The 56,177-nt window shown below is 70.0% G+C and carries 50 protein-coding genes and 1 pseudogene (1 of these 51 cut by a window edge); 24 read left to right on the top strand and 27 right to left on the bottom strand.

The genetic code is table 11. From position 1 onward, the window contains the following. The 6 genes from trxB to AC07AB_RS02275 all read right to left on the bottom strand — a co-directional run. Positions 1–120: the 5' portion of a thioredoxin-disulfide reductase gene (gene trxB / locus AC07AB_RS02300; RefSeq protein ID WP_478558654.1), read on the bottom strand. 849 nt of this gene lie to the left of the window's left edge; the window shows 120 of its 969 coding nt (coding positions 1–120); it begins with the start codon at positions 118–120; its stop codon lies beyond the left edge, outside the window. Between the two features lie 114 nt (positions 121–234). Further along, positions 235–1,185, bottom strand: a complete 951-nt coding sequence (locus tag AC07AB_RS02295; protein ID WP_478558651.1) for an anti-sigma factor — start codon at positions 1,183–1,185, stop codon at positions 235–237. Continuing rightward, positions 1,182–1,871: an RNA polymerase sigma factor SigM gene (gene sigM / locus AC07AB_RS02290; protein ID WP_478558648.1), complete on the bottom strand. Its 690-nt coding sequence runs from the start codon at positions 1,869–1,871 to the stop codon at positions 1,182–1,184. The genes AC07AB_RS02295 and sigM overlap by 4 nt, the downstream gene beginning before the upstream one ends. Positions 1,872–1,906: 35 nt before the next feature. Next, positions 1,907–3,634, bottom strand: a complete 1,728-nt coding sequence (locus AC07AB_RS02285) for a protein kinase family protein (protein WP_478558645.1) — start codon at positions 3,632–3,634, stop codon at positions 1,907–1,909. Positions 3,635–3,743: 109 nt separating this feature from the next. Then, positions 3,744–6,077 carry a murein biosynthesis integral membrane protein MurJ gene (gene murJ / locus AC07AB_RS02280; protein ID WP_478558642.1) on the bottom strand — a complete coding sequence of 778 codons (2,334 nt, stop codon included), beginning with the start codon at positions 6,075–6,077 and terminating at the stop codon, positions 3,744–3,746. A gap of 45 nt (positions 6,078–6,122) precedes the next feature. Continuing rightward, on the bottom strand, positions 6,123–8,423 hold the full coding sequence (locus AC07AB_RS02275) for a DUF6049 family protein (RefSeq protein WP_478558639.1): 2,301 nt from the start codon (positions 8,421–8,423) through the stop codon (positions 6,123–6,125). 170 nt (positions 8,424–8,593) lie between these two features. On the opposite strand from AC07AB_RS02275, the gene AC07AB_RS02270 reads away from it, so the two are divergent. Further along, on the top strand, positions 8,594–10,069 hold the full coding sequence (locus AC07AB_RS02270; RefSeq protein WP_478558636.1) for a CCA tRNA nucleotidyltransferase: 1,476 nt from the start codon (positions 8,594–8,596) through the stop codon (positions 10,067–10,069). A gap of 107 nt (positions 10,070–10,176) precedes the next feature. Here AC07AB_RS02270 and AC07AB_RS02265 read toward each other — a convergent pair whose 3' ends face one another. The 3 genes from AC07AB_RS02265 to AC07AB_RS02255 form a co-directional block, all read right to left on the bottom strand. Then, positions 10,177–11,445: an MFS transporter gene (locus AC07AB_RS02265; RefSeq protein WP_478558633.1), complete on the bottom strand. Its 1,269-nt coding sequence runs from the start codon at positions 11,443–11,445 to the stop codon at positions 10,177–10,179. 99 nt (positions 11,446–11,544) lie between these two features. After that, the gene (locus AC07AB_RS02260) at positions 11,545–12,627 is read right to left on the bottom strand and encodes an inositol-3-phosphate synthase (protein WP_478558630.1); all 1,083 of its coding nucleotides are present in this window, start codon (positions 12,625–12,627) and stop codon (positions 11,545–11,547) included. 49 nt (positions 12,628–12,676) lie between these two features. Then, positions 12,677–13,351, bottom strand: coding sequence for a PadR family transcriptional regulator (locus tag AC07AB_RS02255; RefSeq protein ID WP_478558627.1), 675 nt, complete (start codon positions 13,349–13,351; stop codon positions 12,677–12,679). A gap of 357 nt (positions 13,352–13,708) precedes the next feature. On the opposite strand from AC07AB_RS02255, the gene AC07AB_RS02250 reads away from it, so the two are divergent. Together AC07AB_RS02250 and AC07AB_RS02245 are read left to right on the top strand one after the other, a co-directional pair. Further along, entirely contained in the window at positions 13,709–16,426 is a 2,718-nt protein-coding gene (locus tag AC07AB_RS02250) for a transglycosylase domain-containing protein (protein WP_478558624.1), read from the top strand. A gap of 112 nt (positions 16,427–16,538) precedes the next feature. Beyond that, positions 16,539–18,053, top strand: a complete 1,515-nt coding sequence (locus AC07AB_RS02245; protein ID WP_478558621.1) for a glycosyltransferase family 87 protein — start codon at positions 16,539–16,541, stop codon at positions 18,051–18,053. Positions 18,054–18,232: 179 nt separating this feature from the next. Here the strand turns inward: AC07AB_RS02245 and AC07AB_RS02240 are convergent, their stop codons facing one another. From AC07AB_RS02240 to AC07AB_RS02230, 3 genes are all read right to left on the bottom strand, one after another. Continuing rightward, the gene (locus AC07AB_RS02240) at positions 18,233–19,264 is read right to left on the bottom strand and encodes an alanine racemase (protein ID WP_478558618.1); all 1,032 of its coding nucleotides are present in this window, start codon (positions 19,262–19,264) and stop codon (positions 18,233–18,235) included. A 99-nt stretch (positions 19,265–19,363) separates the two neighbouring features. Continuing rightward, positions 19,364–20,482, bottom strand: coding sequence for a lipid II:glycine glycyltransferase FemX (locus tag AC07AB_RS02235; protein ID WP_478558615.1), 1,119 nt, complete (start codon positions 20,480–20,482; stop codon positions 19,364–19,366). 251 nt (positions 20,483–20,733) lie between these two features. After that, the gene (locus tag AC07AB_RS02230; protein WP_478558612.1) at positions 20,734–21,063 is read right to left on the bottom strand and encodes a hypothetical protein; all 330 of its coding nucleotides are present in this window, start codon (positions 21,061–21,063) and stop codon (positions 20,734–20,736) included. Positions 21,064–21,368: 305 nt separating this feature from the next. Between AC07AB_RS02230 and rpsF the strand changes: the two genes are divergently transcribed. The 4 genes from rpsF to rplI all read left to right on the top strand — a co-directional run bounded on the left by rpsF (position 21,369) and on the right by rplI (position 23,099). After that, positions 21,369–21,659, top strand: a complete 291-nt coding sequence (rpsF, locus tag AC07AB_RS02225) for a 30S ribosomal protein S6 (protein ID WP_040023256.1) — start codon at positions 21,369–21,371, stop codon at positions 21,657–21,659. Positions 21,660–21,740: 81 nt separating this feature from the next. After that, positions 21,741–22,355 carry a single-stranded DNA-binding protein gene (locus AC07AB_RS02220; RefSeq protein ID WP_478558609.1) on the top strand — a complete coding sequence of 205 codons (615 nt, stop codon included), beginning with the start codon at positions 21,741–21,743 and terminating at the stop codon, positions 22,353–22,355. Between the two features lie 42 nt (positions 22,356–22,397). Further along, positions 22,398–22,634: a 30S ribosomal protein S18 gene (gene rpsR, locus AC07AB_RS02215; protein ID WP_136723411.1), complete on the top strand. Its 237-nt coding sequence runs from the start codon at positions 22,398–22,400 to the stop codon at positions 22,632–22,634. Positions 22,635–22,652: 18 nt separating this feature from the next. After that, positions 22,653–23,099, top strand: a complete 447-nt coding sequence (gene rplI / locus AC07AB_RS02210) for a 50S ribosomal protein L9 (RefSeq protein WP_478558606.1) — start codon at positions 22,653–22,655, stop codon at positions 23,097–23,099. 192 nt (positions 23,100–23,291) lie between these two features. Here the strand turns inward: rplI and AC07AB_RS02205 are convergent, their stop codons facing one another. Continuing rightward, positions 23,292–24,629 (bottom strand): MATE family efflux transporter, encoded by a 1,338-nt coding sequence (locus AC07AB_RS02205; RefSeq protein ID WP_478558603.1) that lies wholly within the window; start codon positions 24,627–24,629, stop codon positions 23,292–23,294. Positions 24,630–25,114: 485 nt separating this feature from the next. On the opposite strand from AC07AB_RS02205, the gene dnaB reads away from it, so the two are divergent. Beyond that, positions 25,115–26,569, top strand: a complete 1,455-nt coding sequence (gene dnaB / locus AC07AB_RS02200) for a replicative DNA helicase (RefSeq protein WP_478559701.1) — start codon at positions 25,115–25,117, stop codon at positions 26,567–26,569. Positions 26,570–26,783: 214 nt separating this feature from the next. On the opposite strand, the gene AC07AB_RS02195 is transcribed toward dnaB, so the two are convergent. Together AC07AB_RS02195 and AC07AB_RS02190 are read right to left on the bottom strand one after the other, a co-directional pair. After that, complete coding sequence (locus AC07AB_RS02195) at positions 26,784–27,029, bottom strand: hypothetical protein (RefSeq protein WP_478558600.1); 246 nt, start codon at positions 27,027–27,029, stop codon at positions 26,784–26,786. A 530-nt stretch (positions 27,030–27,559) separates the two neighbouring features. Beyond that, positions 27,560–27,721, bottom strand: a complete 162-nt coding sequence (locus AC07AB_RS02190; protein WP_478558597.1) for a hypothetical protein — start codon at positions 27,719–27,721, stop codon at positions 27,560–27,562. Positions 27,722–27,774: 53 nt separating this feature from the next. On the opposite strand from AC07AB_RS02190, the gene AC07AB_RS02185 reads away from it, so the two are divergent. Continuing rightward, positions 27,775–28,038: a hypothetical protein gene (locus AC07AB_RS02185; RefSeq protein ID WP_478558594.1), complete on the top strand. Its 264-nt coding sequence runs from the start codon at positions 27,775–27,777 to the stop codon at positions 28,036–28,038. A 178-nt stretch (positions 28,039–28,216) separates the two neighbouring features. Beyond that, complete coding sequence (locus AC07AB_RS02180) at positions 28,217–28,984, top strand: class I SAM-dependent methyltransferase (RefSeq protein WP_478558592.1); 768 nt, start codon at positions 28,217–28,219, stop codon at positions 28,982–28,984. Positions 28,985–29,177: 193 nt separating this feature from the next. Here AC07AB_RS02180 and AC07AB_RS02175 read toward each other — a convergent pair whose 3' ends face one another. Then, positions 29,178–30,071, bottom strand: coding sequence for an NADP-dependent oxidoreductase (locus tag AC07AB_RS02175; RefSeq protein WP_478558589.1), 894 nt, complete (start codon positions 30,069–30,071; stop codon positions 29,178–29,180). Between the two features lie 69 nt (positions 30,072–30,140). Between AC07AB_RS02175 and AC07AB_RS02170 the strand changes: the two genes are divergently transcribed. From AC07AB_RS02170 to AC07AB_RS02155, 4 genes are all read left to right on the top strand, one after another. After that, positions 30,141–30,728 (top strand): TetR/AcrR family transcriptional regulator, encoded by a 588-nt coding sequence (locus AC07AB_RS02170; protein ID WP_478558586.1) that lies wholly within the window; start codon positions 30,141–30,143, stop codon positions 30,726–30,728. Positions 30,729–30,963: 235 nt separating this feature from the next. Further along, entirely contained in the window at positions 30,964–32,361 is a 1,398-nt protein-coding gene (locus AC07AB_RS02165) for a serine hydrolase domain-containing protein (RefSeq protein ID WP_478558583.1), read from the top strand. Positions 32,362–32,537: 176 nt separating this feature from the next. Beyond that, complete coding sequence (locus AC07AB_RS02160) at positions 32,538–33,662, top strand: pyridoxal-phosphate-dependent aminotransferase family protein (protein ID WP_478558581.1); 1,125 nt, start codon at positions 32,538–32,540, stop codon at positions 33,660–33,662. Between the two features lie 541 nt (positions 33,663–34,203). After that, on the top strand, positions 34,204–35,007 hold the full coding sequence (locus tag AC07AB_RS02155; protein ID WP_478558578.1) for a TetR/AcrR family transcriptional regulator: 804 nt from the start codon (positions 34,204–34,206) through the stop codon (positions 35,005–35,007). Between the two features lie 94 nt (positions 35,008–35,101). Here AC07AB_RS02155 and AC07AB_RS02150 read toward each other — a convergent pair whose 3' ends face one another. Together AC07AB_RS02150 and AC07AB_RS02145 are read right to left on the bottom strand one after the other, a co-directional pair. Further along, positions 35,102–35,554: an N-acetyltransferase family protein gene (locus AC07AB_RS02150; protein WP_478558575.1), complete on the bottom strand. Its 453-nt coding sequence runs from the start codon at positions 35,552–35,554 to the stop codon at positions 35,102–35,104. A 56-nt stretch (positions 35,555–35,610) separates the two neighbouring features. Further along, positions 35,611–36,084, bottom strand: coding sequence for a MarR family winged helix-turn-helix transcriptional regulator (locus AC07AB_RS02145; protein ID WP_478559698.1), 474 nt, complete (start codon positions 36,082–36,084; stop codon positions 35,611–35,613). A 341-nt stretch (positions 36,085–36,425) separates the two neighbouring features. Between AC07AB_RS02145 and AC07AB_RS02140 the strand changes: the two genes are divergently transcribed. Next, positions 36,426–37,691 carry an MFS transporter gene (locus AC07AB_RS02140; protein WP_478558572.1) on the top strand — a complete coding sequence of 422 codons (1,266 nt, stop codon included), beginning with the start codon at positions 36,426–36,428 and terminating at the stop codon, positions 37,689–37,691. Positions 37,692–37,830: 139 nt separating this feature from the next. Here AC07AB_RS02140 and AC07AB_RS02135 read toward each other — a convergent pair. Continuing rightward, a pseudogene (locus AC07AB_RS02135) lies at positions 37,831–38,452 on the bottom strand (hypothetical protein); the annotation flags it as partial. A 230-nt stretch (positions 38,453–38,682) separates the two neighbouring features. Between AC07AB_RS02135 and AC07AB_RS02130 the strand changes: the two are divergent. From AC07AB_RS02130 to AC07AB_RS02120, 3 genes are all read left to right on the top strand, one after another. Next, complete coding sequence (locus tag AC07AB_RS02130) at positions 38,683–39,315, top strand: HAD family hydrolase (RefSeq protein ID WP_478558569.1); 633 nt, start codon at positions 38,683–38,685, stop codon at positions 39,313–39,315. A gap of 466 nt (positions 39,316–39,781) precedes the next feature. Continuing rightward, positions 39,782–41,593, top strand: a complete 1,812-nt coding sequence (locus tag AC07AB_RS02125) for a globin domain-containing protein (protein WP_478558567.1) — start codon at positions 39,782–39,784, stop codon at positions 41,591–41,593. An 86-nt stretch (positions 41,594–41,679) separates the two neighbouring features. Next, positions 41,680–42,513, top strand: a complete 834-nt coding sequence (locus AC07AB_RS02120; RefSeq protein ID WP_478559695.1) for a pyridoxamine 5'-phosphate oxidase family protein — start codon at positions 41,680–41,682, stop codon at positions 42,511–42,513. A gap of 44 nt (positions 42,514–42,557) precedes the next feature. Here the strand turns inward: AC07AB_RS02120 and AC07AB_RS02115 are convergent, their stop codons facing one another. The 4 genes from AC07AB_RS02115 to AC07AB_RS02100 form a co-directional block, all read right to left on the bottom strand. Further along, the gene (locus AC07AB_RS02115) at positions 42,558–43,082 is read right to left on the bottom strand and encodes an NUDIX domain-containing protein (protein ID WP_478558564.1); all 525 of its coding nucleotides are present in this window, start codon (positions 43,080–43,082) and stop codon (positions 42,558–42,560) included. Positions 43,083–43,241: 159 nt separating this feature from the next. Continuing rightward, entirely contained in the window at positions 43,242–44,138 is an 897-nt protein-coding gene (locus AC07AB_RS02110; protein WP_478558561.1) for a LysR family transcriptional regulator, read from the bottom strand. A gap of 198 nt (positions 44,139–44,336) precedes the next feature. Next, positions 44,337–45,506 carry a cystathionine gamma-lyase gene (locus tag AC07AB_RS02105; RefSeq protein WP_478558558.1) on the bottom strand — a complete coding sequence of 390 codons (1,170 nt, stop codon included), beginning with the start codon at positions 45,504–45,506 and terminating at the stop codon, positions 44,337–44,339. Between the two features lie 235 nt (positions 45,507–45,741). Then, a complete protein-coding gene (locus AC07AB_RS02100) occupies positions 45,742–46,122 on the bottom strand; it encodes a phage holin family protein (protein ID WP_478558555.1) in 381 nt (126 codons plus the stop codon). Positions 46,123–46,184: 62 nt separating this feature from the next. Between AC07AB_RS02100 and AC07AB_RS02095 the strand changes: the two genes are divergently transcribed. From AC07AB_RS02095 to AC07AB_RS02080, 4 genes are all read left to right on the top strand, one after another. Then, entirely contained in the window at positions 46,185–46,502 is a 318-nt protein-coding gene (locus AC07AB_RS02095; RefSeq protein ID WP_478558552.1) for a cupin domain-containing protein, read from the top strand. 166 nt (positions 46,503–46,668) lie between these two features. Further along, positions 46,669–46,887, top strand: a complete 219-nt coding sequence (locus tag AC07AB_RS02090) for a DUF5326 family protein (protein WP_478558549.1) — start codon at positions 46,669–46,671, stop codon at positions 46,885–46,887. 400 nt (positions 46,888–47,287) lie between these two features. Further along, the gene (locus tag AC07AB_RS02085; protein ID WP_478558546.1) at positions 47,288–48,013 is read left to right on the top strand and encodes an IclR family transcriptional regulator; all 726 of its coding nucleotides are present in this window, start codon (positions 47,288–47,290) and stop codon (positions 48,011–48,013) included. Positions 48,014–48,116: 103 nt separating this feature from the next. After that, a complete protein-coding gene (locus AC07AB_RS02080; protein ID WP_478558543.1) occupies positions 48,117–48,563 on the top strand; it encodes an SsgA family sporulation/cell division regulator in 447 nt (148 codons plus the stop codon). Here AC07AB_RS02080 and AC07AB_RS02075 read toward each other — a convergent pair. From AC07AB_RS02075 to AC07AB_RS02065, 3 genes are all read right to left on the bottom strand, one after another. After that, a complete protein-coding gene (locus tag AC07AB_RS02075) occupies positions 48,560–50,134 on the bottom strand; it encodes an SPFH domain-containing protein (protein ID WP_478558540.1) in 1,575 nt (524 codons plus the stop codon). The two genes, AC07AB_RS02080 and AC07AB_RS02075, sit on opposite strands and share 4 nt — an antisense overlap. Positions 50,135–50,247: 113 nt before the next feature. Beyond that, positions 50,248–50,463, bottom strand: coding sequence for a hypothetical protein (locus tag AC07AB_RS02070; RefSeq protein ID WP_478558537.1), 216 nt, complete (start codon positions 50,461–50,463; stop codon positions 50,248–50,250). Between the two features lie 60 nt (positions 50,464–50,523). After that, complete coding sequence (locus tag AC07AB_RS02065) at positions 50,524–51,993, bottom strand: YibE/F family protein (RefSeq protein ID WP_478558535.1); 1,470 nt, start codon at positions 51,991–51,993, stop codon at positions 50,524–50,526. 189 nt (positions 51,994–52,182) lie between these two features. On the opposite strand from AC07AB_RS02065, the gene thiC reads away from it, so the two are divergent. Next, a complete protein-coding gene (thiC, locus tag AC07AB_RS02060) occupies positions 52,183–54,000 on the top strand; it encodes a phosphomethylpyrimidine synthase ThiC (protein WP_478558532.1) in 1,818 nt (605 codons plus the stop codon). Between the two features lie 139 nt (positions 54,001–54,139). Here thiC and AC07AB_RS02055 read toward each other — a convergent pair whose 3' ends face one another. Then, a complete protein-coding gene (locus AC07AB_RS02055) occupies positions 54,140–54,730 on the bottom strand; it encodes a TetR/AcrR family transcriptional regulator (RefSeq protein ID WP_478558529.1) in 591 nt (196 codons plus the stop codon). Positions 54,731–54,831: 101 nt separating this feature from the next. Here AC07AB_RS02055 and AC07AB_RS02050 point away from each other — a divergent pair, with 101 nt between their 5' ends. After that, positions 54,832–56,049 carry an alpha/beta hydrolase family protein gene (locus tag AC07AB_RS02050; RefSeq protein ID WP_478558526.1) on the top strand — a complete coding sequence of 406 codons (1,218 nt, stop codon included), beginning with the start codon at positions 54,832–54,834 and terminating at the stop codon, positions 56,047–56,049. Positions 56,050–56,177: the final 128 nt, after the last annotated feature.

Here is a 56,177-nt window from a genome sequence, read left to right as displayed (position 1 = left end):
GCCGGCGGTCACGGCGCCCTCGAAGACCAGCGGCTTCAGGGAGGCGCGGGCGGTGTAGAGCGCGGCCGTATAGCCCGCAGGCCCGGAGCCGATGATGATCACGTTGCGGACGTCGCTCACGGGTGTCTTCCTTGTCTCTGCCGACTGCTGTCTGGGGCCCTATTGGGTCTCACCCCACCCAACGGATACTACGGCGCGAGCATTCCCCGGAGGCGACAGCGCACGATGGTGTGCTCAGCCGCGAGCGTATGTGCGGTTCAGCAGGATCTTCCCCGGTGCTGGGGAGGAGGCGCCGGTACAGGAAGACGCGACGATGTAGGCGTCGACGCGCTGGTTGTCACCCTGGTGCGGCAGGACGATGAGATAGGCGTCCTGGCCCTCGTAGGTTTCCTGGTGTGCCGCGAGAGGCGCGTCGGAGCGGCCGATCCCTTCCCGTACGCAGGAGGGCGCGGTGGTGCCATTGTCTTGCAGGGGCATCTGGGGGGAGCTCTGTGCGCTCATACTGCGGGACTCGGCGGGCTTCCGGGCTGCCAGCAACTCCTGTACGCGTGACTCAAGAGTGGCGGAGGAGAGTCCGGAGGAGTCGCCCTGGCCCTTCTTCACCGAGTTGTGGGACTGGCCGCTCGTGCCGTCGTTGAACCCCGACTGGACGAGCAGACCGCCCACGGTGAGGACGGCTGCGGCGCATGCGGTGCCGAGAAGAGCCTTCGGCCAGCGGCGCCTGTGCGTGCGCCGGTCTGCGCCGGTCTTCTGGCTCTGCCGCCCGGGCCCTGTCGCGGCCCGGGAGTGGCCCACGGGGCGGCCGGCGGCCACCGAGGGGACGTGCGCGGTTTCACGTGAAACATGATCGGCAGCCGACGGGACGGACGGCGTGGTTTCGCGCGGCGACGCCGTTTCACGTGAAACAGAGGCGCTCTCCGAGAAAGCCGTGGAGTCGAGGAGCGCCTCGGCGGCGAGCGCTGCGTCAATGCGGCCCGCGACGTCGTCGGGCATGCGCACGGGTCCGGGGAGGGTGCCGAGCAGGTTGCGGATCTCGTCCAGAGACGCCCGAACGTCTTCGCACAGTTCGCAGTCCGCGAGGTGCTGCCGCACATCGGCTGTGCGGGTGGGTGGCAGGGTTCCTTCGCTGAGTGCGGAGATCTCAGCGACCTCCGGGTGCTCATCCGTGTCGGTCGTGGTTGTCACGCTCGCCCACCTCCGCCCTTCACGGGATCAGCATCGTTCGGCCCTGCCGGTGGTGGGACGGCTGTCCCCTGCGTCCGGTTCCTTCCCCCACCTGGGGGCGCGCTATCCCTGTTACTCGGGTGCAGATGGGTGACCATGGGGAGCAGCCGCGCGCGTCCCCGCGCGCATCGGCTTTTCACCGTGCCGACCGGCACGTCCAACACTTTGGCGGCCTCAGCCACGGGGTATCCCTGCATGTCGACGAGGACGAGGGCGGCGCGCTGATCGGCGGGCAGAGTGGCAAGCGCCCCGATCAGTTCGCGGTGGAGGTCGCTGCGCTCCGCGGGCACGGCGGCGGACTCCTCGGGTTCCAGCAGCTGTTCGAGCCGCTCGGTGTCGGCCACCGGCGAGGTGCGGCGGGAGGCCGCTTTGCGGGCCCGGTCGAGGCACGCGTTCACGGTGATGCGATGCAGCCATGTCGTGACGGCTGACTGGCCACGAAAACTGTGCGCGGCCCGGTAGGCGGAGACCAGGGCATCCTGGACGGCGTCTGCGGCCTCTTCCCGGTCTCCCAGGGTGCGCAGGGCCACCGCCCAGAGTCTGTCGCGATGGCGTTTGACGATCTCTCCGAAGGCATCGGGGTCGCCCTTGATGTGCAGGGCGAGGAGCTCGGCGTCGCTTGTGGCGTCACGTCTGACGTCGTCCAACGTCGAGCCCCTCCCCTTGGTGCCGACCGCTTCGGTCAGCTGCCTTTCACTTTGATCTCCGCGATCCCGCCCCGGTAACCGGTCTGTGTCCCAGAACCCGTTCCGTCGGGCGGAAGCTGGGTGACGTGGATCAGCAGGTACCGGGTGCGGACCGGCTTTTTGAGTGTTACGTCCAGCGAGGAGCCTGCCTTCTCCGACTTGCTGACGCGCTGGGAGAAGCCGGAGAGGGTGCTGGGGCTGCTCGACGTGGATGGGTCGGCCGCGAGGACCTCCGCTGTCTGCCCCGGACGGTACATGTCGACGTGGACGTCGGAGACGTTCTTTACGCTTCCGAGATCCACGACGATGCCGCTGCCGTCTTCCCGATTCGAGACGTTGCCGAATGCCGGCCATCCGCGGAACTGCCCTGTGATCCAGGCCGTGCTGGGATCTCCGTCGATGGCGTTTTCCGGATTCTTACCCGTGGGGACGTCCAACGGGGAGAACTCGGTGGCACCGCTGATAGCCAGCGGTTTGACCGCAGGCTTCTTTTCGGTGTCGTTGTGTCCCGACTGGGAGCTGGGCGGGTTGTCCTTGTCGTGCTCCTTCTTGAGGAGCGTGTCGGCGAGCTGCCAGCTGCCGAGACCCAGCGCCGCGATGAGCAGCGCCGAGACGGCCCACTTGAGGGCCTTTCCGGTGCGGCTCTGGAGGGGCGGCGGTGGCGGTGGCGGCGGTGCGGGATGCGTAGCGGGTCGGCCGGCTCGGGGCGGCTGGCCGTACGCGCCTTGCTGGTAGGTGGTCCGCTGGTACGACGGAGGGGCCGTGAAGCTGGGCTCCGGCGGCCGGATGCGGGGCATCGCGGCGACCGCCTTGGCGAGCTCCTCCGGGGTGGCGCAGGGCTGTTCTTGCCGCGAGGCGGTGGCACCGTCGTTGACGAGGGCGCGCATGGTGAGATCGGACAGGCCGCGGTGGATGCCCGCGCGGACCTGGTCGGGGGCGATGAGGCCGACGCCCTTGGGGAGCCCGGAGAGGCCGTGGGCGTCGTTCTCATAGGGCCAGCGCTGGGTGAGCGCGGCGTAGAGGAGCGCGCCGATCGCTTCGGTGTCCGTGCGCTGGGGCTCTTCGGAGGTGATGCCGCGCAGGGCGGCCATGACCGCGAGGCCGCGGATGCGGTACTGGCCGGACTCGGTGCGCAGCACAGAGCCGGGGTGCAGACGCAGGTGTGCCAGGCCCTCGCGGTGGGCGGCTGCCATGGCCTGGGAGACCTGGCTGACGAGCTGGAAGGCGTCGTGCGGTTCCAGGGGCCGGGCGGCCAGGAGGGCGGTGAGTTCGGTGGCGTCCGGTAGCCATTCGTGGACGACGTAGACGAGGTCGTTCTCCTCGACGGCGTCGAGGACCTGGACGAAGCGCGGGTCGCCGAGGAGTGCGGCCGAGCGGGCGGCGGCGAGGACCGGACGGGCTCGCGGGTGGTCTGCGGGCAGCAGGTGGACGCCGACGGCGCGGCGCAGTTTTTCGTCGACCGCACGCCAACTGCTGAATCCGTCCAGACGGGTGACGCACTCTTCGAGGCGGTAGCGTCTGGCGAGTTTATGGCCGCTGTGCAGCTCGGGGGATGGTGCTTCGGGCGCGGCGTTCTTGCTCTCTGCGCGCTCTGTGTCATTGTGCGCGTCGGCCTTGTTCTCGGCCTTCGCCCCGTCGGCCGTGACCTTGTCCGCCTTGGCGGTCAGCGACTTTTCGCCGCTGTCGTCGGTCACGTCGACGGCAGCCGTGCTCCGTTCAGCCACCGTCGTTCCTGCCTCCCCATCCGTTGCACGCTCTCCACAGCCAGGACAATTGTGCCCACAGTCCGGTGCTATGCACGACACGCGGTAGTGGGTGATGGTTGTGTTCGGGTCATCGGCCCAACCGGCCGCGGACCATGCCGACCATCGCGGTCAGTTCTTGGATGCGCATCCGTTTCGCGGCGATGTAGAAGACGGCGATGAGTACGAGTCCGCCGCCCAGCAAGGCTACGAGTGATCCGAGGGCGCCGTTGCCCAGGGTCTGAGTGATTCCGTATCCGGCGCCGCCCGCGAGGAGGGCGGCGGGGATGCTGGCGCCTGCCAGGCGCGCGTACGTCCGGATGACGTGTGCTCCGTCCAGGTCGCCGCCCAGCCGGTTGCGCAGGCGGTTCCAGGCGACTCCGACGCCGATGGCGTAGGCCAGGCCGTAGGAGGCGGCCATGCCGACGACGGCCCAGCGGGAGGGGAGGACGAGGAAGCAGACGGCCGAGGCGATGGCGTTGGCCGAGGCGACGATCACCGTGTTGTAGAAGGGGGTGCGGGTGTCCTCGTAGGCGTAGAAGCCGCGGAGGACGACGTACTGCACGGAGAAGGGGATGAGACCGAGTCCGAAGGCCATGAGGATGAAGCCCATGGACCGGGCGCCTGCCGCGCCGGACGAGGAGAACATCAGGCTGCACATGGGCACGCCGAGGGCGAGGAAGCCGAAGGCGATCGGGACGATGGCCACGGCGGAGGTGCGCAGGCCCTGCGAGATGTCGTCGCGGACGGCGCCGGGATCGCCGTCGTGGGCGGAGCGGGAGATACGGGGCAGCAGGGCGGCCATGACGGAGACCGTGATGATGGCCTGGGGCATCTGCCAGATGAGCAGGGCGTTGTTGTAGCCGAGGATGCCGGTGCCGGGGAAGCCGGCCTTGGAGGCGTCGTCGCCTGCCCAGGTGGCGAGCTGGGTGACGACGAGGAGCCCGGCCTGGTTGGCGAGGACGAAGAGGAACGTCCACTTGGCGAGCTTGGCGGCCTTGCCGAGGCCATGGCCGCGCCAGTCGAAGCGTGGGCGGAACTTGAATCCGGCCTCGCGCAGGTAGGGGAGCATCGCCAGGGACTGGACCGTGAGTCCGAGGAGGGTGCCGATGCCGAGCAGGCGCATGCCCTCCGGCGTGATCGTCGCTTCGGTCAGGTGAGAGGTGCTGTGGGTGCCGTACACCCAGATGAACATGCCGAAGGTGAAGATGACGACGACGTTGTTGAGGACAGGGGTCCACATCATGGCGCCGAATCGGCCGCGTGCGTTGAGGACCTGGCCCATGACGACGTGGACGCCCATGAAGAAGATGGTGGGCAGGCAGTAGCGGGCGAAGGTGACCGCGACGCTGTTGGCTGCGGGGTCGTCGGCGATCTTCACGGACATGACGCGGATCAGGAGCGGTGCCGCGAAGACGCAGATGACGACGAGGGCGCCGAGGATGACCATGACGAGGGTCAGAAGGCGGTTGGCGTACGCCTCGCCGCCGTCGTCATCCTCTTTCATCGCGCGTACGAGTTGCGGGACGAAGACGGAGTTGAGTCCGCCGCCGATGGTGAGGATGTAGATCATCGTCGGCAGGGTCATGGCGATGGCGTAGGTGTCGCCGAGGAGCGCCGCGCCGAGCGCCGCGGTGATCACTAGCTGGCGGACGAAGCCGGTCAGCCGGGAGACGAGGGTGCCGGCGGCCATGACGGCGCTGGACTTCATGATGCTGCCGACCTTGCCGCCGCCGGAGGAATCCTCGGCCGGGGTCTGCGAGGTCTGCGGGGTCTGCTGCGGCACCGGTGAGGGCGCGGTCTCCAGCGCAGGATCCGGTGTCGGCCCGGGCGGCGGGGGCACGGGCTGGGCCTGGTGCCGCGGGTCGTGGGGCGGCGGGTTCTGGTGCCCCATGTCGTGGTACCGCGGATCGCGGGGCTGTTCTTGGCTGCCGTACTGGTAGGCCGGTTGGTAAGGCTGCTGCTGCGGTTCGCGGGGTTCGTACGGCTGCTGGTCGCGGAAGAGGTGGGCGAAGGCGTCCGACTCGGGGCGCCCGTCCGCGGCCTGGCTGACGTGGTCGTCGACGCCGACGAACTGAGTGGTCGCGTCGTCACCGTAGGGGAGGTGACGGGAGGGGCCCTCGGGCTGGGGCGGCGGGGTGGGCGCCCACAGATTCGGGTCAGGAGCGTACTGCGGGTCGACCGGCTGCTGGTAGAGCGGTTGCTGGTGCTGGTAGGAGCCGGGCGGCGGCGGGGGGTGTGCGGCGCGGTCGTAGAGCGCCTCGGTCACCGGGTCCTGCGCGGCGGGGTCCTGCGCGGGGTACGGGTCCGCCGTGTAGGCGTCCTGGAGGTACGGGTCCGGGGCAGGCGGGGGCGTCGGCGGGTACTGGTGTTCCGGATCGCCGCCGTGCCCTCGGCCGCGGTCACCGTCGTACGGCGCGTTCATCGCTACCCCACCTCATCGTCCGCGGCCGACCGGCCCTACTGCTCGTCAACGGTCCACTTTCTCACCTGATCCGGATGGGCCAGTGCTTTGTGAACCGGTGTCCGGTGCCGGGTCACCCGGCTGCTCGGGATCGTCGTTGTCCGCGCCGTTGTCCTCACCGTTGTCGTGCTGTTCCCCGTCCGCGGCGTCACGGGCGCCCCGCTTGCGCTTGAGGTAGATCCGGAGCCCTGCCAGCACGAGGAGGAGTACGCCGACGGCGATGACCAGCAGCACCATCGGGGTGATGGAGGTGACCTGCACGGTGAAGTACATCGGGCCGCCGTACGGCTGTCCGTCTTCGGTGAGGAGCTGTGCTGTCACCTTAACGGGACCGTTGGCGTTGGCACGGGTCTCGAATTTTACGGACTGGCTGTGCCCGCCTTCGACCGTGATCGGCTTCGAGTCGCCTACATCGAGGCGGTTCGGCTGCCCGGAGGTGAGGACGAGCCGCAGGCCGTCGATGCCCTGGAGAAGGCCGTTCTTCACGGTCACCGGGACCGTGGCGCTGCGTCCGGAGAGGGTGGCGTCCGATTTCTGGATGAGGTGGACCTGCCCCCTCAGATTGTTCAGGTACTGCTCTGTGGAGTCCCGGAAGCTCTCGGCGGCCCGGTGCTCGCCCCGCCACGAGGTGGACATCTCGCGCATGATCGCGTTGCCGAACGGGGTGACCACGCGGTCCTTGGCGGTCAGGATGACCTTGAAGCCGTCCAGGGTGGTCTGGGTCTTCTTTATGTCTTGGAAGGCGCTGTTCGGCAGTTCCTGCTTGCGCAGCGAGCTGCTGTACGAGCCGCTTCCCGGGACGTGCTGATTGGCGTCCGGGTCGGGCTTGGCCTTCGCGGCGTCTCCCAGGTCCAGCGGCTGGGTCCAGCGGTTGTCCGACAGCGCTCCGAGGGCCGCGGCCATGGCCTGGGCCTGGCTGGCGGTGGGGGTGCGCTGGGGGGCCACGACGACGCTGCGCTGGTTCTGGGGCTCCTGCATGGTGACCATCAGCGTCTGGGCGAGAAACTGCTGCACGGCGAGGGTGGTGTTCCCGGCCTTCGCCATGTCGCTCTGGAAGGCGGTCGAGAGCCGGGCGTCCGAGACGATCGCCGTGTTGCCGCTGCCGATCTTCCGGGCCGCGGTCGCGGCGTAGGGGAGGCCGCTGTCGCGAAGGCTGTCGCTGCGGGTGATGACGTTGTGGGCGCCGGCGGAGGTGGCGACGTCCACGATGGAGGAGTCGATCGCGCCGTCCATGGGCCAGGCGAAGTCGGTGCGCGGCTTCACGCCGATGATCGTGTCGACGGTGGTCGCGGCGAGCTCGGTGGCCGACTGGAGGTGGCTGAGCGAGCCGGTGACGTCCTTGCCTCGGTGGGCGAGTGAGGCGAGGTCGGGGTCGGCGAAGGGCAGCGCCATCACCTGGTCCCCGGGGACGGCGTCCTGGAGGTCGTGGAGCCACTGCTTGGCGACGGCCTGGCCCTTGCCCGGCGCGGTCGTGCCGTCGGGCTGCTCGACCGTGTAGTTCTTCGTCATGGCCTCGACGGAGGCGAGCAGATCCGGGTCGATGACCCAGGTGACGGGGAGGTTCTTGCCGAGGGCGACGAGCTGCTGCAGCCGTCCGCCCGGGGCGATCTCGGCTGCGAGGTCGTCGTTGCGGAAGACCGGCGTCTGCTGGGAGTCGGATGCCGTGCGGGCGGTGAGGTGGGTCGTGGAGATGAGCGGCCACATGACGGCGAGCTTGGTCTTCTTGCCGCTGACCGCGGACGGCTGCCAGGGCAGGAGCGTCCGCTTGATGCCCAGCACCTGGTCGTACGACTGGCTGGAGGTGTGACCGCTGAGGGCGACCCCGAGCTGGTAGATGCCGTCCTGTCCGAGGTTCAGGTCCTTCACCGGGATCTTGATGCTGAAGTCGCGGCTGATGCCGGCCGGCAGCTTGTCGATCTTTTTCGCATACTTGCCGCCGATCTCGGTCCCGTCGGCGCCGAGTGAGTACCCGGTGCGGTCGGCGACGTCGTCGATGGCGCTGCGGCCGCTGATCTGGGGCCCGACCCGGAGGGCGACGTGGGCACCGGAGACCGTGGATTTTCCGTCGTTGGTGACGGTGCCGGTGACGGTCAGGGTGTCGCTCTTCGTGGGCGTGGTGGGGGTCAGGGAGTCGATCGAGACGGAGACGGTGCGGGAGCCGGTGGCCTGCGCATGGGCTGCGGGTGCGGAGGGTAGCTGTAGCAGGGCTACGAACAGGGGAATTCCGGTGAGCAGTGTCGCGGTTCGTCGGAGCCACCGACGGGCAGGAGTCGAAGTAGTTCCCTGGAACTCTGCCGCATCGGCCACGCGCTCGCCCGTCCCTAGTCGTCGTCAGTGGTCGTCGGATGTGCGTCCACGAATGGTAACGAGCCCCGCCGGGGCGAAGTGCTGCGGACTGCTCCACAAGATCGTTACGCTGGCCGGTGCCCCTTTTATGGGGAAGCTCCGGGCCGTGCGGCCACGTACCCTCTTCTGTTGTGCCGAACGCCAACAATGACAGCCACCACCCGCAGCCGACCAATGAGCTCAGTCAGGTGCAGCGCCGTGCCGTGAGCGAGCTCTTGCGGGTGTCGCCCGTAGCCGATGATCTTGCCCTACATTTCCAGGAGGCCGGGTTCACCCTTGCCCTGGTCGGGGGATCGGTCCGGGACGCGCTGCTCGGCCGGCTCGGCAACGACCTGGACTTTACGACGGACGCGCGCCCCGACGAGGTACTGAAGATCGTCCGGCCCTGGGCGGACTCGGTCTGGGAGGTCGGGATCGCCTTCGGCACGGTCGGCTGCAACAAGCGGGGCGGGAGCGACAATCAGGTCTTCCAGATCGAGGTCACGACATATCGGTCGGAAGCCTACGATCGGACGTCCCGCAAGCCTGAGGTCTCCTACGGCGACTCCATCGAGCAGGACCTCGTCCGACGGGACTTCACCGTGAACGCCATGGCGGTCGCACTCCCGCAGAAGGAGTTCATCGACCCGCACAACGGCCTGGAGGACCTCGCCGCGCGCGTGCTCCGGACACCCGGCACACCGCAGGAGTCCTTCTCCGACGACCCGCTGCGCATGATGCGGGCGGCGCGGTTCGCGGCGCAGCTCGACTTCGAGGTGGCACCCGAAGTCGTCGAGGCGATGACGGCGATGGCCGACCGGATCGACATCGTCTCCGCGGAGCGGGTCCGGGGCGAGTTCAACAAGCTGCTGCTCTCCCCCGAGCCGCGCAAGGGGCTCAGGCTTCTCGTCGACACGGGCCTCGCCGACCGCGTCATCCCGGAGCTGCCGGCGCTGCGGCTGGAGAGCGACGAGCACCACCGGCACAAGGACGTGTACGAGCATTCCTTGACCGTGCTGGAGCAGGCCATCGACCTCGAAGAGGACGGGCCGGATCTCGTGCTGCGGCTCGCGGCGCTGCTGCATGACATCGGGAAGCCGAAGACGCGGCGCTTCGAGCAGGACGGCCGGGTCTCCTTCCACCACCACGAGGTGGTGGGAGCGAAGCTGACCAAGGCACGGATGACGAAGCTCAAGTACTCCAACGACCTGGTCCGGGACGTCACGAAGCTGGTGGAGCTGCACCTGCGCTTCCACGGTTACGGCACGGGCGAGTGGACCGACTCGGCGGTGCGCAGATACGTACGGGACGCGGGCCCGATGCTCAGCCGGCTGCACAAGCTGACGCGCTCCGACTGCACGACGCGCAACAAGCGGAAGGCGAACGCCCTGTCGCGCGCGTACGACGGACTTGAGGAGCGCATCGCGAAGCTGCAGGAGCAGGAGGAACTGGACGCGATCCGGCCGGATCTGGACGGCAACGAGATCATGGAGATTCTCGATGTGGGCCCGGGGCCGCAGATCGGTCAGGCGTACAAGTACCTGCTGGAGCTGCGCCTGGAGAACGGACCGATGGAGCGCGACGCGGCGGTCGCGGCGCTCAGGGAATGGTGGGCGACGCAGAGCTGAGCGCACGTCGCTGCCTCGTTTCACGTGAAACGAGACCAGAGGCCCGGGGCCCGGTGGGTGTTCAAGGTTTCACGTGAAACGTGGAACGTGGGAACACCCACCGGGCCCTACTGTCGGCGGGACGCTGCCACCGCGAGGGCCGTCGCCGCGTAGATCGCGGCGACAGTGACGACGAGTGTGACCGATCGGCCGTCCGGCGGCAGCATCAGGGCGGCCACCGCCGCGGCCCCCACGAAGGCGATGTTGAAGAGAACGTCGTAGAGGGAGAAGATCCGGCCCCGGAAGGCGTCGTCCACCGAGGACTGGACCACGGTGTCGGTGGCGATCTTCGCGCCCTGGGTGATGAGACCGAGGACGAAGGCGGCGATCAGCATCGGCAGGGGCTTGAAGGTGAGGCCCAGGGCCGGTTCGAGGACGGCTGCGGAGGCAGCGCATACGGCCATCCAGCCCAACCGGCCGAACCGGCTCGCCGCCCAAGGGGTGAATACGGCCGCCGTGAAGAATCCGGCCCCGGAAACGCCCACGGCGAGGCCGAGCAGGGCCAGCCCGTCTGCCTCGTTCTTCGCCCACGCATACCGGCACAGCATCAGGACCATGACGGTCAGGGCGCCGTAGCAGAACCGCATGAGCGTCATGGCCCCCAGGGCACGGGCGGCGACGCGGCGCTCTATGAGGTGACGCAGGCCGGCCGTGAGGCCCCCGAAGGTCTCCGACAGGGCGGTACGGACGCGGGTGTGGAGTTCGGTGGGATCGGGGCCGAGCAGGTCGGCCGGGATGCGGAGCGCGGCGAGCCCCGCACACAGATACACCGCCGCGCCGAGGAGGACGACCACGGCGTCGGAGGACGCGCCCTCGGGGACCGCGAGCCGCACGATGAAGGACAGGCCGCCGCCCGCGGTGGCCGCGAGCGTACCGGCGGTCGGCGACAAGGAGTTGGCCATCACCAGCCGCTCCCGGCTGTCGACGACGCGGGGCAGGGCGGCCGAGAGCCCGGCGAGGACGAAGCGGTTGACGGCGGTGACCGACAGCGCGGAGGCGTAGAAGATCCAGTCGGGAACCGAGGCGATGATCAGCACCGCGGTGCCGACCGCGAGGACGGTCCGCAGGAGATTGCCGTAGAGCAGCACCTGGCGGCGGCGCCAGCGGTCCAGGAAGACGCCGGCGAAGGGCCCCAGAAGGGAGTAGGGAAGCAGTAGAACGGCCATGGCGGAGGCGATGGCCGCGGGCGAGGTCTGCTTCTCGGGGGAGAAGACGACGTACGTGGCGAGCGCTACTTGGTAGACGCCGTCGGCGGACTGGGAGAGCAGGCGTACCGCCAGCAGGCGGCGGAAGTCACGCAGTTGGAGCAGTACGCGCAGGTCACGCACAACGGGCATGGTGCACAGCCTCACACAATGCGCTGGTCCCCGGGCGGATTGCCCGGGGACCAGCGGATCAAGCGACGACCGATCGGCGATCGGTGGGCAGGGTCCGGATCAGCAGTCGACCTCGCCGTTGATGAACTTCTCGACGTTCGCGTGGGCCTCGTCGTCGAAGTACTGGACCGGCGGCGACTTCATGAAGTACGAGGACGCGGAGAGGATGGGGCCGCCGATGCCGCGGTCCTTGGCGATCTTCGCGGCGCGCACGGCGTCGATGATGACACCGGCCGAGTTCGGGGAGTCCCAGACCTCCAGCTTGTACTCCAGGTTCAGCGGGACGTCGCCGAACGCACGGCCCTCCAGGCGGACGTACGCCCACTTGCGGTCGTCCAGCCAGGCCACGTAGTCCGAGGGACCGATGTGGACGTTGTCGGCGCCCATGTCGCGGTCGCGGATCTGCGAGGTGACGGCCTGCGTCTTGGAGATCTTCTTGGACTCCAGGCGCTCACGCTCCAGCATGTTCTTGAAGTCCATGTTGCCGCCGACGTTCAGCTGCATCGTGCGGTCCAGGATGACGCCCCGGTCCTCGAAGAGCTTGGCCATCACGCGGTGCGTGATGGTGGCGCCGACCTGCGACTTGATGTCGTCGCCGACGATCGCGACGCCCGCCTCGGTGAACTTGTCCGCCCACTCCTTGGTGCCGGCGATGAAGACCGGGAGGGCGTTGACGAAGGCGACCTTGGCGTCGATGGCGCACTGGGCGTAGAACTTCGCCGCGTCCTCGGAGCCGACGGGCAGGTAGCAGACGAGGACGTCGACCTGCTGGTCCTTGAGGACCTGGACGATGTCGACCGGGGCCGCCTCGGACTCCTCGATGGTCTGGCGGTAGTACTTGCCCAGACCGTCGTGGGTGTGACCGCGCTGCACGGTGACGCCGGCGGGCGGCACGTCGCAGATCTTGATGGTGTTGTTCTCGCTGGCGCCGATGGCGTCCGCGAGGTCGAGGCCGACCTTCTTGGCGTCGACGTCGAAGGCGGCGACGAACTCGATGTCCGAGACGTGGTAGTCGCCGAACTGCACGTGCATCAGACCCGGCACGCGGCTCTTCGGGTCTGCGTCCTTGTAGTACTCGACGCCCTGGACCAGCGAGGCGGCGCAGTTGCCCACGCCGACGATGGCTACGCGAACCGAACCCATTCCGGTTGCTCCCTGTTAGTACTCGATGAAGCCCAGCGGTCTGCGGGGCTTACTTGGCGGTGTCGTCGGACGGGTCCGGCCGGGAACCACCCCGATGCCGGGGCAGGCCGCCCGGATCTCCTGATGTGCCCTGTTCGGAGCGGTCGGTGCCGGAGCGCTGGTCGCGCCCGGCCCGTTCGCTCTCGATCAATTCGTTCAGCCAGCGGACCTCGCGCTCCACCGATTCCATGCCATGCCGCTGGAGTTCGAGGGTGTAGCCGTCCAGCCGCTCGCGGGTGCGGGCCAATGAGGCGCGCATCTTCTCCAGGCGTTCCTCCAGGCGGCTGCGGCGGCCTTCCAGCACCCGCATCCTGACGTCCCGTGAGGTCTGCCCGAAGAAGGCGAAGCGGGCGGCGAAGTGCTCGTCCTCCCATGCGTCCGGGCCGGACTGGCCGAGCAACTCCTCGAAGTGCTCCTTGCCTTGAGCCGTCAACCGGTAGACGATCTTGGCCCGTCGCCCGGCGAGTGACGCCGCGAGGGCATCCTCCAGGGCGCTGCCGGGCTCCTCGATCAACCATCCGTTGGCGACCAGAGTCTTGAGGCACGGGTAGAGGCTGCCGTAGCTGAACGCGCGGAACACCCCGAGTGAGGTGTTGAGGCGTTTCCGCAGTTCATAGCCGTGCATAGGGGACTCGCGGAGCAGGCCGAGGACAGCGAACTCAAGGATGCCGGAGCGTCTGCTCATCCGTCGCCTCCCTGGTCCGCTGAGTCCTTTATGCCGAGCTGATGTATCGACTCGATACATCAAGACGATAGAACGGCTGCGCGCGTGCGACAAGAGGGAGCACGGTGAACGCGGTCACATCCCGGATTCACAGGTGACCCGCTGCCGGAATTGGATTGAAGATCCCCAGTGGGAGGGATTTGGCCGTGCGTAGTCTGTGCGCCATGCAAATCACCGGGAACCAAGTGACGCCGTCGGGCGTCAACGTGCTGGATGCAGTGCGCCCGGCCGCTCAAGGGGGCCGGCCCGCACTTTTGGGGGACCGGAAGCCACCTGCCGCTTTCAGGCGATCGCGCCTGCCCGAGGAGTAGTCGTTCCATGAGCGAGCACCGTCGCAAGCCGCCACCGCCGCAAGGCGGCGGCCGAGCCGCGGCTCGGCGTGGCGCCGGACAGCAGTCCGGCCGTCGCGCCGCACCACCACGCAACAGTTCCATCGACTCCGACGCAGCATCGAGCGCCACATCGGGCGATGCGTCGGACAACGCATCGAGCGGCGACGCTCCTGTATACGGCGGCCGTGCCGCTGCCCGGCGCGCGGCGCAGCGCGGTGGCGGCTCCGGCGGCCGCAGACGCTCAGGTTCGGAGTCCGTGGGCGGCGGCGGTTCGGGACGCGGCGGAGGCCGTCGGGGCGGCGGTCCGGCCGGCGACGGTCGGGGACGCGGTCGCGGTGGCGACAGCGGCCCACCCGCCAAGAAGCGCTTCATCGACTACCCACGCGCGGGCAAGTACGGGGCCAGGCGCTGGGTGCCGTCCTGGAAGCTGGTCACGTCGACGTGCCTGGGCTTCATGGCCGTCGTGGTGGGCGCGGTCGGCATAGCGCTGCTGATGGTGGACATCCCGACGGCACAGGCCGCGTCGAAGGTCCAGAAGAACGTCTACTACTGGGCCGACGGCAAGACCATGGTGGTCGCGGGCGGGGGCGAGCTCAACCGGCAGATCGTGCCGCTCTCGCGGATCCCCCACTCGATGCAGAACGCCGTGATCGCCGCGGAGAACGCCTCGTTCGAGACTGACTCGGGCGTCGACCCGATGGGCATCGCGCGCGCGGTCATGAAGATGGCGCAGGGCGGCGAGACGCAGAGCGGATCGACCATCACCCAGCAGTTCGTGAAGAACACGTACCTGAACCAGGAGCAGACGCTTCAGCGCAAGGCCACCGAACTGCTGATCTCCATCAAGGTGGGGCTGAAGAAGAGCAAGGACGACATCCTCGCCGGCTACCTGAACACCGCCTACTACGGGCGCGGCGCGTACGGCATCCAGGCCGCGGCGCGCGCGTACTACAACAAGGACTGCTCGGACCTGTCGCCGACCGAGAGCGCGTACCTCGCCGCGACGCTGAACGGGCCGAACCTGTACGACCCGTGGGGCGGCCAGGGACCGGCGGCGACACCCGAGAAGAACACCAAGCGGGCCACGGAACGCTGGCAGTTCGCGCTCAAGCGCGAGGTCGAGACCAAGCGGATGAAGCCCGACGAGCGCCAGAAGACGCTGGCGCAGGGGTTCCCGAAGCCGCAGAAGCCGAAGCCGGCGACGAACCGGGCCGGTCAGATCGGCTATCTCACGGACCTCGCCGACGCCTACATCGTCGCGCACAGCGAGGGCAAGATCACCAAGGCCCAGCTGGACAAGGGCGGTTACCAGATCCACACCACCTTCCAGAAGGACAAGGTGGATACGCTGGCGAAGTCCGTCGCGGATGTCCGCAAGGCGAACATCAAGCCGAAGGAACGCAAGGTCGACGAGCACGTGCAGTTCGGCGGGGCGTCGGTGGAGCCGGGCACGGGGAAGATCATGGCGATCTACGGCGGTGAGAGCGCGCTGGAGCACTACAACAACAACGCCGACTACACCGGCGTCCAGGTCGGTTCAACCTTCAAACCGTTCGTCCTGGCGTCGGCCATGGAACACGGCAAGCGCAATCCGGGCCTCTCACCGGACCAGGGCGACGACGAGCGCACCCTGGTCTCGCCGGAGAGCATGTACGACGGCAACAACGAGGTGACGCTGCGCGACTTCAACGGTCAGGTCTGGCACGACAAGGACGGCTCCGAGTGGCACCAGAAGAACGACGGCGGTGAGAACAGAGGGCCCATCAGCCTCAGAACCGCGATGCAGTTCTCGGTGAACACGCCGTACATCCAGCTCGGCATGGACGTGGGCACCGATGTCGTCCAGAAGGAGGCGATCAAGGCCGGACTGGACAAGAAGCAGATGGCCTCGCTCTCCCCCACCTTCTCCCTCGGCACCTCGGCGCCGAGCGCGATCCGGCTCGCCGGCGGGTACGGGACCTTCGCAGCCAAGGGCAAGCAGGCCCAGCCGTACTCGGTCGAGAAGGTCGAGAAGGACGGCAGGGCCGTCTACGAGCACGAGGACGAATCGAAGCAGGCGTTCGACGCCAACATTGCGAACAACGTCACCGATGTGCTGCGGAACGTGGTCGAGCACGGCACCGGTACCTCGGCGAAACTTGAGGGAGGCCGGCCGGCGGCGGGCAAGACCGGTACGACCGATGAGAACCGCTCGGCCTGGTTCGCGGGCTACACCCCGCAGCTCTCCACGGCCATCGGCATGTTCCGCGTCGACCCCAATGCGAAGCAGCAGGAGTTCCTGTCCATGCGTGGCGTGGGCGGTAAGAAGACGATCCACGGTGCGTCGTACCCGGCGGAGATCTGGGCCGACTTCATGAACAAGGCGCTGAAGGGCAAGCAGGCCGAGGACTTCGACAAGCCGCAGCCGATCGGCAAGAAGATCTTCGGTGACGGCGCCAGCCCGACCCCGTCGGCCACCCCGACGATAAAGCCGACGCCGACCCACACGCCCAGCCACTCGGCGACGCCGACGATGCCGTCCACGCCGACGATGACGCACTCCCCGCCGCCGACCCATACCTGCGGTCCGCTCGACTGGCAGTGCAAGGGCGACGGTGACGGGGACGGCGACACATCGGGGCCCGGTGGCCATCCCACCGGCAAACCCACCTCGTCGATAACGCCGTCCGGACCAGGCAGCATCTGGGACGGGTCATACGGGTAGCCACCCGCACCCCGGGCCGCCGTTTGGGCGGCCATGACCGATGAGGGCCGTCACGCAGCGCGCGTGGCGGCCCTCACCGCTGCCCACAGGCCCGTACGGCAGGATGGCCCGCATGACGAGCGCGCGAGAGGACCAGCCTGTACGGCCCACCGTCGAGGACGAGGTGGCCGCTGCGGGCAGCGAGGTCATCGGGGGCCCGGCTGGCCGTCGCGCGGTGTTCGGCGGGGGCTGGTGGACCGTGGTGCGGATCGTCACTTTGGTGGCGATCGGGATGTTTGCGCTGGGCATGGTGCAGAAGCTGCCGTGTTACAACTCCGGGTGGTTCTTCGGCGCGACCGCGCAGTACACGCACGCCTGCTACTCCGATATCCCGCACCTTTTCCAAGGGCGCGGCTTCGACCTGAGCGTCGTCCCCTACTTCGACCGCATCCCCGACTCCGTCTCCGGGGGCATGCCCTACCTGGAGTATCCGGTCCTGACGGGGCTGTTCATGGAGGTCGCCTCCTGGCTGACGCCGGGCGGCGGCACGATCCAGCACCGCGAGCAGCTGTACTGGCTCGTCAACGCGGGCATGCTGATGGTCTGCGCGGCCGTCGTCGTGATCTGCGTGGCCCGTACGCACCGCGGCCGCCCCTGGGACGCTCTCCTGGTGGCCCTCTCGCCGGCCCTGGCGCTGACCGCCACCGTCAACTGGGATCTGTTCGCGGCGGCCCTGCTCGCCGTCGCGATGCTGAAGTGGTCACGCGGCCGTACGCTCGCCGCCGGCGTCCTCATCGGCCTGGCGACCGCCGCGAAGCTCTATCCGCTGCTGCTGCTCGGACCGCTGTTCATCCTGTGCTGGCGGGCGGGCCGCTGGCGGGCCTTCGGGCGGGCGGCGGTCGGCGCGGTGGCGGCCTGGCTGGTCGTGAACCTGCCGGTGATGCTCACACACGACGCGTCCGGCTTCCACGTCCGCGAGGGCTGGGCGCAGTTCTACACCTTCAGCCAGGAGCGGCCCATCGACTTCGGTTCGATCTGGCTGCTGATCTCCCAGCGCACCGGCGACACGCTGGAGAACGCCAATACGTACGCGACGCTGCTGATGATCATCGGCTGCCTCGCGATAGGGGCGCTCGGCCTGTACGCGCCGCGCAGGCCGCGGCTGGCCCAGCTCGCGTTCCTGGTCGTGGCGCTGTTCGTGCTCACCAACAAGGTCTACTCGCCGCAGTACGTGCTGTGGCTGATCCCGCTCGCCGCCCTGGCCCGCCCGAAGTGGCGGGATTTCCTGATCTGGCAGGGCTGCGAGGTCCTCTACTTCGTCGGGATCTGGATGTACCTCGCGTACACGAGCGGCGGTGACAAGCACCAGGGGCTGCCGATGGAGGGGTACCAACTGGCGGTGGTGCTGCATCTGCTGGGGACGCTGTACCTGTGCGCGGTGGTGGTCCGCGACGTGCTGCTGCCGGAGCGGGACGTGGTGCGGCAGGGCGGGGCGGACGACCCGTCGGGCGGCGTCCTGGACGAGGCCCCCGACGTGTTCGTCCTCGGCAGGGCGGGCCGTCCGTACCCGGCCGCGCATTTCGAGGGCCCCTACGTGCGGTGGGGCACCGGACGGGCGGATTCCGGGCAGGTTTCACCCTTCGAGTGAATGCCCGCCGGACGGATCGCGGGGTGCAGTCCGCGGGACGGGGCCGGGGCCGGGGACGGGTCGGCCGGTCGAAGCCGGGCGGGAGCGTGAAAGGGCCCGAAGCCGCAGGACGGTGCTGCTGCGGCTTCGGGCCCTTTCCGGATCCGGCTCGGCTGGTTCAGCGGCCGGCCTCGGCGGGTTCAGCGATCGAGGAGGCGGTCGAACTGGGTGGTGGTGTGCCGCAGATGGGCCACGAGCTCGTCGCCGACCTGGGGGGCCGCGACGTCGCCGGGGACGAAGAGGATGGACACCTGCATGTGCGGCGGCTCCGCGAACCAGCGCTGCTTGCCCGCCCAGACGAAGGGCGAGAGGTTGCGGTTCATGGTCGCGAGGCCCGCCCGCGCGACGCCCTTGGCCCGCGGCATCATGCCGTGCATCGCCTTCGGCGCTTCGAGGCCGACGCCGTGCGAGGTGCCGCCCGCGACGACGACCAGATAGCCGTCGGCGGCGGTCTTCTGCTGGCGGTAGCCGAAACGTTCGCCCTTGGCGACGTGCGTGACATCGAGGACCGCGCCGCGGTACTGGGTGGCGTCGTGGTCGCCGAGCCACAGCCGGGTGCCGATCCGGGCGCGGAAGCGGGTCTGCGGGAACTGCTGCTGCAGCCGGGCGAGTTCGTCGGCCTTGAGGTGGCTGACGAACATCGTGTGCAGAGGCAGGCGGGCGTTGCGCAGCCGGTCCATCCAGCCGATGACCTCGTCGACGGCGTCGGAGCCGTCCGTACGGTCCAGCGGCAGGTGGAGCGCGAAGCCCTCCAGCCGTACGTCCTCGATGGCGGCGTGCAGCTTGGGCAGGTCCTCCTCGCCGATGCCGTGGCGCTTCATGCTGCTCATGACCTCGATGACGACGCGGGCGCCGACCAGGCCGCGTACGCCCTCGACCGAGGAGACGGACCGGATGGCCCGGTCGGGCAGCGGTACCGGCTCCTCGCCGAGCCGGAAGGGGGTGAGCACCAGCAGGTCGCCGCTGAAGAAGTCCTTGATCCGGGCGGCCTCGTAGGTCGTGCCGACGGCGAGGATGTCGGAGCCGAACGCCGCGGCCTCGTCGGCCAGCCGCTCGTGGCCGAAGCCGTAGCCGTTGCCCTTGCAGACCGGGACGATGCCCGGGAACTGCTGGAGAACGGTCTGCTGGTGTGCCCGCCAACGCGCGGTGTCGACGTAGAGCGTGAGCGCCATGGCCGGTCCCGGAACCTTTCCTGTGCCTGAGTTGGAGCGTGAGGCCGTACGGACGCATGTGGTCCGTACGGGGCGTACGGGTTGTACAGAGGAAGACGGTCAGCGCCGCGACATGTACATGTCGAGGGCCTTGTGCAGCAGCTTGTTGAGCGGGAAGTCCCACTCGCCGAGGTACTCGGCAGCCTGCCCGCCCGTGCCGACCTTGAACTGGATCAGGCCGAAGAGATGGTCCGTCTCGTCCAGGGAGTCGCTGATGCCGCGCAGGTCGTACACGCTGGCGCCGAGCGCGTACGCGTCGCGCAGCATCCGCCACTGCATCGCGTTCGACGGCCGGACCTCGCGCTTGTGGTTGGCGGAGGCGCCGTAGGAGTACCAGACGTGGCCGCCGACGATCAGCATCGTCGCGGCGGCGACGGCCTCCCCCTCGTGCACGGCGAAATACAGCCGCATGCGGTTGGGGTCCTCGGTGTTGAGGGCGGACCACATGCGCTGGAAGTAGCCGATGGGGCGCGGCCGGAAGTGGTCGCGTTCGGCGGTGATCTCGTAGAGGTGCTGCCAGGTGGCCAGATCGTCGTAGCCGCCCTGGACGACCTCGACGCCGGCCTTCTCGGCCTTCTTGATGTTGCGGCGCCACAGCTGGTTGAAGCCCTTGTGCACGTCTTCGAGGGAGCGGCCCTCCAGCGGCACCTGGTAGACGTAGCGCGGCTGGACGTCGCCGAAGCCCGCGCCGCCGTCCTCGCCCTGCTGCCAGCCCATGCGGCGCAGCTTGTCGGCGACCTCGAAGGCGCGCGGCTCGATGTGGCTGGCCTCGACGTCGCGCAGCCGCTTGACGTCGGGGTCGGCGATGCCCGCCTTGATGGCGGTGGCGTTCCAGCGCCGGATGATGACGGGCGGACCCATCTTCACGGAGAAGGCGCCCTTCTGCTTGAGGTGCGCCAGCATGGGCCGCAGCCAGTCCTCCAGGTGCGGCGAGTACCAGTTGATGACCGGGCCCTCGGGGAGGTAGGCCAGATACCGCTTGATCTTGGGCAGCTGGCGGTAGAGGACGAGGCCGGCGCCGACGAGCTCGCCCGTCTTGTCGAACCAGCCCAGGCTCTCCGAGCGCCACTCCGCTTTGACGTCCGCCCATGCCGGGACCTGCATGTGGCTGGCCGAGGGCAGACTCTGGATATACGCCAGATGCTGTTCTCGGCTGATGGTCCTCAGGGTCAGGCTCATGCGGGGCGCTCCTCGGCAGGTTTGTCCCCAGGGGCGGGGCTCCGGCTCTCGCGCCGAAGCCTACTGCGACAGGGGAGCGCCCCGTTTGGGCGTATGCGGGCGGGGGCCCGGCTCATGACCGTACGGGCCGCTGGGGCCTGTCGGCCGCTTCCCGTACGGGCCGGGGTCGGCCGAGTCCGTACGGAGTCGACCGTACGGGCCTGACCTGGGGAGCCCGTACGAGCGCCGGCCTGCGGCGCGCCGGGCCGAGGCTAGCCGACCACACCCCCGAACAGCCCGCCGTGCGCCATCCCGATGAAGAATCCCACAGCGGCCGCGCCGAGCCCGATGACCAACAGGAACCGTTCTCCCGTGGTGGCGGAGATGAACTGGCCCCAGGCCCCGGTGAGGATGCCGACCAGGCCCGACCAGGAGCTGAGCAGGTGGAGACCGTTGAAGGCCGAGGAGACGATGGCGATCGCGCCGAGGATCAGGGTCGCCGCGGCGAGGCTGTTCTCGACGGGATGGGCCTTGCCGTCGCTGTTGAGGGCGGTGCTGATGAGGGCGAGGGGTCCGTGGTGTTGCCGTGCTGCCTGTGCCATGAGGCACCTCCTGTGAGGCAAAGCGGCGCACTGTAGCGCCGGTCACACCCGATGCGTCCAGAGTGCGGGTCTCCGCGACCGGATTTCAACCGGAGGGCGGGGTACGGGTACGCTGGTCGGTCTGCACCGGTGTCGGCCCGGTCATGTCATGGCCTCCCGGGTTTTCCCGGGGGGATCGGCCGCACGGTCCGCACTCTCGGCGTTTTTCGCCGTTGTCAGTGGGTGCCGATACCGTTGCTCACGCATCACGACCCTCCTGCCACGGAACGACCGTGGCCGCTGAGTCCAAAGGAGGTGGGTTCCACATGCGTCACTACGAGGTGATGGTCATCCTCGACCCCGATCTGGAGGAGCGCGCTGTCTCTCCCCTGATCGAGAACTTCCTCTCCGTCGTCCGCGAGGGCAACGGAAAGGTCGAGAAGGTCGACACCTGGGGCCGTCGTCGTCTCTCGTACGAGATCAACAAGAAGCCCGAGGGCATCTACTCGGTCATCGACCTGCAGGCCGAGCCTGCGATCGTCAAGGAACTCGACCGCCAGATGAACCTGAACGAGTCGGTTCTTCGGACCAAGGTCCTCCGTCCCGAGACCCACTGAATCCCTGCGATTCAGCGGTAATCGGGCTGCATCACCACGAGTAGCAAGCAGCCAGCAGCACACCCGCCGAGAGGTTCACCCATGGCAGGCGAGACCGTCATCACGGTCGTCGGCAATCTCGTCGACGACCCCGAGCTGCGCTTCACCCCGTCCGGTGCGGCGGTCGCGAAGTTCCGCGTCGCGTCCACTCCCCGCACCTTCGACCGCCAGACCAATGAGTGGAAGGACGGCGAAAGCCTCTTCCTCACCTGCTCGGTATGGCGGCAGGCGGCGGAGAACGTGGCCGAGTCGCTTCAGCGCGGCATGCGTGTCGTCGTGCAGGGGCGGCTGAAGCAGCGGTCGTACGAGGACCGTGAGGGCGTCAAGCGCACGGTCTACGAGCTCGATGTCGAAGAGGTCGGGCCCAGCCTGAAGAACGCGACGGCCAAGGTCACCAAGACCACCGGCCGCGGCGGTCAGGGCGGCTACGGCGGTGGCGGCGGTGGCGGCCAGCAGGGCGGCGGCTGGAGCGGCGGCTCCGGCGGCGGTTCCGCTGGCGGCCAGCAGCAGGGTGGCGGCGGGGCTCCCGCCGACGACCCCTGGGCGACCAGTGCTCCGGCCGGCGGCCAGCCGGCCGGCGGCGGTGGCGGCTGGGGCGGCGGCTCCGGCAACACCGGCGGCTCCGGCGGCGGCTACTCGGATGAGCCGCCCTTCTGAGGGCGGTGGCAGAAAACTTCTTGATCACACAGGAGAGAGACAATGGCGAAGCCGCCTCCGCGCAAGCCTAAGAAGAAGGTCTGCGCGTTCTGCAAGGACAAGACCGTCTACGTGGACTACAAGGACACGAACATGCTGCGGAAGTTCATTTCCGACCGCGGCAAGATCCGTGCCCGCCGCGTGACCGGTAACTGCACTCAGCACCAGCGTGACGTCGCCACGGCTGTGAAGAACAGCCGTGAGATGGCGCTGCTGCCCTACACCTCGTCCGCGCGATAAGGGGAGGGTGACCGACCAATGAAGATCATCCTCACCCACGAGGTCTCCGGCCTCGGCGCCGCCGGCGACGTCGTTGACGTCAAGGACGGCTACGCCCGCAACTACCTGGTCCCGCGTGGTTTCGCGATCCGCTGGACCAAGGGTGGCGAGCAGGACGTCGCTCAGATCCGTCGCGGTCGCAAGATCCGTGAGATCGCCACGATCGAGCAGGCCAACGTGGTCAAGGCTCAGCTTGAGGGCGTGAACGTGCGCCTCGCCACCCGTTCGGGTGACGCCGGTCGCCTGTTCGGCTCCGTCACCCCGGCAGACATCGCCACGGCGATCAAGTCCGCCGGTGGTCCGGACGTCGACAAGCGCCGCATCGAGCTGGGCTCGCCGATCAAGACCCTGGGCTCGCACCAGGTGTCCGTGCGACTGCACGCCGACGTCGCCGCCAAGGTGGCCGTCGAGGTCGTCGCCGCCTGATTCACGGCGCTCGCGCCTGATTCATGGCGTTCGGCACAGCTGAAGCGCAACCGAAGGGCCGTACCCCGCAGGGGGTGCGGCCCTTCGGCGTTCCGTTCACGCGGCGGCGGTCCGTACGTACGGGCTGGGCAGGGCACCGGCGAAGTGTGTGCGTGTGGTCGGCGTCCGTACCGGTGCCCGCGCCCGTGCCCGTCAGCGCGCCGCGCCCGTCACGAGCCAGCGGCCGGAGCGGGCGCGCAGCCACAGGGTCGCCATCCGGACGGCCATCATCAGCGCCATGGCCCACCACAGGGCGGTCAGGCCGCCGCCGAGGGTGGGTACGAGCAGCGCGGCGGGCGCGAAGACGGCGAGTACGAGCAGCATCGCCCAGGCGAGGTAGGGCCCGTCGCCCGCGCCCATGAGCACGCCGTCCAGGATGAAGACGACGCCTGCTACGGGCTGGGCCAGCGCCACCACGAGGAGCGCGGGCAGCAGCGCGTCGCGGACGGCGGAGTCGGTGGTGAACAGCGGGATGAACAGCGGGCGGGCGGCCACCACGAGCACGCCGAGCACCACCCCGGAGACGATGCCCCACTGGACCATGCGGCGGCAGGCGGCGCGGGCGCCGTCGGTGTCGCCTGCGCCGAGGTAGCGGCCGATGATGGCCTGGCCGGCGATGGCGATGGCGTCCAGCGCGAAGGAGAGCAGGCTCCACAGGGTGAGCACGATCTGATGGGCGGCGATGTCGGCGTCGCCGAGCCGGGCGGCGACGGCGGTCGCGATCATCAGGACGGCACGCAGCGAGAGCGTACGGACCAGGAGGGGCGCCCCGGCCTGGGCGCAGGCCCGTATGCCGGCGGCGTCGGGGCGCAGGGACGCGCCGTGCCGACGGGCGCCGCGGACGACGACGGCGAGGTAGACGACGGCCATGGCGCACTGGGCGATGACGGTGCCCCAGGCGGAGCCGGCGATGCCGAGGCCGGCGCCGTAGACGAGGGCGATGTTGAGGGCGGCGTTGGCCGCGAAGCCGCCGACGGCCACGTAGAGCGGGGTGCGGGTGTCCTGGAGGCCGCGGAGGACGCCGGTGGCGGCGAGGACGATGAGCATGGCGGGGATGCCGAGGGCGCTGATGCGCAGATAGGTGACGGCGTAGGGGGCGGCGGTGGGTGAGGCGCCGAAGAGGTCGATGAGGGCGGGGGCGGCGGGCAGCACGATGGCGATGACGGCGGCGCCGAGCAGGAGGGCGAGCCAGATGCCGTCCATGCCCTGGCGGATGGCGGCCGGCAGATCGCCCGCGCCGACGCGGCGGGCGACGGCCGCGGTGGTGGCGTAGGCGAGGAAGACGAAGATCGAGACAGCGGTGGTGAGGAGGGCGGCGGCGACGCCGAGGCCGGCGAGCTGAGGGGTGCCGAGGTGGCCGATGACGGCGCTGTCGACCATGACGAAGAGGGGCTCCGCGACGAGTGCGCCGAAGGCGGGCACGGCGAGCGCGATGATCTCGCGGTCGTGGCGGCGGGCGCTGCGCTGCTCGCGCGTGGGGGCCTGGGGCATGGGGCCAATCTAATCTTCCACAGGTAAGCGCTGCAATCTGCTTTGGATCCTTACGCTGTGTGGCGTCGGGCGCTCTCCGGTGCGCCGTTTGTCGTGATCTTGGGCCGGGTGGGGAAGTTTTTCTTCTCAACAGGTCCTGGATGGAGAGTTCGCAGGTCAGGGCAGTATGAATGAAGCGATTGTGTGTTTGTCCACAGAGATTTCCCCCACCCCGTGCACAGGTATCGGGGACTTCTCCACAGGATGACGCCTGTCGTCCACATGGCCTGTGGATAACAAGATTGGCGCACGGTCTCCACGGGCCTACCGTGGTCCGGCGCCCGCCGCATGTTCCGGCCCCCCGCGACTCGTGAACTCGACGCGCCGTAACCGGAGTCGGGCGTCCTATTTGTCAGAGCCGTGCCGTAAGAAAGAAGGGCATGGCGAGGTCCGCGTCGCGGACGGGAGGAGGTGGCGGGGTGAGCATGCCTATGCCTGAGCCGCCCATGGAAGACCCCTGGGCGGACGCCGGTCCCAGTGACCGGCTCCCGGTCTCCCGGCCCCGGCGCGGCGAGGGGAAGGGGCGCGGCGAGCAGCACGACCGCGGCGACGAGGGCTCCTCCTGGTCGGGCGGCGGCTTCGAGCGCGTACCGCCGCAGGATCTCGACGCCGAGCAGTCCGTGCTCGGCGGCATGCTGCTCTCCAAGGACGCGATCGCGGACGTCGTCGAGGTCCTCAAGGGCCACGACTTCTACCGCCCCGCGCACGAGACCGTCTACCAGGCGATTCTCGACCTCTATGCGAAGGGCGAGCCCGCCGACCCCATCACGGTCGCGGCGGAGCTGACCAAGCGCGGCGAGATCACCAAGATCGGCGGCGCCGCCTATCTGCACACCCTGGTGCAGTCCGTCCCGACAGCCGCCAACGCCGAGTACTACGCCGAGATCGTCCATGAACGGGCGGTGCTCCGGCGCCTGGTCGAGGCCGGCACCCGCATCACGCAGATGGGATACGCGGCCGACGGCGACGTCGACGACATCGTCAACAGCGCCCAGGCCGAGATCTACGCCGTCACCGAGCAGCGCACCAGCGAGGACTACCTCCCGCTCGGCGACATCATGGAGGGCGCGCTCGACGAGATCGAGGCGATCGGTTCCCGCAGCGGTGAGATGACGGGCGTCCCGACGGGCTTCACGGACCTGGACTCCCTGACGAACGGCCTGCACCCCGGCCAGATGATCGTCATCGCGGCCCGCCCCGCCATGGGCAAGTCGACCCTGGCGCTGGACTTCGCCCGCGCCTGCTCCATCAAGGCCAACCTGCCCAGCGTGATCTTCTCCCTCGAAATGGGCCGCAACGAGATCGCGATGCGCCTCCTCTCCGCCGAGGCGCGGGTGGCCCTGCACCACATGCGGTCCGGTTCCATGACGGACGAGGACTGGACGCGGCTGGCCCGCCGGATGCCGGACGTATCGGCCGCCCCCCTCTACATCGACGACTCCCCGAACCTGTCGATGATGGAGATCCGTGCCAAGTGCCGCCGCCTCAAGCAGCGCAATGAACTCAAGCTCGTCGTCATCGACTACCTCCAGCTGATGCAGTCCGGCGGCTCGAAGCGCGCCGAGAGCCGCCAGCAGGAGGTCTCGGACATGTCCCGAAACCTCAAGCTCCTGGCCAAGGAGCTGGAGCTGCCGGTCATCGCCCTCTCCCAGCTCAACCGTGGCCCCGAACAGCGCACCGACAAGAAGCCGATGGTCTCCGACCTGCGCGAATCCGGATCGATCGAGCAGGACGCCGACATGGTCATCCTGTTGCACCGCGAGGACGCGTACGAGAAGGAGTCGCCCCGCGCGGGCGAGGCGGACCTGATCGTGGCCAAGCACCGAAACGGCCCTACGGCCACCATCACGGTCGCCTTCCAGGGGCACTACTCGCGCTTCGTGGATATGGCGCAGACCTGAGCGGGGCTTGTAGGGCTGACCAGCGCCCTCACCGCCGGCACCGAGCAACACGAAGGCGGCCCCTCCGGTCCCCGCGCAGGGGGTGGAGAAGCCGCCCTCGTCCGTCATGTCGACGGGACGTCCGGTGCGGGTACGGCGTCCGGTTCTCCGACGTGCGCGCGGCCAAGGAGACCGGGGCCTCGGCGGAGAGGGCCGGGGGTGACCCGCCTCGGTTTCAGCCCCGGTAGAAGACCAGCATGGTGCCCGGGGACTTGGGGTCGCGTTCGCAGTGGACGATCGTGACGTGGTGGCCCGCACCCTGGTCCATCTCCACCTGGGTCTCCTTCGTGAAGCAGTCCGTCGCGGGGTCGCCCTGCGTTTCCACATAGGGGAGTTCGGCGGCCTGGGCGGCTCCGACGGCGAGGCCGGAGAAGGCCAGGATGCTGGCGGCGGCGACTGCTGCGCGCTGGAACTTGCGCATGGTTTCTCTCCTTTACGTGCCTACGTGCCTACGTGCAGTGGTGCGTGCGCGCCTCTGCGGCGCACGGGCCCGCTACTCGCGGAGCGCGGCCGGATCGGACCGGCCCCGCGGTCGGCCGGAGTCGTGTCCGACCGTGGCAAAGCGTCGCGTTGCGCTTCGAGTTCTTCTCGGGCACTGAGCAGTCGATCACACGAACGGGTGGGACTCCAAGCGCTCGCGGCCCCTGTTACAGGGCCACAACAGACCGGCCGGAGTCGATTCCCCGCGTGCCGACCCGAGGCCGAAGCGGAACCCGCTCGGCTGCTCCGGGAGTTCAGAGGTCGATCTTCGCCCGCATCGTCCGGCCCGAAGGCGGCCGATCCAGTACGCCGCGGCGCGTCACGAAGTACCTGACGAGAAGGGGCCCGTGGCCTCGCCCGGAGCCTTCGGCGGCCGGCGGCACCGGAGCCGGCAGGTCGGGTCGCCGTTCGCCCACAGGTCCGCGACTCCGATGCGCAGTGTGTCCGGCAACAGCGGCTCCGGCCCCGTCGTCATCCATAACCGGAAGCTGCGTCCGGACACCCGCCCAGGCGCGGTGGCGTGGCTCGTATCAACTCCGCGACGACGACAGCCGCCACGCGCGCGACGCCGCTGCGCAGCACGATCCCGAGGATGTCGAAGGACTTGGACAGCCGCCACGCGCGCGACGCCACTGCGGTCCGGCCACTTCGAGAACTGGCAGTCCTGGGGCGCCCGCGACCTCGCGGTGATCGGCGACAGCCTCACCGGCGACGAGATCGCCGTCACCTTCGCGCAGGTCACGGGCGTACCCAGCACCTACATCCCGATGCCGCATGACGACCTGCGTGCCGCACTCCCCGACTTCGGCCACGACTACGCGGCGATGTTCCAGTTCTTCGCCGACCGTGATCTCTATGCCCGGGACCGGGACATCGACCTCCTGCGCCGCCTGCACCCCGACTTGATGACCTTCGAGGGCTGGCCGCACCACACCGGATGGACGGGATGACCACACACCACGTCAAGTCCGGACGCGGGCACGCCCGGGGGCGTGGGGTGGGAGCCGACGTGGCTGCTCTGCGCCGACCACCCGGATCACTCGCCTTGAACGTGGCCTCGGACAGCACTTGCTCGAACGAGCTGAACGTGGCCGGGCACAGAGGCGCAGCTCTGTCAGGATGCTCGGCATGTCCGGTCGTGCGCTGAGCTTCGGAGCGGTGGCGGAAGCATACGAACGGTTCCGGCCGGGATATCCGGTGGAGCTTTTCGACAAGGTGATGGCGTACGCGGGTCATCCGGTTCGCACCGCCCTTGAGATCGGCGCTGGGACAGGCAAAGCAACCCGCCTGTTCGCTCAACGAGGGGTCACGGTCACCGCGACCGACCCTGATGGGGCCATGCTCACCGAACTGCGCAAACACGTGCCGGCAAACGTCAGGACGGTGCGAGCCGCGTTCGAGGACGTGCGACCGGGCGAGAGGTACGGGCTGGTTTACGCGGCGGCAGCGGTGCATTGGACGGACCCAGGGGGCCGGTGGTCACGCATGGCCGCGCTGCTGGAGCCGGGTGGCGTGTTCGCCTCGTTCGGCGGGCCGGTCCAACTGGCCGACCCAGCTGTGGAGGAAGCCGTTCGCGCGGCATGGGCACCGTTCCTGGAGAGCGACGAGGTTCCGTCGCCGGACGGGACACCTCCAGGGCATGACACGCAGTGGCCGGGTACGGAGCTCCGACGGTCTGAATGGTTCACCAGTGTTCAACAGGCTTTGATCGAGCGGCGCTTCATGATGAGTGCTCGCGATTACGTCGGCCATCTCTCGACCATCTCGGCATATCTCGTACTGCCGGTCCTGGAGCGAGAGCAGGTATTCACCCGGATCATGCAGGTTCTGCCCGAGACGGTCGAGATCGCCGCCGACGTCACCGTCCATCTCGCGCGTCGGCGCTACGAGCCGTAGCACCGCGATAGCCGTCCACACCGCTGGGAACCGCTCGGGCGGCTACCGCTGTGACCGGCTGTTCGACCTTGACCTGGTGGCCGCGTTGCGGGGCCACCAAGAAGGTGAGGGGAGGCCGCCTGCCGGGTGGGTCCCGGCAGGGTCTTTGGGAGGACCTCCGCTTGTCGGGCCGTGCAGCCGTGCCGGAATCGGCTCAGATGACTATGACGCGGCGCCCGCGGGTGTGGCCGGCCTGGCTGTCGATGTGTGCGGTGGCGGCCTCGGCGAGTGTGTAGGACTTCTCGACCGGGATGTGGAGCTTCCCGCGCGCGATGAGGTCGGCGGCCTCGGCGAGCGCGTTCGGCACGCTCCCGGCCACGCCGGAGAATCGGACGCCGAGGTCCGGTGCGCCGAGGTCGGCGATGGAGATCACCTTCTGGGGGTCCCCGGTCAGCTCGACGAGTTCGCGGATCACGCCCGAGCCGGCCAGGTCGAGGGCCGCGTCGACGTGGCCGAGCTGCCGGACCCGCTCGACCCAGCCCTCGCCGTACGTGGTGGCGAGGGCGCCCAGGCCGCGCAGGTAGTCCTGGTTCGCGGCCCCGGCCGTGCCGATGGCCGTGATGCCGCGGTCGCGGGCGATCTGCAGCACGGCCGACCCGACTCCCCCGGACGCGCCGCTGACCAGCAGTGTCTGCCCGGGCCGCACGCCGACCTCGCGTATGACGCGCAGCGCGGTCTCCACCACGGAGGGGTACCCCGCCGCCTCCTCGAACGTCAGCCCCTCGGGCATACGGCCCCAGGCCGACAGCACGGCGAACTCGGCGTAGGTGCTCGACCCTTCACCGAAGACGTGGTCGCCGACCGCGGTCCCTTCGACGCCCTCGCCGACCTCGTCCACCACCCCGGAGGCGTCCAGCCCGACTCCGGCGGGCAACTCAAGCGGATGGGCCTTGAGGATCTGGCCTTCGCGGACCCTCCAGTCGACGGGGTTCACGCCCGCCGCCCGCACCGCGATGCGTATCTGGCCGGGGCCCGCGTGGGGCTCCTCGGCGTCTATCAACCGCAGGACGTCCGGACCGCCGAACTCGGCGAAGCTCACTTTCTTCATACCGAGACCGTAGCACTAACGGTTAGTGTTTAAGAACTGTTTTTCTTTTGTGGTTGATAGCATCAGGGCATGACCGTGCCGCTCGGACGCCGCGAACGCAAGAAGGCCGCGACCCGCCAGAAGATCGCTGACACCGCCCTGCGCCTCTTCCTGGAGCGCGGGTACGACGCGGTCGGCATCCGTGACGTGGCCGCCGAGGCCGATGTGGCCGTCACCACGGTCTTCTCCCACTTCGCCTCGAAAGAGGCCCTGGTCTTCGAGCAGGACGCGGACTTCGAGCAACGCCTCGCGCAGGCCGTCACCGACCGGGCGCCGCACGAGCCGCTCATCCCCGCCCTGCGCCGTGAGATGCAGGCCATGGTGCGGCATTGCACGGCGGACAGCGCCGCCCCGATCTGGCACATGATCGACGAGTCGGCTGCCCTGCGGCAGTACGAGGAGTCGATGCGGATGCGCCACGCGGAGTCCCTGGCAACGGCCATCGCCGCCGACCCCGGCCTGGCGCGGACCGCGACGGCCTGCCGGACGATCGCGAGGTTCGTGGTCGACGCCCATTCGCTGGCCCGCGAGTCGGCCGATCCGGACGCCGCGGTGGACGAGGTCTTCCGGATGATCGAGGCGGCCTGGGAGGCCACCAAACCCTCTCGACGTGCGTGAGGGCCCTTCCCGGCCCCTTCCCGGCCCCTTTCCGGGCCCCTTTCCGGGCCCCTCCTGGCCCCTTCCCTCAGCCGGCCAGGCCCACAGGCTGCCGCTCTGCCCTCGCCACCAGTGGTCTGGATGGCGGTCGACGACAGGTGATCTCCGCGAGCACGGATTCCGGTAGTCCGGTAGGGGACAGCCGCGCGCCAACCATGCTGATGAGCGCGAGGCGGGCACGTCCTAGGGTGCGGGCATGACCGCACCCTTCGCAGAATTCCACGACGTGCTGCCCGCCACCCGCCGGGCCCTCCTGCACCGCATCGCCGTCGCCCAGGCCGAGGGCCGGTCGCCGTCGCTGGTGGGGGCGGTGGTGCGCGAAGGGGAAACCGTGTGGTCAGGGGGGTGCGGGGCGGTCGACGGGCGGGCCCCCGACGCCGATACGCAGTACAGGATCGGCTCGATCACCAAGACGTTCGTCGCCGTCCTGGTGCTGCGGCTGCGCGACGAGGGGCTGCTCGACCTCGCCGATCCGCTGCGCAAGCACCTGGACCTGGCCGGCGCCCCGCCCGAGGCGGGCGCGGCGACGGTCGCCCAACTCCTCTCGCACACTTCGGGGCTGGCCGCCGAGGCGCGCGGGCCCTGGTGGGAGCGTACGGACGGCGCGCTCAGGCCCGAGCTGACGGACGTCTTCGGCGAGGGGCCGCAGCCCCACCCGGCCGGCCGGCGGCACCACTACTCCAACCCCGGCTTCGCGCTGCTGGGCGCGCTCGTCGAGCGGTTGCGCGGTGGTGTGGCGTGGCACGAGGTGCTGCGGCGCGAGGTGCTGGAACCGCTGGGCATGGACCGTACGACACCGCTCCCCGAAGCGCCGCACGCGGACGGCTGGGCGGTGCACCCGTGGGCCGATGTGACGCAGCCGGAACCCGCGGTCGACACGGGGCGGATGGCGCCGGCGGGGCAGTTGTGGTCCACGGCCGGGGATCTCGGACGGTTCGCCGCGTTCCTGCTCCACGGTGATGAGCGGGTGCTGAGCGCGGACACGCTGGCGCAGATGCGGGAGCCCGCGTCGGGGCCGGCGGACGAGCGCTGGGAAGGCGGGTACGGGCTGGGCGTGCAGCTGACCCGTTCGCACGGCCGGCTGCTCTTCGGGCACACCGGTTCCATGCCCGGCTTCGTCGCCGCGCTGTGGGTGAACGCGACCGACGCGGTCGGCGGGATCGCGCTGGCCAATGTCACCTCCGGGCCGCCGACCGGGGTTGTCGCCGCCGACCTCGTACGGATCGTCGCGGAGCGCGAGCCGCGCTTCCCGCAGGCGTGGCAGCCGCTGCCCGCCGCCGATCCGGAGCTGCTGGCCCTGGCGGGGCCCTGGTACTGGGGCGCCACCCCCTTCGCGCTGCGGCTGCGCGCGGACCGCGGGCTGGAGCTCGGTCCGCTGTCCGCGCGGGGCCGGGCGTCGCGCTTCCGCGCGGAGCCGGACGGGACCTGGACCGGCCTGGACGGCTACTACGCGGGCGAGGTGCTGCGGGTGGTCCGTACCGAGTCGGGCGAGGTCGGCCACCTCGATCTGGGGACGTTCGTCTTCACCCGGCAGCCGTACGAGCCCGGGGACGCGGCGGTTCCGGGGGGCGCCCACCCCGAGGGCTGGCGTTAGGCGGGCGGGGGCCCTCGCCCGTCGGCCGGTCGAGGGCCCGGGGCGCGGTTCCCGCCGCCGGGCGGCTCGTAACGCTCCAGGCCGTCCGGCCCCTCCGTGTGCGGCGGGCGGCGGACGTACGCTCGGGGGCGAGATATCGGGCCGCCGAGCGCGGCGTATCACCCTGGAAGGCCCCCGTGACTGCTGCGAACCCCGTCCCGGCCCTGCTCGACCTGCCGCCCCTCACCGCCGGTCACTTCGCGCGCGTCGAGGACAAGATCGCCTCGCTGCTGCGCACGCGCGCCGACGTCGTCGCCATGCAGGGCGAGGCGCTGCTGCCGCTGGAGGCGTGCATCCGCTCGGCCGTGCGCCCCGGCTCCACCGCGCTCAACATCATCACCGGCCCGTACGGCGAGACCTTCGGCGGCTGGCTGCGTTCCTGCGGGGCGGAGGTGGTCACCGTCACCGCGCCGTTCAGCGGCGCCGTGGCCCCGGAGCAGGTGGCCGACGCGCTGCGCGACCACCCCGAGATCGACTTCGTGAGCCTGGTGCATGCCGAGGCCGCCACCGGCAACACCAACCCCGTCGCCGACATCGGGGCGGTGGTGCGCCAGCACGGCGCGCTGCTGATGCTCGACGCCGTCGCCTCGGTCGCCGCCGAACCGCTGCTGACCGACGACTGGGGCGTGGACCTGTGTGTGATCGGCGGCCAGAAGGCGATGGCGGGGCCCGCCGGGGTCTCCGCCGTCTCCGTCAGCGACCGGGCCTGGGCGCGCATCGCCGCCAACCCGCAGGCCCCGCGCCGCTCGTACCTCTCGCTCCTGGACTGGAAGGAGCGCTGGATCGACGGCGGCCGCGCCGTGCTCCCGCACGCGCCGGCCCAGTTGGAGATGCTCGCCCTGGAACAGGCCGCGGACCGCGTCGAGACGGCCGGCCTGGACGCCGTCATCGCCCGGCACCGCGCCGCGGCCGCCGCCACCCGCGCGGGCGTACGGGCACTGGGCGCCCTTACGCCGTACGTCATCCGTGACCAGGACGCCGCTCCGGTGGCCACCACGCTGCGGGCCCCCGAGGGGGTGGACGCCCGCGAGCTGGTCGCGGCGGCCTCGGCGGCCGACGCGGCCGTACCGGTGCAGGCGGCCGCGGGTGAGCTGGCCAAGGAGATGATCCGCGTCAACCACTACGGCCTGGCCGCCGACCGCTCCGTCGTGCTCGCCTCGCTGGCGGCGCTGGCCGAGGGGCTGCGCGCGCTGGGAGCGGACGCGTCGGGCGACGCCGCGGCGGAGGCGGCGTCGGCGGCTTGGGCCGCGGTCGCGGTCTGACAGCAGGCGGTGGGGGCGGGTACGAGGCCCCCACCACCGCGCCGCTTCGCCTCACGGGGCCTCAAGGGAGCCGGCCGGATCACGGCGGCAGAGGGCGGGGCAAGGGCGGGGCAAGGGGCGTACGGGCGCTTTCGGAGGGCTTGTAGAGGGGCGATCGGGAGTACGCGGGGGAGTACGGGCGTACGGGCGAGCAGGCGCGGTGGGGTCGCTGTTCTTGATCAGCCGTACGCCCCTTGTTCGGCTGATCAGTCGAACTCCAGTTCGTGATCTGAAGATGCGCGACCCGCTGAGGAGGCGGATCGTTGAACGTGGGCGGCGGTTTCCGAGCGTCCACGTCAGTCCCTGCTGAGCGGGCCGTTTGATCGACCGTTTCCGCTTCTGCCTCAGCACACGTTTTCCGCGGCTGCTTATCCCGCCCGTTTCGGCGTTCGCGCGCTTATCGATCATGCTTTAGGGCCCTGGCTACAATCGGAACGTTCCACCCGCTTGCCTCGCGGGACCATCGCCCCGGTTGCCGTCCACGTTTTCAGGAGCCCGACAGATGACGGACCCCGTCGCCGTGCCCTCCCGCGCGGACGCGCGGCGTAACAGGGCGCTCGTGCTGACGGCGGCCCGATCGGCGTTCGCGGAGCGGGGGATGGACGTACCGCTCGGGGAGATCGCACGGCGCGCGGGGGTCGGCGCTGGCACGGTCTACCGCCATTTCCCCTCAAAGGAAGCGCTGTTCGAGGCGGCCGTCGTGGACCGGATACGGCTGTTCGTCGATACGGCACGGGAGTTGGCCGACGTGCCCGACCCCGGCCCGGTCTTCTTCCGCTTCCTGGCGTCGGTGGTGCGGCTGACCGCGCGGAACAGAGCGCTGTGCGACGCGCTGGAGGCGGGTGGGCAGGAGCGGTTCGGGGCGTCCTTCGGACTGGTGCGGGAGTTCACGCAGGCCCTGGACATACTCCTGACGCGGGCTCAGAAAGCGGGCGACGTGCGGTGCGACGTGGATCTCGCCGATGTGCGGGCGCTGTTGCTGGCGTGTCTGTCGATGGAGCGACGGAATGGTGCGGGCGGCGTGCCGGGGCGGGGGGTCGCGCTGCTATGCGACAGCCTGCGGCCTGGACGGCACGTAACGAAACTCCCGGTCGCCGAGAAGAAAGTTCGGAAAGACCATGATGGCCGCAATGTTCGTAACGAAACCTGCTGTGCGGTGTGCGGCGCGACCGTGACCGCCGCTCGTACGGGCCGGCCTGCCCGGTACTGCGGCGGCGCGTGCCGACAGAAGGCCCACCGCGAGCGGGCGCGCGGGGCGGACCGGTACGCGCCGGAGTCGGGCCGGCCATCTGGCCGTAACGGCTGACCGAAGAGGGCGGCGGGAGCGGCGGCCGTGGCGGCCCACCCGGCTCGACCCGGCCGGATCAGGTGGACGAAGGCCCCCGGCCGGGGGCCCGCGCCTAGAGCTGGTACTTGAAACCGAGGTGTGATGCCTCGAAGCCGAGCCGTTCGTAGAACCGGTGCGCGTCCACGCGCACCGCGTCCGACGTGAGCTGCACCAGCCCACAGCCCTCGGTGCGCGAGGTGGCGATGGCCCACTCGATGAGCTCCGTGCCGAGGCCGCTGCCGCGCGCGTCCGCGTGTATGCGCACGCTCTCGATGATCGAGCGCGTCGCGCCCTGCCTCGACAGGCCCGGAATGATGGTGAGTTGGAGGGTGCCGATGATCTGGCCCTCGCGGACCGCCACGGCCACGTACTGGTTGGGATCGTCGGCCAGCCGGGCGAAAGCGGTGCGGTAGGGAGTGAGGTCGTCGGGGGTTTCGCGCAGCGCGCCGAGTTCGTCGTCGGCGAGCAGAGCCACGATGGCCGGGATGTCGTCGGCGGTCGCGCGCCGGATCTCGATGTCACTCATGGCCCGGACCTTACGCGGGCGGCCCGCGAAATGATCAAGTGACCGGTCGGCGCCGGTCAGGAAGCGGGTGCGAGGGACCGGATGGCGCTGACAAGCGGGGCCAGTTCGGGGTGGTTCGCCGCCTCTTGGAGTGATTCGTTCAGCGCGGCGTCGTGCGTCGGCCGGGCCGCGTCGAGGAGCGTACGGCCGGCGTCGGTGACGTCGGTGTAGATGCCGCGGCGGTCGGTGAGGCAGAGGTGGCGGGCCAGCAGGCCGCGGTCCTCCATCCGGTTGACGAGGCGGGTGGTCGCGCTCTGGCTGAGGACGACGGACTCGGCGACCTGGTTCATACGCAGATGGCCGATCTCGCTGTCGTGCTGGTTGCCCAGCACGCTCAGCACGGCGTACTCGCGGACGCTCAGCTCGTGTCCGGCCTGGAGCGCCCGCTCGATGTGCGCCTCGATCCGGCCGTGCAGGGCGGAGAGGGCGCACCAGCTCTGGGCGAGGCCCGGCGCGATGGGGGCGCGGGCCCCTTCCGTCGGGGCCGGCATGGTCGGCACGACCTGCTGCGACATGGCGGGCGCTTCCTTCCGGCTCTATCGGTGGTCCTGGCTCCACGGGCTTCTTCAGCTCAACGGCCTCAACCAGCTTCACCGGCTCAACGGCCTCACCAGCTCCACCGGCTCAGTCAGCCGCCAGCCCAGCCAGCCACCGGATCCATGAGCCACCGGATCCATCAGCCACGGGCTCAGCCGAAACTCCACCGGCTTCGCGGCCCGTGCAGCCAGGATAGCCCAGCATCGCAGTAGCCCGCGTTTGCATATAGCCAGCGTCTGCAATTATTGTCGCCGCTTGTAAAACTCGTATGCAATCTCCCTGGAAGGGGCCTGTCATGCCTCTCGCACTCCTGGCGCTGGCCATCGGAGCGTTCGGGATCGGCACCACCGAGTTCGTGATCACGGGCCTGCTTCCCGACGTCGCCGCGGACTTCGGTGTCTCCATCCCCACCGCCGGCTTCCTCGCCACCGGCTACGCGCTCGGCGTCGTGGTCGGCGCCCCGCTGCTCGCCGTCATCGGCAGCCGGGTCCCCCGGAAGCGCATGCTGATGGTCCTGATGGGGCTGTTCGTCGCGGGCAACGCGCTCTCCGCCGTCGCCCCCGTCTTCTCCGTGATGCTCGCCGGCCGGATCGTCGCCTCGCTCGCGCACGGCGCGTTCTTCGGCATCGGCTCGATCGTCGCCGCCGGTCTGGTCGCGCCGCACAAGAAGGCAAGCGCCATCGCGATGATGTTCACCGGGCTGACCGTCGCCAACGTGGTCGGCGTTCCGCTGGGCACGCTGATCGGCCAGCACGCGGGCTGGCGCGTGACCTTCTTCATCATCGCCGGGCTCGGGGTGCTGGGCCTGCTCGGCATCTCCGCGCTCGTGCCCGTTCAGCCGCGGCCCGAAGGCGGCCGGATCAGCGGCGAGGCCGCCGCCTTCCGCAACCCGCAGGTCCTGCTCGCGATGGCCACGACGGTCCTCGGCTGCGGCGGCCTCTTCACCCTCAGCACGTACCTCACGCCCATGATGACCGAGGTCACGGGCTTCGCCCCGGGCTCCGTCATCTGGCTGCTCGTCCTCTTCGGCCTCGGCATGGTCGCCAGCACCCTCATCGCCGGGCGGTTCGCGGACCGGGCTCTCATGCCCACCCTGTACGTGTCGCTGAGCGCCCTCGCCGTCGTGCTGGCCCTGATGCCGCTCGCCGCGCACAACAAGCTCACGGCCGCCATCGCCATCCCCTTGATCGGGGCCTTCGGCTTCGCGACCGTGCCGCCGTTGCAGAAGCGCGTACTCGATCAGACGGCCGACGCCCCCACCCTGGCCTCCGCCGTCAACATCGGTGCGTTCAACCTTGGCAACGCCATCGGGGCCTGGCTCGGCGGCGTGGTCATCTCGGCCGGGTTCGGCTATACCGCGCCCACCTGGATCGGTGCGCTGATGGCGGCCGCCGCGGTCGCCCTGACCCTCGTCTCCGCCATGTTGGAGCGGCGGGGTACGGGCGTGAGTGCGGAGCGGGTCGTGGCGGTCGGTGCGGCTGTGGCGGCAGAGCGCCGGTCCGAAGGAGACGACAACCGCTCCAAGACCGCCGATCGCTGCTCTGTAGGCGTCGACAGCTGAAGCCGCTCGCGCGCCCGCCGCGCCCCTCGTCCGTTCATGAGCCGGCGGACTTGAGGGGCGCGGCCGTTTGCGTCGTATGAGCGGTGTGGGATGCGGGAGGTGTGTGGGATTCCGGAGTTTTACGGGCCGCGTGATCCGTACGAGCAGTACGGGCCGTAGGGACCGTACGGGCCGTACGAGCTGCCGCGCGGGCCCGGCGGCCCCTTGCCGTGAGGCCCCAGGGCTTGAGCACGGAGATCGCTGTCATGAAGACGTACAAGGTCAGGGCGACGCTCGGGGCGGCGACGAGGCTGGGGGCGGCCGCCCCGGCGTCGGGGCCCGTGGCCACGGCGGAGGCGGCCTCGTCGATCGTGGCCCGCAGGGCGAAGATGCTCCCTGCCGTCGCGCCGAGGGTCAGCCAGAACTTGGTGTAGACCCAGCGGTGCCGGGCGATCCCCCAGGATGTGCCGAGGGACAGAACCAACCCGCTGACCAGGGACAGCAGGCTGATGGGAATGATCAGCCAGTCCCCGAAGAGCTTCATGGCGCGGTAGGCGGCCGCGGCCGTCGTCGGGGACCGGGTGAGCGCGCCTGGGAATGATCAGCCAGTCCCCGAAGAGCTTCATGGCGCGGTAGGCGGCCGCGGCCGTCGTCGGGGACCGGGTGAGCGCGCCCGCGATGCCGAGGGTCAGCAGGCCGAGCGTGAGTCCGAGCCATCCGACGGACACCGCGACATGGACGAAGAGCGTGGCCCGGCGGGCCGGGCGGTTCAGCGGCTTCATGACGACAACGGTGGCGCTTCGCCCTCTCCGCGACATCTGACAGCGGGAGTATCCCGGCGTACTCGTTGCCGAGTACGGGCGGGCGCTCAGCCGGCAGGGGCGCGTGCGCGGCTGGTGGGGGGGCGGTCGATGTGGGCGTGGTCTGGGCGTGGGTTGGGTGTAGGCGTGGGGCTGGAGGGGGCTCCGGTACGCCTGGTTCCCGCGTCCGTACGAGATTTAGGCTCGGTTCCATGACCAGACTGCACCTGTTCGACATGGACGGCACGCTGCTGTACGGCACGGCTGCCGCGATCGAGATATCGCGGCAGCTCGGGGTGGAGCGGGAGATCGCCGAGCTGGAGGGGGCGTTCCTGGCCGGCGGCATGGCGCCGCCGGAGTTCGCGGCCAGGGCCTGTGAGCTGTGGGGCGAGCTGCGCGAGGAACAGGTCGCGGCGGCCTTCGCGAACGCGCCGTGGCTGGCCGGGATCCGGGAGGTATGGGCTGATATCCGGGCGCGCGGCGAGCGGTGCGCGGTGATCTCGCTCTCGCCTGCGTTCTTCGTGGAGCGGCTGCTGGAGTGGGGGGTGGACGAGGCGCACGGCTCGCGCTGGCCGGCGGTGCCGTTCCGGGAGCCGGTGGACCCTGCGGGCATCCTCAATGTGGCGGCGAAGGTGAGGATTGCGGATGAACTTTGTGAGAAGTTCGGTCTGACCCGGGCGGACTGCGTAGCGTACGGGGACTCGATGTCGGACGTGGCGTTGTTCGCCGCATTGCCGGTGTCGGTCGCGGTGAACGCGGATCATCATGTGCGGGATACCGCCACGCATGCCTATACCGGGCGTGATCTTCGGGAGGCATACGAATTGGTCGGTGACCCACGGTAATTGACTGAGTCGCCTGTGGAACGCGACAAGAAGTCGCCGAGGTCTCCGGTCGAAGGGTTGTGCATTCAACGACGCCCGGTATGGTCGACCCCGGTTGGGCCGTGACGCACAATCGTCGACGTGTCGTGGACCGCGACGGATGGTCTCACCATAGAGGAACACGGTTGCCGTTACCCGGACTTCCCGATGATTGTCCGGCGGCGCGAAGGAAGGTGGCATGCTGCGTGGAGGAGAACTGCGTTTAATGTCACATGACTTCGGGTGTTGTCCGTTCTGTGGCGAACTGTGAAGCTGGCCGGGCGGCGTTAGGAATTCTGCTCCGGAAGCAGGTCCGGAAGCAGATCCAGAAGAGGAACAGAGCCAGGCCGGAAGCAGATCGAAAGCAGATCCAGAACGGGGAATTGCGGGCACCTTCCGGTTTCGGAAGTGCGAAGACCGACTGAAAGATGTTCGAGGCGAGGCAACTATGGACGCTCCGACCACCATGTCGGCCGAAGGAGGCAGTTCCGGCGGCGAGGACGGCAACGGCGGTGGTGAGTGGGGCTGGTTCAGCCCGAGCAAGAAGGCTTCCCACCCGCCGCAGCCGACCGCCCAAGGGGATGACGGCGAGCGGGACGCGGAACGGATACCGAGCCGTCCGGTCAGCCCGATACGGCCGGTCGGCCGGGGCAACGAGCGCGGCGGCCCCGGCGCCTCCACCCCGCCCCCTGCTCATGGCCCCAGCGCCTCCGCCCCGCAGCCTGCTCATGGCCCCGGCGCCTCCGCCCCGCAGCCTGCTCATGGCCCCGGTGCCTCCGCCGCACCGCCCGCTCATGGCCCCGCGCCCGCACCCGCTGCCTCGCCTGCTCCCGCGCCCGCCCCCAGGCCCGAGCCCGCGCCCGTACACGCGTCGGCTTTCGAGCCCGTCCCCAAACGTGCGCCGTCGTGGGCCTCCGCGCCGCCCCCCGGGCCGTCCCCCGCGCCGGATGAGCATCAGCGCACCGCCGAGCGTGTTCCCGCCCAGGGCCCTCGTCCCAAGGCCGCCCCGGCCGCCGCGCCGCCCGCTCCAGCTCCGCCCCCCGCTCCAGCTCCAGCCCCCGGACCCGCTCCGGCCCCCGGACCCGCGACGATCCCCACCCCCTCGGCCTTCGAGTCGGCGGACGCCGTTTCCGCCTCGCCCGACGCGGTGCTCATCCGGCGCACGCTGACCGAGATCGAGCCCATCGCGGACAAGGTCACCTCGTACTTCTACGCGCTTCTCTTCGTCCAGCACCCCGACCTGCGGGCCCTCTTCCCCGCGTCCATGGACGCCCAGCGCGACCGGCTCTTCAGGGCGCTGCTCACCTCCGCCAAGCTCGTCGACGACCCGGACATCCTCACCGAGTACCTCTCCCATCTCGGCCGTGGACACCGGAAGTACGGCACCCTGCCCGAGCACTACCCCGCCGTCGGCGAGTGCCTGCTCGCCGCGCTCACCCGGTACGCGCCCGACACCTGGAGCGAGGCCGCCGAGGCCGCGTGGGTGCGCGCGTACACCGCGATCTCGCAGATCATGATCGACGCGGCGGCCGAGAACGAGCGGCACGCCCCCGCCTGGTGGCAGGCCGAGGTCGTCTCCCACGAACGGCGGACGCCCGACATCGCCGTCGTGACCGTACGGCCCGACCAGCCCTACGCCTTCCTCGCCGGCCAGTACACGAGCCTGGAAACCCCCTGGTGGCCGCGCATCTGGCGGCACTACTCCTTTTCGTCCGCGCCCCGCACGGACGGCCTGCTCTCCTTCCACGTCAAAGCCGTGCCGGCCGGCTGGGTCTCCAACGCCCTGGTGCACCGCGCCCGCCCCGGCGATGTCATCCGGCTCGGTCCCCCCGCCGGTTCCATGACTGTGGACCACAGCACTGACAACGGGTTGCTGTGCCTGGGCGGCGGCACCGGGATAGCCCCGATCAAGGCCCTCGTCGAGGACGTCGCGGAGCACGGCCGGCGCCGTCCGGTGGACGTCTTCTACGGCGCCCGCCGCGACGACGACCTGTATGACATCGACACCATGCTGCGGCTCCAGCGGACGCATCCCTGGCTCTCCGTCCGCCCGGTGATCTCCGACGGCCCCACCAGCGGTATCGCGGGCCCGCTCCCGGACGTCGTCCGGGAGTACGGGCCGTGGAACTCCTACGACGCTTACCTCTCCGGCCCGCCCGGCATGATCCGCAGCGGGGTGGACACACTGAAGGGCATCGGTATTCCGTCCCATCGAATACGGCACGACTCCCTCGAAGAGCTTGTGGCGGCAGGGGGTTGAGTTCTTTGTCCGGAGTCGGACCCGAGCAGGTGGCTGCCCGCCCGGCGACAAAAGCGCCCTTGCCGGGCAGCGATGGCGAACACGAGATGCAACGGCGCATGGGAACGGTGGAGCGGGCCGAGAAGTTCTACGGCGATCAGGTGCTGGACCATCTCAATGCGCGCATGCGGGATTTCGTGGCCCGCCAGGAGATGTTCTTCCTGGCCACCGCCGATCGGCGCGGTGAATGCGACAACAGTTTCCGAGCGGGTCCGCCGGGCTTTCTGCGGGTCCTGGACGAGCGCACGCTGATCTACCCCGAATACCGGGGCAACGGAGTCCACGCCAGCCTCGGCAATCTTTCCGAGAACCCCCATCTCGGCATTCTCATGGTCGACTTCACGCATGACCGGATAGGGCTGCACATCAATGGCAGGGCCCGTGCCGTTTCCGATGCCGAGCTGCGCTTCAGCCACCCCGGTCTGCCCGTGGACCCTGTTCCGGGCCGCCGCGCCCAGCTGTGGGTGGAAGTCGTGGTCGAGGAGGCGTACATCCACTGCCGTAAGCACATACCGCACCTGGTGAAGGTCGGCCGGCAGCCAACCGAAGCCGGGCGGCTCAATGGCGAGCGGCTCAATGGCGATCCGCGCAGTGGCAACCACAGTCATAGCGGTCCGGGTCCGCGCAGGAGTGAGCGCGCCAATGGCGAGCGGAGCGAGGGCGATTGGGGTACGGACGACTCGCGGCGCAAGGGCGGGGACTTCTTCGGCGCGGCGGCTCAGGCGGCCGACCGGGCGGCTTATGAGCGTGAGACGCGGGGGAGCACGGAGGCCCGGGAGTGGCAGCGGCGGGCCGAGCGCGCGCTGGAGCAGGCCCGCCGGTGGCGGCCACTGGAGTCGCAGCAGGAGCAACGCGAGCCGTTCAGCGGCTGGTTCGGATAGGGGCCGCGGGGGTCACGGTCGCGGCGTCGGCCGGCCGCCCCGCGTCAGCTCAGATCCGCCGCGAGGAGCGCCCGTACGCCCTCGATGTTCGCGTCGAGGTAGGTGCGCAGCGACGGGGGCACCACCTCCACCGAGGCGATGCCGGCCCGGGTGAAGGGGATGCGCACCACTTCGTACGTCCCGCAGGGCTCGTCGACCTCCGGTCCGTGCCGCTGGGAGAGGTCCATCGACGCGAGCCGGCAGACGAAGAAGTGCTGCACCTTCACCCCCGCGGGATCGGTGCCGGTGCCGTCCGGGTGCGTGACGGTGTCGACAAAGGCCGGCACCACGTCGGTCACCTTCGCGCCGAGCTCCTCGTCGACCTCCCGGTGGAGGGCGTCGACGACGGTGTCGTCCTCGGGCTCCATTCCGCCGCCCGGCGTGATCCAGTACGGATCCTCGCCGGGTTTCGTGCGCTTGATGAGGATCATTTCGGGGGCGGCGTCCGTACCGCTCTCGGCACCGGCTGCGGCGGCGCTGTCGAGCAGGATGGCACGGGCGGTGCGCTTGACCACTGGACGTTCGGTCATAGGTGACAGATGCCGCGCGGGGCGGCCCTCGAAACCCATCGTCACCAGGGAACAGCAGCCGCCTCCGGACGGCGGCTCCCTCCGGTCGACGGCCGCTGCCCCCCATACGGTCGCCGCCCCCCTACGGCTGCTGCCGCTGCTGAACGGCGCCGGCCGCCGTCACCAGCCGTCGGCGGCGCGCAGCAGCCACTCGTGCGCCCGCGCGAGGTGGGGTAGGCCGAGCGCCCCGGCGCGTACGACCAGGTAGTAGGTGCGCAGCGGTGGCACCGGCGGGTCGAGGAGGGCGACGACCTCGCCCCTGTCGAGGGCCTCGGCGGCCAGATAGCGGGGCAGTACGCCGATCCCGGCCCCGGCGGCGACGCAGGCCAGGACGGAGCGCAGGTCGGGGGCGATGACGGCGCCGGAGGCGGTGGGCTCGGCGTCGAAGACGGCGGACCAGTAGCGGGCGACCAGGGGCAGGGACTCGTGCACCTCCACGACGGGGAGGTGCTCCAGGAGCGGCGCGCCCTTGGAGCGCAGGACGGCGGGGCCGCCGAGCCGGGCGGCCCAGCGGGGCGCGGCGACCAGCACGTGTTCCTCGTCGCACAGGGGGGTGGGGGCCAGCAGCCGGCCGCGCGGGCGGGCGGTGGTGATGACGAGGTCGTGGTGGCCGGCGGCGAGGCCGGTGAGGAGTTCGTCGGTGGTGCCGTGGGCGGCGCGCACGGCGAGGCCCCGGTTGACGAGCGGGGTGAGGGCGGGCAGCGCGCGCAGGGCGGTGAACTCGGGCGGGCCGGCCAGGTGCAGGGTGCGCGCGGGCGACTGTTCGTCGAGCCCGGCCTCGGTGATCTTCAGCAGGGCGTCGAGGTGGGGGGCGACCTTGTGGGCGAGCTCATCGCCGGAGGTGGTGGGGGAGACGCCGCGTGCCTTGCGGAGGAACAGGGGGCGGCCGAGCTGCCGCTCCAGGGTGCGGATCTGGCCGGTCACGGCGGGCTGCGAGAGGCCGAGGAGGGCGGCGGCGCGGGTGAAGGACCCGGCCCGGTGCACGGTGACGAAGGTGCGTAACAGGGCTAAATCCATCCGTTCCCCTCGGATCGGTGCCGTCTGCCGTCCGGGCGCAGCGGAACTATAAATAAGTCGATAGGACTGTGGTGCTAGCGTGATTGGACACTGACGCAGAGTCAACTAGCCTTGTGCGCGCGGTTCAACACGCGTTGAACCGGGGCGGCTCAAGCCACGAGGGGGGAGGCTTGAGCCGTCTGCCATGCGTAGGACCTGCTAGTCGGCCGCCGCGACCCCGGGCGCCGCCGCCGGCCGGCCGGCGGCTTCGTCCAGGGCCCGCAGCACGTCCGCGACCAGGTCGGCGGGGTCCTCCACGCCGACGGAGAAGCGGATGAACCCCTCCGGCACCGCGTCCCCGCCCCACCGCGCGCGCCGTTCGGCGCTGGACCGTACGCTGCCGAAGCTCGTCGCGTCGTCGACCAGCCGCAGGGCGGCCAGAAAACGGTCCGCGTGGGCCTTGTCGGGCAGTGCGAAGGAGACCACGCACCCGAACCGCCCCTCGCGCATCTGCCCCCTCGCGGTCTCGTGCGCGGGGTCCGAGGGCAGCCCGGGGTGGCGCAGCCCGCTGATGTCGTCCCTGGTCAGCAGCGCCTCGGCGAGCGCTAGCGCGCCCTGGGCCTGGCGGTCGACGCGCAGCTGGAGGGTGGCCAGCGAACGGTGGGCGAGCCAGGTTTCCATGGGCCCGGGGATCGCACCGATGGTCTTGCGCCAGGCGCGCACCTCGGCCGCGAGGCGCGGGTCGCGGGTGGTGACGCAGCCGAGCAGGACGTCGCCGTGGCCGGTGAGCGCCTTGGTCGCGCTGGCGACCGAGAAGTCCGCGCCGAGGTCGAGGGGGCGCTGGCCGAGCGGGGTGGCGAGGGTGTTGTCGACGGCGACGAGCGCGCCCCGCGCGTGCGCTGCGTCGGCGAGACGGCGGATGTCGCACACGTCGAGGCCGGGGTTGGAGGGCGTTTCGATCCACAGCAGCGCGGCCCCGTCGAGCTGGGCGAGCTGGCCGTCGTCGCGGGTGGGGGTCGTACGGACCTCGACGCCGATCCCCTCCAGCCGTTCGCGGGTGGGAATGAGGAGGTTATAGCCGTCGTCGGGGAGCACGACCGCGTCGCCGGGGCGCAGTTGGGACATCAGTACGGACGAAATGGCGCCCATGCCGGAGGCGAAGACGACGGTCTCGGCGGGCGGCGCGTCGGCGCCGGGCGACTCCAGCTCCGCGATCGCCCGCTCCAGCAGGGTCCAGGTGGGGTTGGTGTCGCGGCCGTAGGTGTACGGGCCGCCGCCGTCGCCGGGCAGGTGGTAGTGGGCGGCGAAGACCGGGCCGGGCAGGGTCGGTTCGTTCGCCGTCGGCTCGGGCAGTCCCGCTCGTACGGCCCGAGTGCCGTCGCCTGTCATGCGCTCTCCTTCTCAGAGAAGTCCGCGTCGGGGAAGTCCGCTTGTCAGAAAGGTCGCTTCGAAGAGGTCCGCTTCAGGAACGTCCGGTGAGAAGACGTCTGGTTCGAAGACGCCCGCTTCAGGAATGCCCGCTTCAGGGACGTCCGCGACGTGTGAAGTGGGGTCCGCCGGGGGCGCGGAGTCGATGGGACACCCCGGTGTCCCATCGACTCCGGCCGTCGTGCGGGTACCGCGCTCAGTCCTTGTCGTCCGGAAGGATCATGTGCATCGCCCAGGCCACGATCGAGATGATCACCCCGCCGAGCAGGGCCGACCAGAACCCGTCGACGTGGAAGGACAGGTCGAACTTGGCTGCCAGCCAGGAGGTGAGCAGCAGCATCAGGGCATTGATCACCAAGGTGATCAGACCCAGCGTGAGGATGAACAGCGGGAACGACAACACCTTCACGATCGGTTTGACGACGAAGTTCACCACGCCGAAGAGCAGCGCCACGAGGACGAGCGTGAACGCCTTGCGCGTGGTGTTCTCGCCGGACAGGGTGATGCCTTTGAGCAGCCAGATGGCGACTGCCAGTGCGGCCGCGTTGGCGATCGTCTTGACTACGAAATTCTTCATGGTGAGATCGTTGCAGACGGGATCGGCCCGGGAAGGGTCGGCACAGCAAGGGGTGGACAAGCATGAAGGCATTCCGGCTGGATGAGCTGGAGGCGGAGCGGGCCGCCAACGACGGCGCGTATCTGCAGTTTCTTCGCGAGCGGAACATGTCGGTGGGGCTCTACGCGCTGGGCGCGGGCGAGGCCGACCCGCAGAGTCCGCACGACCAGGATGAGGTGTACCTGGTGATGAGCGGGCGGGCGTCGATCACTGTGGGCAGCGAGACGACGCAGGTCGCGCGGGGCAGCGTGGTCTATGTGCCGGCCGGGGTGACGCACAAGTTCCACCACATCGCTGAGGACCTGAGGGTCATGGTGGTCTTCTCTCCGCCTGAGAGCTGACCTGCGCTCCTGCCTTCCCGTAGGGGTTCGGTCAGGGGAGTACGGGGGCTGCTGGGCCCCCGCCGGCGGGCCCCGCCGCCTAGCATCGAAGGTGCAAGGGGAGACCCACCGAGAACGTGACCGACGCGATCGATACGACCGATGCGAATGGAAAGCAGGGGACGAAATGGCTGAGAAGGGGATATTCGGGGGTCTGCCGGGCTGGGTGAAGTGGATCGCGGTGCCGCTCCTCGTTGTGCTGGTGTTCGGCAGCCTGATCATGAGCGTGCTCGGCTTCGTCGTCAGCCTGCTCTTCAAGGCCCTGCTGCTCGTGGCGCTCGTCGGCGGACTCATCTACGTCGTGCGGAAGTTCACCTCTTCGTCCTCGTCGCACAGCGACTGGTAGACGCCCGCCGGGCGCTCCGAGGCGGCCTGCCCCGCTGCCCGCCGGGCGCTCCGAGGCGGCCTGCCCCGCTGCCCGCCGGGCGCTCCGAGGCGGCCTGCCCCGCCGCCCTCCGGGGTAGCCCGGCAGAGGGACACCCCCCGTCAAACATCAACCTGAAGGCGTTACTCCGGTTAGAGTGCGAATCGCTGACGCCTTCCTTGTGGCGGTGGCTCGGGCGGGCCGGTCGACCCACGGTCCGGCCGCGGCGCCGGCATCGCTCGTGAATTTACGGCCCCTGGGCGGCTCAGTAGTGGCGGGGGCGGCCCCCGCAGGCGGGCATGATGCCCGTCGGCACGCCTGGGGGTGAGCGTTGGCGACTGCGAATATCGGGGCTTCCCCTCAGCCGACTCTGATCGGATCGGTGCAGCGTGCGCTGCGACTGCTGGAGGCCGTGGGCGCGCACCGGGACGGTGCGCCTGCCAAGCAGCTCGCCCGTGAGGCGGGCCTGCCGCTGCCCACCGCCTACCATCTGCTCCGCACGCTGACCCATGAGGGATATCTGCGCCGCGAGAACGGGGTCTTCCGCTACGGCGACGCTGCGATGAGTCTCGGCGGAGTGGACGGCCGTGAGGAACGGCGCGCGGGAATCGCCGACACGCTGGGCGGGATCGGCGAAGAAATGGGCGTTCCTCTGTACTTCGCGGCGTACCGCGAGGGGGAGGTCGACGTCCTCGCCGTCGTCGACGGCCCCGAGTTCCCGGCCGTACAGGAGTGGGCGGATTTCCGCGAGACCGCGCACGCCCACGCCCTGGGCCAGTGCCTCCTCGCCCAGCTCGGCGAGGAGGAGCGCGACGACTACCTCGCCCGCCACCCCATACGGCCCCTCACCCCGTACTCCGCGTGTGACCGGGCCGATCTGGTGTGCCGGCTGGAGCGCAGACACCGCAACCAACCGGTCTTCGAACGGCAGGAGTACGCGCTCGGGACGGTCTGCGCGGCCTTCCCCATAGTCGCGGGGACCGCCGTCGCGACCATGGCGGTCTCCCTTCCCGCGAATCGGGTGGAACAACTCCGTCCTGTGGTCGAGTCGTTACGCTCCAGAGTCGGTGAGCTCGTAAGCTCACTCTCGTTCTCTATCAGTATCTGAAAAATCACTCCTTGTGATCCGTTAGTCGTTGTCAGACGATGGCGTCAATAGGGCCATGAGGATTCAATCCCGGCCAAATCCGACGAACGCGGGGCATAGGGCTATGCGCGACACGGTTCAGGCAGAAGTGACCATGACCTTTCTCGTCTCCGAGGAGCTTGCTTTCCGTATCCCGGTGGAACTCATGTACGACAGCAACGACCCGTACGCGATCACGTTCACCTTCCATCTCCCCGGCGATGCGCCCGTCACGTGGGCCTTCGCCAGAGAGCTGCTGCTCGACGGGCTGAGCCAGCCCTCCGGCGAGGGCGACGTGCACATCGCACCGACCTCCTCCGAACACCTCTCCGATGTCTTCATCCGGCTGCAAGTCGGCGGTGAACGGGCCCTGTTCCGGGCCGGCGCCGCCCCGCTGGTGGCCTTCCTCGACCGCACCGACCGCATCGCCCCGCTCGGCGAGGAGCGATCGGTCGCCGACCTCGAATGCGACCTCACCACGGCGCTCGACCGCATCCTCGCCGGCAACACCGAGGGGCAGAACGCCGGTTAGCGGCCTGTAGCCCCGCCCTCCTCCCGGATCGGCACACGCTCGGTACGCGGGGACGCGCCGTCAGGCGCGGCCGCCGACTCCCCGCCCCCCGAGCGGGCCGCCGAGCCGTCCGCGGCAGCGGCACGGCCGCTCGCAGCGCCGTTCTCAGCGCCGTTCGCGCCCTCGGCACCCCCCTGTGCCGAGCCCATCGACGCGAGCAACTGGCGGGCCAGCCCCAGGCCCGTACCGCCCATGGTGAGCGCCTTCGCGAACATGTCGGACATCCCGTCCGCCCCGTTGAGCAGCACCATGTGATCGACGCTCCCGAACGCCCCGGCGCCCGCCCGGACGATCTCGGGCCACTTCTCGGCGAGTTGCTGCGCGACGACCGCCTCCTGGTTCTCCGCGAGTGCGGCCGCCCGCGCCTTGATCGCTTCCGCCTCGGCCAGGCCCCGCGCCCGCGCCGACTCGGCCGCCGCCAACCCCTTGGCCTGCGCCGCCGCGGCCTCGGCCTCACCGGTCGCCCGGGTGGCCGCCGCCGTGGCGGTGCCGCGCGCCTTCGTCGCCTCGGCCTCCGCCACCGCCGCCGTCTTGACCCGGTTCGCCTCGGCGACCGCCGCCAGCTCCGTCTCCCGGGCCTTCGCCTCCGCCCCCGAGATACGGGCGTCCCGCTCCGCCTCGGCCAGCGTCCGCTTCTCGTACGCGGAGGCATCCGCCGGCTTGCGCACATCCGCCTGGAGCATCTGCTCGCGCCGCTGCGCCTCCAGCTCCGCCACCCGCGTCTCCTGGACCACGACCTCCTGCTGCGCGGCGGCCTCCGCCAGCGGGCCCGCCTGCCGGGCCTTGGCCGCCGCGCTGTCCCGCTCGGCCTGATAACCGGCCTGGAGGATCTCGCTGTCGCGGGTCGCCTGCGCCATCCGGGCCGACGCCTGCTGCTCGGCCTCGGTGGCCAGCCGGTCCGCCTCGGCCTGGGCGATTCGCGCGTCCCGGTGCACGGCGGCCGCGTGGGGCGCGGAGAGGTTCTTGATGTAGCCCGTCGGGTCCTGGATCTCGTGGATCTGCAACGAGTCGATGATCAGACCGAGCTTCTCCATCTCGGTGCCCGAAGCGGCCCGCGTCTCGCCCGTCAGCCGCTCCCGGTCCCGGATCATGTTCTCGACCGTCAACCCGCCCACGATCGAGCGGAGATGGCCGGCGAAGACGTTGTGCACGCGCTCGCCCATGAACTTCTGCTGGTCCAGAAAGCGGCGCGCCGCGTTCGCGATCGACACGAAGTCGTCGCCCACCTTGAAGATCACCACGCCGTGCACCCGCAGCGGAATGCCCTGCTGGGTCACGCAATCCACGTTCAGTTCAGCCTCGTTGAGGTCGAGCGACAGCTTCCGCACCACCTGGACCCCGGGCGTCACCAGCGTCCCGCGCCCGGTGACGATCCGGAAGCCCATGCCTTCTTCCAGGCCCTCCGTACGGTGTTTGGAGCCGGAGATGACGAGTGCCTCGTTCGGCTCGGCGACTCGCCACATGAGTTTGAAGAGACCGATCAGGATGATGACTGCGACGACGACAATCCCCGCCACGACGCCGATCAGCATGCGCTCACGCCCCCTTTGCCGGAGTCCCTGAAGGGACCCGCGATCAAAAAAGTCTGCTCCCGCCCAGGACCCCGGTGAAGCCTCGGACGCATCCTTGGTGCGCATTTGATACATCAGCCATAGGCGGCCATGACATAGACCGTGCGCGGCGGTTGATACTCCACGACCAGCACCACCGTGCCCCGCTCCAGCCGCTCGCCCGGCTCCACCGCGTACGCGAGGAACGCCTCGGAGCCCCCGCGCACCCGCACCATCACCTCGCCGACCAGCCCCGGCCCGACCGTCCCCGTCACCCTGCCCCGCTCACCGATCACCGGCAGCTCCCCCATCGCTCGGTACGGCAACCGCGGCCGCCCCCCCAGCCCGCTTGCTGCTCGTGACCACTCCGGTCACTTGGCGCGACGCCGCCTGCCGCCCCTCGCCGCGGTCCTCCTCCCGGTCCTCGACCCGGTACCCGTATTGTGCCGGTCGGCACTGACAACGAGCGCTGCCAGCGCCGTTGTCACCGGAACCGAGGCCACCAGCCCGATGGAGCCCACCAGGGTCCGTACGATCTCCTCCGAGACGATCTCGCTGGTCGCCACCGTGCCCACCCCGCTGTCCGCGATCGAGAACAGCAGCAGCAACGGCAGCGAAGCACCCGCGTACGCCAGCACCAGCGTGTTGACCACGGACGCGATGTGGTCCCGCCCGATGCGCATCCCCGCCCCGTACAGTTTGCGCCAACTCGCCCGCGGATCGGCCTCCTTCAGCTCCCACACCGCGGACGTCTGCGTCACCGTCACATCGTCCAGCACGCCCAGCGAACCGATGATGACCCCGGCCAGCAGCAGACCGCGGATCTCGATGTGCGGATAGAGGCCGTGCACCAGCCCCGTCTGGTCGTCGGTGTCGCCCGTCAGCCGCGCCCAGTCGATGAACACCGAGCCGAGCAGGCCGATGACCATCAGGGACAGCAGGGTGCCGATGACCGCCACGGATGTACGGGCCGTCAGCCCGTGGCACATGTAGAGCGCGATCAGCATGATCGCGCTGCCCCCGACCACCGCGACCAGCAGCGGGTTCGACCCTTGCAGGGCCGCGGGCAGGATGAACAGCGTCAGCACGCCGAAACTGATCGCCAGCGCGATGAGCGCGAAGAGCCCGCGCAGCCGCCCGACGAGCACGACGGCGATCGCGAAGACGGCTCCGAGCAGTGCCATCGGCAGCGTGCGGTCCACGTCGGTGACGGAGTACTGGAGGTTCTTCGGGGCCTTCGGCGCGTACGCGAGGACGACTTTCTGCCCCACCGAGTAGTGGCGTGAGGCGTTCGGTTGCACGATCTCGGTGAAGGGCCGGCCCTTGTCGTCGCCGGAGGTGACTTCCAGCGTGGCCTTCTCGCACTTCTGGGCGGAGCCGGGCCCGAGCCCGAGCCCGGGCCCGGAGCCGGTGCCGCTCGGGGGCGGCTGCCCGCTTCCGCCGCCCGGCCCCCCGCTGCCGGGCCCCGGCGCCTGCGACTGCGCCCCCACGTCCGCGCAGTTCACCTCCTCGACCTTCACCACCCGGCCCGATTCCGTCTGCTGGTCGAACCCCAGGCCGCTGTGCTGATGCGGCGGAGCGCCGCCGGGCCACAGGACCACGAGCCCGGCCACCACGGCGACGGCGAACGGGATGAGCACCGCCGCGATGACTCTGCGCAGGTGCCGGGAGACGGGCGCGGCCGGTCCATGGCTGTGCGAGTGCCCGTGACTGTGCGAGGGATCGTGGGCTTGCGGACGGCCCTGGGCAGGCGGGCGCTCCTGGGCAGGCGAGTGCCCCTGGGCCTGTGGGTGCGCGGGTTCCCGCGCAGGCGCGGGGGGATCGGGCTCGGTGCGTGTCACCGCCCGATCATCGCAAGGCCCCCTGGCCGCCGGGGGCAGCCAACCGTTAGCGTAGTGACACCTTTGCAATCGCGGGAGCTCGGAGCACCGGGCTGAGAGGGCGCTGATCTCCGTACGGGACGTACGGAAGCCGCTGCGTCGACCGCCGAACCTGTTACCGGGTAATGCCGGCGTAGGGAGTTGGGTCTGATGACCTCGCAGCAGGATGCACGCACGCCTGAAACCAGTGGCACCGCGGAAGCCGGCGGTGTCGCCGAGGGCTCCGCGGAGCTCGGCTGGCACAAGGACCACGTGACCGGATCACGCCCGGACCTGCGGGTCCCGGTGCGCCGGGTGCACCTCACCAACGGCCGGGACGTGCGGCTGTACGACACGTCCGGCCCGTACACCGACCCGGCCGTCGAGACGGACGTCCGGCGCGGCCTCGCGCCGCTCCGGGAGAACTGGATCATCGGCCGCGGCGACACCGAGGAGTACGCCGGGCGCGCGCTGCGCCCGGAGGACGACGGCCTCAAGCACACCACCCCGCGCGGTGGCCTCAAGAACCTCGACGCGGTCTTCCCGGGCCGCCCGCGCCAGCCCCGCCGGGGCCACGATGGGCGGGCCGTGTCCCAGCTCGCGTACGCCAGGCGCGGCGAGATCACGGCGGAGATGGAGTACGTCGCGATCCGGGAGAACGTCGCCCCCGAGACCGTACGGGAGGAGATCGCGGCGGGCCGGGCCGTACTGCCGGCCAACGTGAACCACCCGGAGATCGAGCCGATGATCATCGGCAAGAAGTTCCTGGTGAAGGTCAACGCCAACATCGGCAACTCCGCCGTCACCTCCTCCATCGAGGAGGAGGTGGAGAAGATGACCTGGGCGACCCGCTGGGGCGCCGACACGGTCATGGACCTCTCCACCGGCCGCAACATCCACACCACGCGCGAGTGGGTGCTGCGCAACTCCCCCGTGCCGATCGGCACCGTGCCGCTCTACCAGGCGCTGGAGAAGGTCGACGGCAAGGCCGAGGAGCTGACCTGGGAGATCTACAAGGACACGGTCATCGAGCAGGCCGAGCAGGGCGTGGACTACATGACGGTCCACGCGGGCGTGCTGCTGCGGTACGTGCCGCTGACCGCGCGCCGCAAGACCGGCATCGTCTCGCGCGGCGGCTCGATCATGGCCGCGTGGTGCCTGGCGCACCACAAGGAGTCGTTCCTGTACGAGAACTTCGAGGAGCTCTGCTCCCTCCTCGCCTCGTACGACGTCACGTACTCCCTCGGGGACGGGCTGCGCCCCGGCTCCATCGCGGACGCCAACGACGAGGCGCAGTTCGCGGAGTTGCGTACGCTCGGCGAGCTGAACTCCATCGCCAAGCGGCACGGCGTACAGACCATGATCGAGGGCCCGGGCCATGTCCCGATGCACAAGATCAAGGAGAACATCGACCTCCAGCAGGAGATCTGCGAGGAGGCCCCGTTCTACACGCTCGGCCCGCTGACCACGGACGTCGCCCCCGCCTACGACCACATCACCTCGGGCATCGGCGCGGCGATGATCGCCTGGTGGGGCACGGCGATGCTCTGCTACGTCACCCCCAAGGAGCACCTCGGCCTCCCGGACCGGGACGACGTGAAGACCGGCGTGATCACCTACAAGATCGCCGCCCACGCCGCTGACCTGGCCAAGGGGCACCCTGGCGCCCAGGAGTGGGACGACGCGCTCTCCGACGCCCGGTTCGAGTTCCGCTGGGAGGACCAGTTCAACCTGGCCCTCGACCCGGACACGGCACGGGAGTTCCACGACCAGACCCTCCCGGCGGAACCGGCGAAGACCGCGCACTTCTGCTCCATGTGCGGGCCGAAGTTCTGCTCGATGAAGATCTCCCAGGACATCCGCCGCGAACACGGCGGTGACCTGGCGATCGGTGCCGGTGCCGAGGCCGAGGCCGAGGCCGGGATGGCGGAGAAGTCCAGGGAGTTCGCGGCCGCGGGCAACCGCGTGTATCTGCCGATCGCGGACTGACACGCCGGATACCCCTCCGGTACGAGCCGGGCCCGAAGCCGCAACTCCCTCTTGCGACTTCGGGCCTTTCGGCTTCACACGCCCGCGCGCCGAGGACGCCTGTGGCGCGCTGGATACGGCCCGGCCGCGCGGCGGCGGGTCACTGCCCCTCGGCCGTACGGAGCAGCAGGTGGTCGACCAGGTCATCGGCGTAGTCGGGGCTGAGCGGGGTGACTCCGAGGAGGACGCGGACGTACATCGGGGCCAGGATGTGGTCGACCACTTCCATGGCTTCCGGCGGGTTTTCGCCCCGGGCGCGGGCGCGGTCGAGCATGGTGTCCAGTTGGCGCCATCGCTCGACGAGGAAGTCGTCGCGCGCCCGTTCGCCGTCCTGGCCCGCCGCGGAGAGGGATACGGACAGGCGCAGCACCGCCAGTCCGTCGGGTCCGGTGATGTCGCGCTCCACGTGGGCCGCGTAGCTGCGCAGGTCTTCCCTGAGGCTGCCCGTGTCGGGAATCGGTGACTGGGTGGTCAGCCAGGAGATCGCCACGTCCGTGGTCAGGGCTTCGAGGTTGCCCCAGCGGCGGTAGACGCTCGTGTCGGCCACGCCCGCGCGGGCCGCGACTTCGCCGACGGTGAAGCCGCCGTATCCGCGTTCGGCGACCAGGGCCAGGACGGCCTGGTGCACCGCCGTGCGGACGCGGGCGCTGCGTCCGCCGGGGCGGCGGGCCCGCTCTTGTTCTTCCTTCATGGCTCCATCCTAACCTTTAACGCAGTCGAGGCTTGCGTTTGTGTCCCTCATGGCTCTAACGTCTGGGTTAACGCAGTCGAGAGCAACTTTTAGGAGGGGCCATGAAGCCCGTCTTCTTCCCGGAGAACACCCAGTTCTGGTTCGAGACGCTGCGCGTCTTCGGGCACATCGCCTACGGAGGCGCCGACTTCGGGGAGGCGGCGGTCGTCGCCGAGCGCATCACCCCCGGCGACTACGACAGCTGGCACGACGAGTGGTTCGCCATGGGCGAGCGCGTGGCGGACGTCGCGCGTACGGCACAGGCCGGCGGGCACCGCGTCAGCGCCCGGGACGCCTTCCTGCGGGCCTCGAACTACTACCGCAGCGCCGAGTTCTTCCTGCACGGCAACGCCGACGACCCCCGCATCCTGCGCGCCTACGACGCCTCGGTCGTCTGCTTCCGCGAGGCCGCCGCGCTGTCCACCCCGGCCATCGAGCTGGTCGAGATCCCGTACGAGGGCACCGTGCTGCCCGGCTACTTCTACCGGGCCGACGACTCGGGCGCCGTCCGGCCGACCATGCTCATGTTCAACGGATTCGACGGAACGGCCGAGGAGATGCACTTCGGCGGCGCCGCCGCGGCCGTCGAACGCGGTTACAACGTCCTGACCTTCGACGGGCCGGGCCAGCCGGGCACGCGCCACCACCACGGCATGGTGTTCCGCCCGGACTGGGAGTCGGTCGTCGGCCCCGTCATCGATTACGCCCTGACCCGCCCCGAAGTGGACCCGGACCGGATCGCCCTGTTCGGCAACAGCATGGGCGGGCTGCTCGCGCCGCGCGCCGCGGCCTTCGACCACCGCATCGCCGCCGTCGTCGCCTTCGACGGGATCTATGACATGGCCGCCTTCGTGGTCGACGGCCTCCCCGGCGAGCGTGCCGAGGTCGAGCGGCGGCTGCGCGCCGACCAGGACCCCGAACTCGATGCCGTCCTGGAGGGGGCGATGGCCGCCAGCCCCAAGTTCCGGTGGGCCACGGAACAGGGCATGTACGTCATGGGCGCCGAGACCCCGCGCGCATTCGTCGCCACCTTCCTCGACTACAGCCTGGTCGGCGTCGCCGAGAAGATCGTCTGCCCGACCCTGGTCTGCTCCGGAGCCACCGACGTGTTCTTCGAGGGCCAGCCGGAACTGCTCTTCGAGCACCTGACCTGCCCGAAGACGCTCCTTGAGTTCACCACCGAACTGGGCGCCGACGCCCACTGCCAGGCCGGCGGCCAGCGGCTCGCCTACGCCCAGGTCTACGACTGGCTCGACGACACCATGGGGCGCCGCGGCTGACGCGTGCCGACGGTACGTACGTACCGGCGCACATGCGGCGGGGGGGGGGGGGGGGGGGGGGGGGGGGGGGGGGGGGGGGGGGTTGTGGGGGGGGGGGGGGGGGGTATCCCTGTGCGGTGTTTGTGCCC

The sequence above is a fragment of the Streptomyces sp. NPDC044033 genome, from assembly GCF_056434425.1.
The sequence above is the reverse complement of the archived record's forward strand: the minus strand, read 5'-3'. Positions and strand labels throughout refer to the sequence as shown.

Excerpts from the sequence above, each read along its gene's own strand:
- murJ (WP_478558642.1), bottom strand. The coding sequence starts at position 6,077 with ATGAACGCGCCGTACGACGGTGACCGCGGCCGAGGGCACGGCGGCGAT.
- AC07AB_RS02265 (WP_478558633.1), bottom strand. The coding sequence starts at position 11,445 with ATGCCCGTTGTGCGTGACCTGCGCGTACTGCTCCAACTGCGTGACTTC.
- AC07AB_RS02260 (WP_478558630.1), bottom strand. The coding sequence starts at position 12,627 with ATGGGTTCGGTTCGCGTAGCCATCGTCGGCGTGGGCAACTGCGCCGCC.
- AC07AB_RS02255 (WP_478558627.1), bottom strand. The coding sequence starts at position 13,351 with ATGAGCAGACGCTCCGGCATCCTTGAGTTCGCTGTCCTCGGCCTGCTC.
- AC07AB_RS02250 (WP_478558624.1), top strand. The coding sequence starts at position 13,709 with ATGAGCGAGCACCGTCGCAAGCCGCCACCGCCGCAAGGCGGCGGCCGA.
- AC07AB_RS02245 (WP_478558621.1), top strand. The coding sequence starts at position 16,539 with ATGACGAGCGCGCGAGAGGACCAGCCTGTACGGCCCACCGTCGAGGAC.
- AC07AB_RS02240 (WP_478558618.1), bottom strand. The coding sequence starts at position 19,264 with ATGGCGCTCACGCTCTACGTCGACACCGCGCGTTGGCGGGCACACCAG.
- AC07AB_RS02235 (WP_478558615.1), bottom strand. The coding sequence starts at position 20,482 with ATGAGCCTGACCCTGAGGACCATCAGCCGAGAACAGCATCTGGCGTAT.
- AC07AB_RS02230 (WP_478558612.1), bottom strand. The coding sequence starts at position 21,063 with ATGGCACAGGCAGCACGGCAACACCACGGACCCCTCGCCCTCATCAGC.
- rpsF (WP_040023256.1), top strand. The coding sequence starts at position 21,369 with ATGCGTCACTACGAGGTGATGGTCATCCTCGACCCCGATCTGGAGGAG.
- AC07AB_RS02220 (WP_478558609.1), top strand. The coding sequence starts at position 21,741 with ATGGCAGGCGAGACCGTCATCACGGTCGTCGGCAATCTCGTCGACGAC.
- rpsR (WP_136723411.1), top strand. The coding sequence starts at position 22,398 with ATGGCGAAGCCGCCTCCGCGCAAGCCTAAGAAGAAGGTCTGCGCGTTC.
- rplI (WP_478558606.1), top strand. The coding sequence starts at position 22,653 with ATGAAGATCATCCTCACCCACGAGGTCTCCGGCCTCGGCGCCGCCGGC.
- AC07AB_RS02205 (WP_478558603.1), bottom strand. The coding sequence starts at position 24,629 with ATGCCCCAGGCCCCCACGCGCGAGCAGCGCAGCGCCCGCCGCCACGAC.
- dnaB (WP_478559701.1), top strand. The coding sequence starts at position 25,115 with ATGGAAGACCCCTGGGCGGACGCCGGTCCCAGTGACCGGCTCCCGGTC.
- AC07AB_RS02195 (WP_478558600.1), bottom strand. The coding sequence starts at position 27,029 with ATGCGCAAGTTCCAGCGCGCAGCAGTCGCCGCCGCCAGCATCCTGGCC.
- AC07AB_RS02180 (WP_478558592.1), top strand. The coding sequence starts at position 28,217 with ATGTCCGGTCGTGCGCTGAGCTTCGGAGCGGTGGCGGAAGCATACGAA.
- AC07AB_RS02175 (WP_478558589.1), bottom strand. The coding sequence starts at position 30,071 with ATGAAGAAAGTGAGCTTCGCCGAGTTCGGCGGTCCGGACGTCCTGCGG.
- AC07AB_RS02170 (WP_478558586.1), top strand. The coding sequence starts at position 30,141 with ATGACCGTGCCGCTCGGACGCCGCGAACGCAAGAAGGCCGCGACCCGC.
- AC07AB_RS02165 (WP_478558583.1), top strand. The coding sequence starts at position 30,964 with ATGACCGCACCCTTCGCAGAATTCCACGACGTGCTGCCCGCCACCCGC.
- AC07AB_RS02155 (WP_478558578.1), top strand. The coding sequence starts at position 34,204 with ATGACGGACCCCGTCGCCGTGCCCTCCCGCGCGGACGCGCGGCGTAAC.
- AC07AB_RS02150 (WP_478558575.1), bottom strand. The coding sequence starts at position 35,554 with ATGAGTGACATCGAGATCCGGCGCGCGACCGCCGACGACATCCCGGCC.
- AC07AB_RS02145 (WP_478559698.1), bottom strand. The coding sequence starts at position 36,084 with ATGCCGGCCCCGACGGAAGGGGCCCGCGCCCCCATCGCGCCGGGCCTC.
- AC07AB_RS02140 (WP_478558572.1), top strand. The coding sequence starts at position 36,426 with ATGCCTCTCGCACTCCTGGCGCTGGCCATCGGAGCGTTCGGGATCGGC.
- AC07AB_RS02130 (WP_478558569.1), top strand. The coding sequence starts at position 38,683 with ATGACCAGACTGCACCTGTTCGACATGGACGGCACGCTGCTGTACGGC.
- AC07AB_RS02125 (WP_478558567.1), top strand. The coding sequence starts at position 39,782 with ATGGACGCTCCGACCACCATGTCGGCCGAAGGAGGCAGTTCCGGCGGC.
- AC07AB_RS02120 (WP_478559695.1), top strand. The coding sequence starts at position 41,680 with ATGCAACGGCGCATGGGAACGGTGGAGCGGGCCGAGAAGTTCTACGGC.
- AC07AB_RS02115 (WP_478558564.1), bottom strand. The coding sequence starts at position 43,082 with ATGACCGAACGTCCAGTGGTCAAGCGCACCGCCCGTGCCATCCTGCTC.
- AC07AB_RS02110 (WP_478558561.1), bottom strand. The coding sequence starts at position 44,138 with ATGGATTTAGCCCTGTTACGCACCTTCGTCACCGTGCACCGGGCCGGG.
- AC07AB_RS02105 (WP_478558558.1), bottom strand. The coding sequence starts at position 45,506 with ATGACAGGCGACGGCACTCGGGCCGTACGAGCGGGACTGCCCGAGCCG.
- AC07AB_RS02100 (WP_478558555.1), bottom strand. The coding sequence starts at position 46,122 with ATGAAGAATTTCGTAGTCAAGACGATCGCCAACGCGGCCGCACTGGCA.
- AC07AB_RS02095 (WP_478558552.1), top strand. The coding sequence starts at position 46,185 with ATGAAGGCATTCCGGCTGGATGAGCTGGAGGCGGAGCGGGCCGCCAAC.
- AC07AB_RS02090 (WP_478558549.1), top strand. The coding sequence starts at position 46,669 with ATGGCTGAGAAGGGGATATTCGGGGGTCTGCCGGGCTGGGTGAAGTGG.
- AC07AB_RS02080 (WP_478558543.1), top strand. The coding sequence starts at position 48,117 with ATGCGCGACACGGTTCAGGCAGAAGTGACCATGACCTTTCTCGTCTCC.
- AC07AB_RS02075 (WP_478558540.1), bottom strand. The coding sequence starts at position 50,134 with ATGCTGATCGGCGTCGTGGCGGGGATTGTCGTCGTCGCAGTCATCATC.
- AC07AB_RS02070 (WP_478558537.1), bottom strand. The coding sequence starts at position 50,463 with ATGGGGGAGCTGCCGGTGATCGGTGAGCGGGGCAGGGTGACGGGGACG.
- thiC (WP_478558532.1), top strand. The coding sequence starts at position 52,183 with ATGACCTCGCAGCAGGATGCACGCACGCCTGAAACCAGTGGCACCGCG.
- AC07AB_RS02055 (WP_478558529.1), bottom strand. The coding sequence starts at position 54,730 with ATGAAGGAAGAACAAGAGCGGGCCCGCCGCCCCGGCGGACGCAGCGCC.
- AC07AB_RS02050 (WP_478558526.1), top strand. The coding sequence starts at position 54,832 with ATGAAGCCCGTCTTCTTCCCGGAGAACACCCAGTTCTGGTTCGAGACG.